The sequence below is a fragment of the Flavobacterium sp. ACN2 genome (assembly GCF_002303885.1).
In the GTDB taxonomy this organism is placed as follows: Bacteria; Bacteroidota; Bacteroidia; order Flavobacteriales; family Flavobacteriaceae; genus Flavobacterium.
The window spans coordinates 1-57671 of sequence record NZ_MRCM01000002.1 but is presented as its reverse complement, the minus strand read 5'-3'; the positions used below and the strand labels follow the sequence as shown (position 1 = coordinate 57671).

The 57671-nt window shown below is 33.2% G+C and carries 52 protein-coding genes and 2 tRNA genes (1 of these 54 running past the window's edge); 26 read left to right on the top strand and 28 right to left on the bottom strand.

Annotation, left to right across the window (positions count from 1 at the left end; translation table 11 throughout):
* Positions 1-59 carry the final stretch of a tRNA (adenosine(37)-N6)-threonylcarbamoyltransferase complex dimerization subunit type 1 TsaB gene (gene tsaB / locus BSF41_RS02220; RefSeq protein WP_095927897.1) on the top strand. Its footprint begins 613 nt before the window's first position, so only the last 59 of its 672 coding nucleotides appear in the window; its start codon lies off the left edge, out of view; it ends in the stop codon at positions 57-59.
* A 3-nt stretch (positions 60-62) separates the two neighbouring features.
* Here tsaB and BSF41_RS02215 read toward each other — a convergent pair whose 3' ends face one another.
* The 3 genes from BSF41_RS02215 to BSF41_RS02205 all read right to left on the bottom strand — a co-directional run bounded on the left by BSF41_RS02215 (position 63) and on the right by BSF41_RS02205 (position 2415).
* Positions 63-875: a mechanosensitive ion channel family protein gene (locus BSF41_RS02215; RefSeq protein WP_095927896.1), complete on the bottom strand. Its 813-nt coding sequence runs from the start codon at positions 873-875 to the stop codon at positions 63-65.
* 86 nt (positions 876-961) lie between these two features.
* Complete coding sequence (locus BSF41_RS02210) at positions 962-1372, bottom strand: hypothetical protein (protein WP_095927895.1); 411 nt, start codon at positions 1370-1372, stop codon at positions 962-964.
* 143 nt (positions 1373-1515) lie between these two features.
* Positions 1516-2415: a NifU family protein gene (locus BSF41_RS02205; RefSeq protein WP_095927894.1), complete on the bottom strand. Its 900-nt coding sequence runs from the start codon at positions 2413-2415 to the stop codon at positions 1516-1518.
* 143 nt (positions 2416-2558) lie between these two features.
* Between BSF41_RS02205 and BSF41_RS02200 the strand changes: the two genes are divergently transcribed.
* Both BSF41_RS02200 and BSF41_RS02195 read left to right on the top strand, forming a co-directional pair.
* Positions 2559-3548, top strand: coding sequence for a type IX secretion system membrane protein PorP/SprF (locus BSF41_RS02200; RefSeq protein ID WP_095927893.1), 990 nt, complete (start codon positions 2559-2561; stop codon positions 3546-3548).
* Positions 3549-3558: 10 nt separating this feature from the next.
* Entirely contained in the window at positions 3559-4077 is a 519-nt protein-coding gene (locus BSF41_RS02195; protein WP_095927892.1) for a gamma carbonic anhydrase family protein, read from the top strand.
* A 116-nt stretch (positions 4078-4193) separates the two neighbouring features.
* Here BSF41_RS02195 and BSF41_RS02190 read toward each other — a convergent pair whose 3' ends face one another.
* The 6 genes from BSF41_RS02190 to BSF41_RS02165 form a co-directional block, all read right to left on the bottom strand.
* On the bottom strand, positions 4194-4907 hold the full coding sequence (locus tag BSF41_RS02190) for a LytTR family DNA-binding domain-containing protein (RefSeq protein WP_095927891.1): 714 nt from the start codon (positions 4905-4907) through the stop codon (positions 4194-4196).
* A 108-nt stretch (positions 4908-5015) separates the two neighbouring features.
* The gene (locus BSF41_RS02185; RefSeq protein WP_095927890.1) at positions 5016-5726 is read right to left on the bottom strand and encodes an intradiol ring-cleavage dioxygenase; all 711 of its coding nucleotides are present in this window, start codon (positions 5724-5726) and stop codon (positions 5016-5018) included.
* A 12-nt stretch (positions 5727-5738) separates the two neighbouring features.
* The gene (locus BSF41_RS02180) at positions 5739-6854 is read right to left on the bottom strand and encodes a sensor histidine kinase (RefSeq protein ID WP_095927889.1); all 1116 of its coding nucleotides are present in this window, start codon (positions 6852-6854) and stop codon (positions 5739-5741) included.
* Complete coding sequence (locus BSF41_RS02175) at positions 6855-7181, bottom strand: DUF4907 domain-containing protein (protein WP_095927888.1); 327 nt, start codon at positions 7179-7181, stop codon at positions 6855-6857. It abuts the gene before it with no gap.
* On the bottom strand, positions 7171-8178 hold the full coding sequence (locus tag BSF41_RS02170) for a kelch repeat-containing protein (RefSeq protein ID WP_095927887.1): 1008 nt from the start codon (positions 8176-8178) through the stop codon (positions 7171-7173). The genes BSF41_RS02175 and BSF41_RS02170 overlap by 11 nt, the downstream gene beginning before the upstream one ends.
* Before the next feature lie 14 nt (positions 8179-8192).
* On the bottom strand, positions 8193-9032 hold the full coding sequence (locus BSF41_RS02165) for a DUF6268 family outer membrane beta-barrel protein (protein WP_095927886.1): 840 nt from the start codon (positions 9030-9032) through the stop codon (positions 8193-8195).
* 231 nt (positions 9033-9263) lie between these two features.
* On the opposite strand from BSF41_RS02165, the gene BSF41_RS02160 reads away from it, so the two are divergent.
* Positions 9264-10592 carry a DUF4270 family protein gene (locus BSF41_RS02160; protein WP_095927885.1) on the top strand — a complete coding sequence of 443 codons (1329 nt, stop codon included), beginning with the start codon at positions 9264-9266 and terminating at the stop codon, positions 10590-10592.
* Positions 10593-11828 (top strand): aromatic hydrocarbon degradation protein, encoded by a 1236-nt coding sequence (locus BSF41_RS02155; protein WP_095927884.1) that lies wholly within the window; start codon positions 10593-10595, stop codon positions 11826-11828.
* A gap of 4 nt (positions 11829-11832) precedes the next feature.
* Here BSF41_RS02155 and murI read toward each other — a convergent pair whose 3' ends face one another.
* The 8 genes from murI to BSF41_RS02115 all read right to left on the bottom strand — a co-directional run bounded on the left by murI (position 11833) and on the right by BSF41_RS02115 (position 20288).
* Positions 11833-12609 carry a glutamate racemase gene (murI, locus tag BSF41_RS02150; protein WP_095927883.1) on the bottom strand — a complete coding sequence of 259 codons (777 nt, stop codon included), beginning with the start codon at positions 12607-12609 and terminating at the stop codon, positions 11833-11835.
* Positions 12610-12755: 146 nt separating this feature from the next.
* The gene (locus BSF41_RS02145; protein WP_172426837.1) at positions 12756-13259 is read right to left on the bottom strand and encodes an OmpH family outer membrane protein; all 504 of its coding nucleotides are present in this window, start codon (positions 13257-13259) and stop codon (positions 12756-12758) included.
* A gap of 14 nt (positions 13260-13273) precedes the next feature.
* Entirely contained in the window at positions 13274-14308 is a 1035-nt protein-coding gene (locus tag BSF41_RS02140; RefSeq protein WP_095927882.1) for an OmpH family outer membrane protein, read from the bottom strand.
* A 42-nt stretch (positions 14309-14350) separates the two neighbouring features.
* Entirely contained in the window at positions 14351-17101 is a 2751-nt protein-coding gene (locus BSF41_RS02135; RefSeq protein WP_095927881.1) for an outer membrane protein assembly factor, read from the bottom strand.
* Positions 17034-17774: an isoprenyl transferase gene (locus BSF41_RS02130; RefSeq protein WP_095927880.1), complete on the bottom strand. Its 741-nt coding sequence runs from the start codon at positions 17772-17774 to the stop codon at positions 17034-17036. The genes BSF41_RS02135 and BSF41_RS02130 overlap by 68 nt, the downstream gene beginning before the upstream one ends.
* Before the next feature lie 3 nt (positions 17775-17777).
* Positions 17778-18470: a DUF6089 family protein gene (locus BSF41_RS02125; protein WP_095927879.1), complete on the bottom strand. Its 693-nt coding sequence runs from the start codon at positions 18468-18470 to the stop codon at positions 17778-17780.
* A 173-nt stretch (positions 18471-18643) separates the two neighbouring features.
* Positions 18644-19528 (bottom strand): NAD kinase, encoded by an 885-nt coding sequence (locus BSF41_RS02120; protein WP_095927878.1) that lies wholly within the window; start codon positions 19526-19528, stop codon positions 18644-18646.
* Between the two features lie 100 nt (positions 19529-19628).
* A complete protein-coding gene (locus BSF41_RS02115; protein WP_095927877.1) occupies positions 19629-20288 on the bottom strand; it encodes a CBS domain-containing protein in 660 nt (219 codons plus the stop codon).
* Positions 20289-20403: 115 nt separating this feature from the next.
* On the opposite strand from BSF41_RS02115, the gene BSF41_RS02110 reads away from it, so the two are divergent.
* The 3 genes from BSF41_RS02110 (at position 20404) to BSF41_RS02100 (ending at position 24344) form a co-directional block, all read left to right on the top strand.
* Positions 20404-21117, top strand: a complete 714-nt coding sequence (locus tag BSF41_RS02110; protein WP_095927876.1) for a pyridoxine 5'-phosphate synthase — start codon at positions 20404-20406, stop codon at positions 21115-21117.
* A gap of 82 nt (positions 21118-21199) precedes the next feature.
* Positions 21200-23473, top strand: coding sequence for a TonB-dependent receptor domain-containing protein (locus BSF41_RS02105; protein WP_371610789.1), 2274 nt, complete (start codon positions 21200-21202; stop codon positions 23471-23473).
* 4 nt (positions 23474-23477) lie between these two features.
* The gene (locus tag BSF41_RS02100; protein WP_095927874.1) at positions 23478-24344 is read left to right on the top strand and encodes a DUF4249 domain-containing protein; all 867 of its coding nucleotides are present in this window, start codon (positions 23478-23480) and stop codon (positions 24342-24344) included.
* Positions 24345-24381: 37 nt separating this feature from the next.
* Here the strand turns inward: BSF41_RS02100 and BSF41_RS02095 are convergent, their stop codons facing one another.
* On the bottom strand, positions 24382-25734 hold the full coding sequence (locus BSF41_RS02095) for a hypothetical protein (RefSeq protein ID WP_095927873.1): 1353 nt from the start codon (positions 25732-25734) through the stop codon (positions 24382-24384).
* A gap of 214 nt (positions 25735-25948) precedes the next feature.
* Here BSF41_RS02095 and BSF41_RS02090 point away from each other — a divergent pair, with 214 nt between their 5' ends.
* The 6 genes from BSF41_RS02090 to BSF41_RS02065 all read left to right on the top strand — a co-directional run bounded on the left by BSF41_RS02090 (position 25949) and on the right by BSF41_RS02065 (position 31689).
* The gene (locus BSF41_RS02090) at positions 25949-26713 is read left to right on the top strand and encodes an alpha/beta fold hydrolase (RefSeq protein WP_095927872.1); all 765 of its coding nucleotides are present in this window, start codon (positions 25949-25951) and stop codon (positions 26711-26713) included.
* 54 nt (positions 26714-26767) lie between these two features.
* Positions 26768-27112 carry a phage holin family protein gene (locus BSF41_RS02085; RefSeq protein ID WP_095927871.1) on the top strand — a complete coding sequence of 115 codons (345 nt, stop codon included), beginning with the start codon at positions 26768-26770 and terminating at the stop codon, positions 27110-27112.
* Positions 27113-27224: 112 nt separating this feature from the next.
* Positions 27225-28547: a trigger factor gene (locus BSF41_RS02080; protein WP_095927870.1), complete on the top strand. Its 1323-nt coding sequence runs from the start codon at positions 27225-27227 to the stop codon at positions 28545-28547.
* 283 nt (positions 28548-28830) lie between these two features.
* Entirely contained in the window at positions 28831-29505 is a 675-nt protein-coding gene (gene clpP, locus BSF41_RS02075) for an ATP-dependent Clp endopeptidase proteolytic subunit ClpP (RefSeq protein ID WP_095927869.1), read from the top strand.
* A 164-nt stretch (positions 29506-29669) separates the two neighbouring features.
* The gene (clpX, locus tag BSF41_RS02070; protein ID WP_095927868.1) at positions 29670-30902 is read left to right on the top strand and encodes an ATP-dependent Clp protease ATP-binding subunit ClpX; all 1233 of its coding nucleotides are present in this window, start codon (positions 29670-29672) and stop codon (positions 30900-30902) included.
* A 145-nt stretch (positions 30903-31047) separates the two neighbouring features.
* Positions 31048-31689, top strand: coding sequence for a murein L,D-transpeptidase catalytic domain-containing protein (locus tag BSF41_RS02065; RefSeq protein ID WP_253251747.1), 642 nt, complete (start codon positions 31048-31050; stop codon positions 31687-31689).
* Positions 31690-31826: 137 nt separating this feature from the next.
* On the opposite strand, the gene BSF41_RS02060 is transcribed toward BSF41_RS02065, so the two are convergent.
* Entirely contained in the window at positions 31827-32792 is a 966-nt protein-coding gene (locus BSF41_RS02060; protein ID WP_095927866.1) for a GlxA family transcriptional regulator, read from the bottom strand.
* 141 nt (positions 32793-32933) lie between these two features.
* Here BSF41_RS02060 and BSF41_RS02055 point away from each other — a divergent pair, with 141 nt between their 5' ends.
* The 6 genes from BSF41_RS02055 to serB all read left to right on the top strand — a co-directional run bounded on the left by BSF41_RS02055 (position 32934) and on the right by serB (position 36656).
* Positions 32934-33344 (top strand): VOC family protein, encoded by a 411-nt coding sequence (locus BSF41_RS02055; RefSeq protein WP_095927865.1) that lies wholly within the window; start codon positions 32934-32936, stop codon positions 33342-33344.
* A 32-nt stretch (positions 33345-33376) separates the two neighbouring features.
* Positions 33377-33781, top strand: a complete 405-nt coding sequence (locus BSF41_RS02050) for an SRPBCC family protein (protein ID WP_095927864.1) — start codon at positions 33377-33379, stop codon at positions 33779-33781.
* Between the two features lie 112 nt (positions 33782-33893).
* Positions 33894-34304: a VOC family protein gene (locus BSF41_RS02045; protein WP_095927863.1), complete on the top strand. Its 411-nt coding sequence runs from the start codon at positions 33894-33896 to the stop codon at positions 34302-34304.
* 1 nt (position 34305) lies between these two features.
* Positions 34306-34746, top strand: coding sequence for an ATPase (locus BSF41_RS02040; RefSeq protein ID WP_095928194.1), 441 nt, complete (start codon positions 34306-34308; stop codon positions 34744-34746).
* 86 nt (positions 34747-34832) lie between these two features.
* Entirely contained in the window at positions 34833-35270 is a 438-nt protein-coding gene (locus BSF41_RS02035; RefSeq protein ID WP_095927862.1) for a VOC family protein, read from the top strand.
* 156 nt (positions 35271-35426) lie between these two features.
* Entirely contained in the window at positions 35427-36656 is a 1230-nt protein-coding gene (gene serB, locus BSF41_RS02030; protein WP_095927861.1) for a phosphoserine phosphatase SerB, read from the top strand.
* A gap of 328 nt (positions 36657-36984) precedes the next feature.
* Here serB and BSF41_RS02025 read toward each other — a convergent pair whose 3' ends face one another.
* The 3 genes from BSF41_RS02025 to BSF41_RS02010 all read right to left on the bottom strand — a co-directional run bounded on the left by BSF41_RS02025 (position 36985) and on the right by BSF41_RS02010 (position 40439).
* On the bottom strand, positions 36985-37938 hold the full coding sequence (locus tag BSF41_RS02025; protein ID WP_095928193.1) for a ketopantoate reductase family protein: 954 nt from the start codon (positions 37936-37938) through the stop codon (positions 36985-36987).
* Positions 37939-38001: 63 nt separating this feature from the next.
* Positions 38002-38595, bottom strand: a complete 594-nt coding sequence (locus tag BSF41_RS02020; RefSeq protein ID WP_095927860.1) for a Crp/Fnr family transcriptional regulator — start codon at positions 38593-38595, stop codon at positions 38002-38004.
* A gap of 332 nt (positions 38596-38927) precedes the next feature.
* Positions 38928-40439 carry a GH3 auxin-responsive promoter family protein gene (locus BSF41_RS02010; RefSeq protein WP_095927859.1) on the bottom strand — a complete coding sequence of 504 codons (1512 nt, stop codon included), beginning with the start codon at positions 40437-40439 and terminating at the stop codon, positions 38928-38930.
* 241 nt (positions 40440-40680) lie between these two features.
* Here BSF41_RS02010 and BSF41_RS02005 point away from each other — a divergent pair, with 241 nt between their 5' ends.
* Together BSF41_RS02005 and BSF41_RS02000 are read left to right on the top strand one after the other, a co-directional pair.
* Complete coding sequence (locus BSF41_RS02005; RefSeq protein WP_095927858.1) at positions 40681-41475, top strand: DUF2797 domain-containing protein; 795 nt, start codon at positions 40681-40683, stop codon at positions 41473-41475.
* 249 nt (positions 41476-41724) lie between these two features.
* Positions 41725-42807: a glycosyltransferase family 9 protein gene (locus BSF41_RS02000; RefSeq protein ID WP_095927857.1), complete on the top strand. Its 1083-nt coding sequence runs from the start codon at positions 41725-41727 to the stop codon at positions 42805-42807.
* Positions 42808-42957: 150 nt separating this feature from the next.
* Here BSF41_RS02000 and BSF41_RS01995 read toward each other — a convergent pair whose 3' ends face one another.
* The 3 genes from BSF41_RS01995 to sppA all read right to left on the bottom strand — a co-directional run bounded on the left by BSF41_RS01995 (position 42958) and on the right by sppA (position 48449).
* A complete protein-coding gene (locus BSF41_RS01995) occupies positions 42958-45555 on the bottom strand; it encodes an AsmA-like C-terminal region-containing protein (RefSeq protein WP_095927856.1) in 2598 nt (865 codons plus the stop codon).
* A 176-nt stretch (positions 45556-45731) separates the two neighbouring features.
* Entirely contained in the window at positions 45732-46679 is a 948-nt protein-coding gene (locus BSF41_RS01990; RefSeq protein ID WP_095927855.1) for a S9 family peptidase, read from the bottom strand.
* A 12-nt stretch (positions 46680-46691) separates the two neighbouring features.
* Entirely contained in the window at positions 46692-48449 is a 1758-nt protein-coding gene (gene sppA, locus BSF41_RS01985; protein WP_095927854.1) for a signal peptide peptidase SppA, read from the bottom strand.
* A 138-nt stretch (positions 48450-48587) separates the two neighbouring features.
* Here sppA and folK point away from each other — a divergent pair, with 138 nt between their 5' ends.
* Positions 48588-49721 carry a 2-amino-4-hydroxy-6-hydroxymethyldihydropteridine diphosphokinase gene (folK, locus tag BSF41_RS01980; protein WP_095927853.1) on the top strand — a complete coding sequence of 378 codons (1134 nt, stop codon included), beginning with the start codon at positions 48588-48590 and terminating at the stop codon, positions 49719-49721.
* Positions 49722-49815: 94 nt separating this feature from the next.
* Here the strand turns inward: folK and BSF41_RS23905 are convergent, their stop codons facing one another.
* From BSF41_RS23905 to BSF41_RS01965, 3 genes are all read right to left on the bottom strand, one after another.
* On the bottom strand, positions 49816-53133 hold the full coding sequence (locus tag BSF41_RS23905) for a T9SS type B sorting domain-containing protein (RefSeq protein WP_253251746.1): 3318 nt from the start codon (positions 53131-53133) through the stop codon (positions 49816-49818).
* Positions 53134-53245: 112 nt separating this feature from the next.
* Complete coding sequence (locus tag BSF41_RS01970) at positions 53246-53782, bottom strand: RNA methyltransferase (RefSeq protein ID WP_095927852.1); 537 nt, start codon at positions 53780-53782, stop codon at positions 53246-53248.
* 75 nt (positions 53783-53857) lie between these two features.
* A complete protein-coding gene (locus BSF41_RS01965; RefSeq protein WP_095927851.1) occupies positions 53858-54289 on the bottom strand; it encodes a DUF1573 domain-containing protein in 432 nt (143 codons plus the stop codon).
* Positions 54290-54445: 156 nt separating this feature from the next.
* On the opposite strand from BSF41_RS01965, the gene mutS reads away from it, so the two are divergent.
* From mutS to BSF41_RS01950, 3 genes are all read left to right on the top strand, one after another.
* Positions 54446-57052, top strand: a complete 2607-nt coding sequence (mutS, locus tag BSF41_RS01960; RefSeq protein WP_172426836.1) for a DNA mismatch repair protein MutS — start codon at positions 54446-54448, stop codon at positions 57050-57052.
* 162 nt (positions 57053-57214) lie between these two features.
* Positions 57215-57287 (top strand) — tRNA-Gly (locus BSF41_RS01955).
* 16 nt (positions 57288-57303) lie between these two features.
* Positions 57304-57389: transfer RNA gene (locus tag BSF41_RS01950), tRNA-Leu, on the top strand.
* Positions 57390-57671: the final 282 nt, after the last annotated feature.

The window sequence follows — 57671 nt, the reverse complement described above, 5'->3', positions numbered from 1 at the left end:
CTTATTTTGAACCTTATTATTTAAAAGATTTTATGATTGCTCCTCCAAAGAAACAGTAATATTTATTTTTGTATAGTGTAGGGTTGAACCGATATTCCGGCTTCGTCTAATGCTATTTTACAGTTTTCTAAAGTTTCAGAAAAAACAGCTCCATAATTGGCATTTTTAGCCCAAGGGCGAACTGCAAAATCCACTGAACTTGCAGATAAATTTTTTACAAAAACCTCTGGAGCAGGATTTTTAAGAACCTTTGGGTTTTTAAGCAAGACATCTAAGAGAACTTCTTTTGCCTTTTTAATATCAGAGTCGTAGGAAACTGAAAATGTCAAGTCGGCTTTTCTTTCTCCCTTCATGGAATAATTAATAATATTTCCGTTAGACAAAGCACCATTGGGAACAAAAACAGTCTGATTGTTTCCAGTAATCATTTTTGTTACAAAAATTTGAATTTCTTCAACCGTAGCAACAATGCCTTGTGCTTCTATCGTATCTCCAACTTTAAATGGTTTAAAAACAATAATAAGCATTCCGCCAGCAAAATTAGAAAGTGATCCTTGTAATGATAAGCCAACCGCAAGTCCCATTGCTCCTAAGATGGCAACAAATGAAGAAGTTTCAATTCCTAATTTAGAAATAAAGGTTACAAATAATAAAATTCTTAAAGCCCATAATAAAATGTCAGCTAAGAATTTTGTTAAGGTTGGATCGAGATTTCGCTGAATCATTATTTTTCTAATAATTCGATTAATCAATCTGATGGCGTATAAACCAACAAATAAGATTAAAAATGCAGAAATCAGTTTTGGTGAATAATCGACTAAAATATCAATAAATCGAGCAACGTATTTACTGACTTGTTCTGGGCTAATGTTCATGATTTTGAAATAAAAAAACCTTCTCAAAAGAGAAGGTATATTAGTAGTGCAAATATAAAAATATTTACATTATCAGAAAAGTGTGTTTATGCCTTGTCGGCTGCTTCATCGGCGATTTCTTCTACTTCTGCAGCCGATTTTTCGCTTACATCAACAACGGTTTCAGAAATAGTTTCTGGCGTATCGCTAACAGCTGCAGAAGCTGTTTTTTCTTTAACAGAATCAACTACATCATTTACCACTTTAGCGGCTTTGTCGGCATATTCGCTTACAGTATCTTTTGCTTTTTCAGCATACTCTGCTGCGTTGTCAATAATAGGTTCCGAAACTTCTTTTACTTTTTCAATTGCTTCTTCTGCAAAAGCTTCCGCTTTTTCGATGTATGGCGCAGCAGCTTCTTTTGCTTGCTCAAAAGTACTTTCGGCATTATTTGCCAATTCAGTTACAGACTCTTTGGTTGAGCCAAATAGATTTTTAAAAAATGAAGATAATCCCATGGTTGTTAATTAATTGGTTAAGATTACAATATTAATTAATTTTATAGAATTACTCGTGTTTTTAATGGTAAATAATTGGTAACTAGTGGTTAATAATAAAAAAAGCGCCTCAATGAGACGCTTTGAATAATAATTTAGTCAAACTATGCATTTGATGCCTCTACTTTTATAGCGTCATCATTCAGCATGCTTTTCAGCATATTTTCGATACCGCTTTTTAAAGTAAATGTAGATGAAGGACAACCACTGCAAGCACCTTGCAATAATACTTTTACTGTCTTGTCTTCTTCATTATAAGATTCAAAAGCAATGTTTCCACCATCAGCAGCTACGGCTGGTTTTACATACTCTTCTAAGATATTGATGATTTGCTGTGAAGTAACATCCAATTTATCAAAAGCTTCATCTTTTGTTGCTTCATTTTTGACTTTAGTTTCGATTAAACTTTCGTCTAAAACCGTTCCTCCGTTTTCAATAAATTGTTTAATGAAAGTTCTTAATTCTAAAGTGATTTCATCCCAATTATTGATTTCATATTTGGTTACCGAAATATAATTTTCGTCAATAAAAATTTCTTTCACATAAGGAAATTTAAATAATTCCTGAGCTAATGGAGAAGAAGCAGTCTGGTCAATATTTTTATATTCTACAGCATTGCGAGTTAACATTCTGCTTACAACAAATTTTAATGCAGAAGGGTTTGGAGTTGTTTCTCCGTAAACTGTAATAGGCTGTTTTTTTGCTTTTGTTTCGTCAATTTTAATGATAACGCCACCTTTGTCCACAAAAGCACTGATTTGTTCTGCAACAGCATCTTTTACATCATCCCAATCAACAATGCTATATCTTTCAATAGCGATAAAATTTCCTGAGATATAAACTGTTTTAACAAACGGTAAATAGAATAATTGCTGTGCTAGAGGAGAAGCTTGCGCTTCATCAATATTTTTGAACTCAAAGTTTTGATTTTGAGTAATGAAATCATCAAATTCGAACTTTAAAATAGTTGGATTTTGGGTTTCTTTTATAGTGATTTTAGTCATGGTAATATATTTTTTGCAAATTTACTAAAGTTATTTTCTACTAATGGCTATATTTGATTTTTTAATGAAATAATTAAGACTCTTTTCAAATAAATCGTGTTAAATTGCAAGAGTGAAAATTATCCGAAAACAAAATTGTCTTTATGGAATTTAAAATCAAGGTTTTATTAATTTTTCTCATTACTACTTTTTATTCTTACTCTCAAGAGGGACTACCTGTTTATTCGGATTATTTGTCTGATAATTATTACTTAATTCATCCTTCTATGGCCGGCGCGGCTAACTGTGCCAAAATAAGATTAACGGCCAGAAAGCAATGGTTTGGAGAAGAAGATGCTCCATCTTTACAGACTTTAAGTTTTAACGGAAGAGTTGGAGAACGTTCTGGAGCTGGTATAATTCTTTTTAATGATAAAAACGGATATCATTCTCAAAAAGGTGTGAAATTGACTTACGCACACCATATTATGTTTTCAAGAGATGAATTAGATTTGAATCAGTTGTCTTTTGGAATTAGCGGAGGTTTAATACAAAGCCAATTGGACGAAACAAAATTTGGCGGAACTTTTGATCCAATTGTTTTTGGGTCAATTCAGAAAGATTCTTATTTCAATCTTGACGTTGGAGCGTCTTATAATTATTTAGATTTCTATGCACACGCAACAGTTCAAGGATTGTTAGAAACTAGAAGAGAATTATATACTGATTATGAATCGGATAATCTTAGAAAGTTTTTATTGAGCGCTGGTTATGTATTTGGAAAAAATAGCAGTTGGACTTGGGAGCCTTCTTTTCTTTTTCAGCTATTTGATCAGACAAAAGCAAAAACGCTTGATTTGAATATGAAAGCGTACAAAAACATGGATTTTGGAAGTCTATGGGCGGCTTTATCTTATAGAAGAGGTTTTGATGGCGCGCAATATATTTCGGGAACTGGAGTTTCGTCTCAAAAATTACAATACTTTACACCGATTGTTGGAGTTAATTTCAAGAACTTTATGTTTGCTTACACCTATACTCAGTTAATGGGAGATGTTAAGTTTGATACAGGCGGTTTTCATCAAATTACTTTAGGAGTTAATTTATTCTGCAGAAAAGCACGTTACGACTGTAATTGTCCTGCAGTTAACTAAAATTATTATTATGCTTATTAAATCTGTAAACGGAAAATCACCTCTTATTCCAGAGGATTGTTATGTTGCCGAAAACGCGACTATTGTAGGAGATGTTACTTTTGGAGAATCTTGCAGTGTTTGGTTTAATGCTGTTGTGAGGGGAGATGTTCATTTCATTAAAATCGGAAACAAGGTTAACATTCAGGATGGTGCCGTAATTCACTGTACGTATCAAAAACACCCAACAATTATAGGAAATAACGTTTCAATTGGGCATAATGCAATTGTGCATGGCTGTACTATTCATGATAATGTTTTAATCGGAATGGGAGCAATTGTAATGGATAACTGTGTGGTAGAAAGCAATGCTATTGTTGCTGCAGGTGCCGTTGTAACTCAAAATACGGTTGTAACTTCTGGAAGTATTTATGCTGGAGTTCCTGCCAAAAAAGTAAAAGACATCGATCAATCTGATTTTGCAGGCGAAATAGGGCGTATTTCAAACAATTATGTGATGTATTCTAGTTGGTTCAAAGAAGAAAAATAAAAATAACAAAATAACAAAATAGAAATTGCTTCGCCCGTTCGCTATCGCTCGGGTCCAAATTCCAAAAAGATCAGACTTTTGGAATTTGGAATTTTTATTATTGGAATTTCAGAAAATTATAGGTTGATTTTTTCGAAGAAACTATTTTTATAGCTTTCGCTAATTGGAATTCTTTTATCACTTATTAAAACCTTGTTTTTCTGAATCGATTTTACGTGTTTGATATTGATAATATACGATCTGTGAATTCTTGAAAAACCTTTGCTTGAAAGTAGATTCTCAAGTTTGATCAAACTAATTAATGTCAGTGTAAATTTATTATCTGTTGTATAAATTTTGACATAATCTTTTAGGCCTTCAATAAAAAGAATGTCAGCAAAATTCAATTTTACATTTTCATATTCGGCCCTAACAAACATAAAGTCCTGCTCAATTTCGGGTGCATTATTGTTTTCAGCAATTGCAGTATTGGTTACAGGTTGCAAGACTTGTTGTGCTCTTACGACTGCTTTCAAAAATCGATGAAATGGAATTGGCTTCACTAAATAATCAACAGCGCCAAGATTAAAACCTTCTACAGCATAATCAGAATAAGCAGTTGTAAAAATAACAAGAGGTTTTTTTTCAATTGTATTTAAAAAATCAATTCCAGAAAAATGAGGCATCTGAATGTCTAGGAAAACCAAATCAATATTATTCTGGTTGATAAATGAAACAGCATCAATAGCATTATTGAAAGTGCTTACCAGCTCTAGAGCATCTACTTTTTTGACAAAATCCTGCAATAAGTCTACAGCTAAAGGTTCGTCATCAATAATTACACATTTCATCTTTTTCGGGATTAATTTTTTAAAGTTTATTTCGCAGTCAAAAGTAGTTTGAAACCAGTAAATTAAGTTTTAAAATTTTCATAAAATACTGGTTTTTACAAATCAAAATTATGCGTTAACAGTTATAGTTTTAGTCAATGTGAAACCATCTGTCAAATTACCCGTTATAGTAGCTAACTCGTCGGATAAGCTATCAGCAAAAACATTGTCTTTTGTATTTGCAGTATCTGCTTGCCCGTGTGCGATATAATTGGTACTTGAATATACTTCACTTGAAATGGTTTCAGGAAAAGCAATTTGTGTTACCAATAAAGAAGTTCCTGTGCTTGATAGAACTTCTACATGCACATGTGGTGCTCTTCCTTGGTACCAACCAGGATAAATTGAAATAAAAGAAACTTCTCCGCTAGCATTAGAAGTTTGTCTACCTCTAAGGAAATGGACAGAAGTATAATCTGTCTGCTGCATTTGCGTGCCGCCGTATTCAGAATAATTTCCGTCTTTGTCGCAATGCCAAACATCTACTAAAGCTCCCGAAAGAGGTTCGCAATTGTTGCTTTTATTTTCGATTTTTAAATTAATCAATAGCGCAATTCCAACACGATCAGATTTGATGTTTTCTAAAACCAGCTGACTTGGCGTTTTGATAGGGAATGGACCTTTTGTTTCTGAAGGAGAAACGGCACAGCTTCCGTCTCCAGAATTGCTCGTGTCAGTTTCGTCATTGTCGCTTTTAGAACAAGACTCTAAAAATTTTGAAGCTGTTGCCAATGATGCAATGCCCAAAATACCATTTCGGATAAATTTCTTTCTGTCCATAATCAGTTTTGTTTAATGTATTGCGGTTTTAATTTCGTCCAACTTTAAATTCAAATGAACTCGGTAATATTCATTATCCTGAGTAATGGTTAGTTCGTGTGCGTTAGGATATAAAAGATCAAGACGGCTTTGAATATTTACCAATCCGATTCCTGAGTTTTCAGGATCTTTTACGTAATTCTCAATGGTGTTTTCAATCCAGAAATCCAGATTATGATCTGTAATTAGAATCTTAATTTTTACATGAGCTGCGCCTTTATAATCTGTTCCATACTTAAAGGCATTTTCAACAAAAGAAATCAGTAACAAAGGCTCAATAAATTTATTTTTAGTATCGCCATGTACGTTGATAACAATGTCTTCGATATTATTTAATCGTAGCTTTTGTAACTCTATGTAATTCTGGATATAATTGACTTCTTTTTCTAAAGCCACCGTTTTGTTATCTGTCTCATACAGCATGTAGCGCATCAGTTCAGACAAGGTCACGATGGCATCAGGGACCAAATCAGATTTTTTGTGTGCCAAAGAATAAATACTGTTTAAAGAATTGAATAAAAAATGCGGATTGGTTTGTTTGCGCAGATAAATCAATTCTGTATTTGTTCTATGTGTTTCGGCAATCAGTTTATTTTGCTGATTATTATAAAATTCAGTTAATGTTCTAATGATTGCTGAAATGGTAATGATCAGGATGTAGAAAAATGAAGGAGCAATCTTAAAAAAAAACGGCTGTCTCATTTCTACTCTGTGATGCATTCGACCGTCTCTCGGAAAAAAATGGGGGTCACGAATAACGGTCTTAGCATACATTGCATTTTCAGGTCTTAAATGTCTAAATTCAGGAACAAAATAATTAAATCTTATTACCATAAATAGTACAATCAGGCCAACAACAAATATACCATACAGCCAATATTTTTTTTGCAACAGATAATTGGGAACCAAATAAAAATAGTTCAGATAAAACAATAAAATTCCAGAAAGCCATTGGGCGTAAAAATCGCTGTCGAGTTTAAATGGACTTTCGTAAAATTGAATCAAAGAAGTTAAAATAAAGAAAATCCATATCATAGAATGGAACAATATTTTGTTATAGCCTGTATTTTTAATGGTATCGATCTGCATTTACAATTTTATTTTTAATAAAATTAATTCATTTTTGGTTACCGTTGGAGATAAGTTTTGTTTGAGTTTCTGCTTAACAAGATCTGCAACTTTTAGAGCATCTGTTTCTGTTTCAAAACTTTTAGTGTCGCTTATTACGGGAATAACAGACTGTTTAATTAAAACTTTTTCCTTGTAGGCAATGGTGTATCCCCAACCGGAGTTTGTTTTAAAAGAAGCCGTTGTTAAAGTTTCTTTTTTCGCACAAGCGATGAAAAATAGAATAGCAAAAACTACAAAACTCTTCTGGATGTTACTCCAGAAGAATTGTTTAATATTAATTATCATCGTCGCTTTGTTCGTCTAATGGGCTAAACTCCCATGCATCATCAAAATAAGTAGAGCCAACTCTTCCTAACATATAGAACCCACGGTTGTTGATGGCAAAACCAACAGCATCTGTTCTTGTAGCGCCTTCCATTGGAGTTCTTTCTGTCCATAAATCAGTTGACGGATTGTACTCCCAAACTGTTTTTATGTTTTCACCACCTATAATGTATCCTAATCCATTCATAGAAAAGCTTGAAGCATTAGAACGTACAATAGCATAATCATCATTGTAGCTGTAATCGTCATCTGTATCTTTGTCAACGTCTCTTTTTCTGGTCCAGACATCTGTCGCTGGATCAAATTCCCAGAAATCCTCCTGATAAACTCCATTATTTACACCAGTAACTAAATATGCTTTGTCTGCAATTGTAAAGACCGTTGCATTTCGTCTTTTGTTGCCGCTAAAACCATTTACCAGAGTCCACGTATTTGCCTGATCATCGTATTGATAGAAATCTTTCAAATAGTTTCCGTCGTAACCTGTTCCAAAATAGGCTTTACCGCCAACTTGAAAACCTACGGCGGCATAACGCGCTGTTCCTGCAAAATCTGTTTTTTGTGTCCAGCTATTTGCAGAAGGATCATATTGGTAAAAGTCTTTCAGTTTGTTCGTTCCATCATAACCAAGACCAACATAACCTTTCTCATTTAATGCAAAACTAGACGCAGAACTTCTTCCTACGCCTCCAAAATCTGCTTTTTGCTCCCAGTAATCTCCGTTTGAGTTATAAACCCATAAATCTTTTAAATAAACATCGCCAGTATAGCCACCAACTACATAAGCATAATCTCCGATAACGAAACTTGTTGCACTAGATCTTGCAGGACCGTCAAAAGCTGATTTTTTAATCCAGTTACCCATCAAATCATCATCATCATTATCATTGCTGCAGCTTATCAAAAAGAGGCTTGAAAAAAGCGCGGTGAATAAAATTCCTTTTTTTAGATTAATCATAGTGTATTTAATATTTATTGTTTGTATTTGATCCCTATTCCTAAAACATAACCATTTCCGCTATTATAGTCATATACTTTATGGTCACTGTTATCTAGTAAATTGTATTTTTTGTTGAAATCGTAACCGGCTTTAAAATTTAAAAACCAATTGCCGGTAACATTTCTTTCATATTCTAAAGCCGATGTCATTTGCGATAAAACTGCTTTTTTGGCATTGCTATCTGTGTTTGTTTCGTTCAAATGATAAAAATTTCCATTAAAACTATTCGTCAGACTGAATTGGTTTCGATCATTATTAGAATAAGAAATTCTCGAATCTGGGAATCCAATTTTAAAATCGGTTTGGTCATTCATTTTATAATCAAAAACCACAATCGGCGTTATTTTTGGCGCTCCAAAAATCGATGTTCTGCCAGCTCCGACAATTAAATTTATTTTTGAACTCAACTGTTGGTTTATTGTCAAACTTCCTAGAACTGTCAAGTCCGAAAAATCCAGTTTGCTCTGGAAATTTGCTGTCGGAATAATAGAAAACTGCCATTTAGTTTTTTCTGTTATTTCAGACGAATATTCGAATTTGTTTTGAACTTGATTGAATTTATCCTCATCCGCATAAAAATTATAGGGATTGAATTCGTAATTCACCTTCAAATTAGAATATTCTAACGTGTTCGCTATTTTGCTTTTTGTTCCTAGTTTCTTCTGATAAAAAACAGCAACATCTGTTTCGCTAAAATTTATCTTTTCTGTTGGCTCAGTTTTAAAATTTACCGTAGCGCTAAAGTTTTCCTGAGCTTTTAAACTTAAAAACGAAATCAAAAAAAGAGAACAAACTAAAAACCTTACTTTCATTATTTATTTTATTGGTTCAAAATTAGATGGATGGAGCCCTTAAAAAAAAGAAGATATATATATGACGTGTTTTGATAGACAAAATCGCTGTTTTTAAGGTCGAATTAGAATTTGAGAATAGAATTCAGATCATAGATCGTTTTGCGCAATTTGTAGCTTAAAAAAGCGCGATAGTATATGTTATAGTGTGTTGCCAAAGTGCACAATTTATATTTGCCCAAAAATTAAATTATGCACAAGTTTATATTGATACTGCTTTTTGTATTTACCCTATTTTCATGTGGTACAGATACAGATACTGGAGAATTTACTGTTGGTTCAGATTATCTAGCTTTAAGCAATAAAGTAATTATGATAGATACTGTGACAGTAGAAATGTCAACAATCAATTTTGACTCGCTGGTAACTTCGGCTAAAAACAGAATCTTGGTTGGAAATTATGATGATCCTATTTTTGGGAAAGTCAAATCAAACAGCTATTTTCAGGTTTCAAGCAATATTTATACCTTAAACAGTGCAGGCTCTGATACTGACGCTGTAAATTATGTTTTCGATTCTATTTCGATGATTCTTAAATATGACAAGTATTATTATGGAGATACTACAAAAGTTCAAACATTTGATATTCATCGTTTGCTTCAAAAAATTAAGGCCAATACTGGCGAGAGTGATTTATACAACAATTCGGCATTTAATTATAGTTCTGAAAGCTTGGGAAAGATATCCTTTGTGCCAAGACCAACACAAAAGGACTCTATAAATATTAAAATGAATGATGAGTTTGGAGAAGCTCTCTTTCAGAAAGTAAAAAAGAAAGAAGTTACAGATTTAGATAGTTTTACCGAATATTTAAAAGGACTTGTTTTGGTTCCAGACACATCCAATTCTTCTAGTGTAATCGGATTTAGTGGGGGAAACAGTAAAATTCGATTGTATTATTCAAAATATAAAGGAGATGCAGATCAAGCCTCTTATTATCTCGATTTTACAATTATTGACAATACAAAACAGTTCAATTCTATTTCTCTGGATAAAACGGGAACCATACTGCAAAATCTTCCCGTTTCTAGCAGTAATCTCTCCAGTAAGTTAACCAATAACCAAGGATTTATTCAGTCAGGAACAGGAGTTGCCTGCAGAGTTGAATTTCCGAATATTAAGCAGTTTAAAAATATCTCGACCAACGGAGCTATTGTAAATGCCGAATTGTTCGTTAAACCAATCAATAATTCTTATTCAGACAAATATCCGTTGGCAGATTCTTTGGCGGTTTATATTGGAGATAATCTGAATCGAATAAGCGGGACATTGGTAAATTCTGCTGGAACCACTGTCTATGGAATATTGAACAAAAAGAGTGACGAGTTTAATGAAAATTTAGGCTATACAATTCCGATTGGCGCTTTTCTTCAAAAAGAAATGCTTAAACAAGCCGATTCTAGATCATCGCTTATTCTGACATTACCTTCGATTTCTAAATCGGTTAATCGAATTGTTTTAGGAAATCAAAAACATGTCGACAACAAAATTCAGCTCAAAATTTATTACATCTCTTATTAAATGAAAAATAAAATTGTTTTATGGAGTTGCTTCCTTTTAATGTCGCTGACTTCGTTTTCTCAAAGTATCTCAAGTTCTCCATACTCACTTTATGGTGTTGGAAGCTTGTATGATTCAGATTTTGGTAATTTGCCTTCAATTGGTGGTTCTGGAATTGCTTTGCCTTCAGATACTTTTATCAATAATCTAAATCCAGCATCTTTAGGATTTATGTATCAGAATCACTTTCTTTTTGATATTGGAGGGAAAGCCATTGCGACAACCTATCAGAGCAGTACTCGTACAGAAAAGCGAAATAATTTTCAATTTTCTCATTTGGCTTTTGCTTTTCCAGTTACTAAAAATTCTGGTTTTAGTTTAGCACTTCGTCCGTATTCTAGTTCGGTGTTTAAGATTTCAAATTTAAAACTTCCAATTGCCGATAGCCAGGAATATTATTATGTGACGGCACAGGGATCTGGAGGTTTAAACAATTTGGATTTTTCATACGGATATAGATTTGGAAAAAAATTAACATTGGGGGCAACAGGAACGTTTCTTTTTGGAAACACAGTAGACGATCGTGCTTTTTTGATTTCGAATGCCATTACAACCATACATAAAAAAACAGATTATAATGGCGTACGCGCAACATTAGGAGGGCAATTCAAAATAGATTCCACTTTTACAATCGGGACAACAGTTAAAGTTCCTTCAAGAATAAAAGCTTCCAAAGTGCAGTCGGTAACAAGTATTGCAGATGAAGTGGAGACTGCTGTAGAAACCAATGTAGCTACAGATACAGACGATTATTATATGCCTTTAGAGCTAGGTTTTGGAGTCAGTAAACGATTTAAAAATAATTTGAATCTAACTTTAGATTATGAGAAGAGTTTCTGGGATAGCACAAAGCAATCTGAACTTTATGGAGAATTTGTAAATCAAGACCGTTTTGCACTAGGAATTTCCTATAATGCTAAAAAGAATATTAGGAAATATTGGGATAGAGTAGGGTATTCTGCAGGTGTAAATTTTGATAATGGCTATCTTGAAGTTGATAAACATCGTGTCAATAATGCATCTGTTTCTATTGGATTAAACTTGCCAATCGAAAATACATTTTCGTCACTTAACATTTCGTATTCTTATGGGCAGAAAGGCCGAATTGCAAATGATTTAATAAAAGAAAATTACCATAAAATATCAATCAATTTGTCGCTGGACGGAATTTGGTTCGTCAAGCGAAAGTTTGAATAATGATTTAAAAGTCTTTTTTGATTACGGGATATTTATATTCTAAAATTGACTCCAAAACTTTTGGGTTTGAGTTGACATAAAATATAGGATCATGATCTGCACTTTCAGAAAAACCAACTTTATCACGTAGCAGATTTTTAGTCTGACGCGCAACAGCTTCTCCTGAATCTATTATTTTAATATGATCTGGGAGAATTTTTTTTATCTGAGGAATTAGATAAGGGTAATGGCTGCATCCTAAAACCAAATAATCAATATTAGCTTCAATCATAGGTCGCAGATAAGATTCTAATAACTGAGTCATTTCTGGCGAATACAAATTGCCATCTTCAATAAGCTGTACCAGTCCGTGGCCAACTTGCTCAATGATTGTAGTGTTCTGAAACATCTCAGCAGTTTTATTAAACAATTCGCTGTTGAGAGTTCCCTTTGTAGCTAGAATTCCGATAACCTGTGTTTGAGAATTGTTTGCTGCAGGTTTAATAGCAGGCTCAATACCGACAAACGGAACATCATAATCTGCACGAAGTTCAAATATAGCATTTGTAGTTGCAGTGTTGCACGCTACAACAATTAGTTTACAATTATTCTCTAGTAGAAATTCTACGTTTTTTTTGCTCAATGCAACAATCTCTTCTTTGGTTCTTTGCCCGTAAGGAGCATTTTTATTGTCAGCCAAATAAATGGTTTTTTCGTTTGGAAGAAGATCATGAATGGCGCTCCAAATGGAAGTTCCGCCAATACCAGAATCAAAAACGCCTATAGGATTATTGTTTATCATAAAGCAAATTTAATATTTTTTACTATAATTCGTTATTCTAAGTTAAGTCAAATCTTGAAATAATTTGAAAGATTACTTTTAAATTTTCGCAAAAAAAAACTGCTCAATTTTGTAATTGAGCAGTTTAATTATAGAGATTTAATTTCTTAGAATCCTAAATCTTTTTTCACGTCAGCAGTGATGTTTGGACCATCAGCTAATAATAAAGTAGAACCGTCTAAAACATATTGGAAACCTTTAGCTTTTCCTACTTTTTGAATAGAAGTTCTAACTTTTTCCATTAATGGTTTTACGATGTCAGTTTCTTTTTGTTGTAATTCTTTTTGAGCATTGTCTCTGTAATCAACAATTCTCTTTTGCATATCTTGAACCTCTTTAGAACGCTCACCGTTTACAGCATCAGTTACAGTTGCAGCTTCAGCTTCGTACTTTTTGATTTTTACTTGATATTCGTCAACCATTTTTTTGTATTCAGCATCATATGTACCACTTAATTTTTGCAGTTGATTTTGAGCATCTAGCATAGCAGGCATTTTCGACATGATCTCGCTTACATCAACATGAGCTACCTTCGCTTGCGCGTTCATTGTGTTACTTGCTCCTAAAATAAGAATTGCAGCAATTAGTAAAGTTTTGATTTGTTTCATCATTTTTAAAATATTAATTAATTATTGGTCGTATTTGTTTTTTGCGATTCGGCTTCTTTTGCTTTTTTAGCCGCTTCTCTTTCTTCTAAAATTTTCTTTCTTCTTTCTTCCAATTCTTTTTTACGTTGTTCGTAAAGTAATTGTCTTTCTTCTGCTTTTGTCATTCCAGACTGTTCAGCTGAAGGTGTCTCTCCATTGGCATCAGGCGTTGCTGTTTTTGCAGTCGAGTTTGTATTAGCAGCACCACTCGTTGCAGCAGGAACGGCTGTTGTTGTAGCTGTTCCAGAAACCGTGCCATTTTTTTTCGCGTCTCTCTCTTCTTGCAGGGCTTTTCTTCTATCGTCGTATTCTTTTCTCTTAGCCTCTTGCTCTAGTTTTCTATCTTGAATAAGCTTTTCTCTAGCAGCTCTTTTCTCGTCAAGTGCTTTTTGGCGATCAGCCATTGCTGGATTTTCGTCAATTGCATTCTCAAGATTTTCTTTAACTTCTTGCTCTTTCAATTGTTTCTTTGTTAGCTGCTCACGTTTTTCAGTACGGTTTAAGATTCTTAAAACCTGATCGCTAATATCAAATCTTTTATTACTAAAAAGCATTGTAAGATCTGATGATTTGTCAAAAACAAAATCGTAATTTTTTGCTTCTGCGATATCTTGTACAGCAGTAAAAACCTGATCCTGTATAGGCTTTGCTAAAGCCGCTTTTTGTCTCATTAGATTTCCATCAGAACCAAATTGTTTCTGCTGATAATCCATCATTTCTTGTTCAAGAAACTTAATTTCGGTTTCTCTTTCTTCTATTAATTCTTTTGTAAGTAAAGCTTTTTCTGTCTTTAAGCTTTCTTTCAAATTATTTATATTTAATTTTTTGGCCTCTACCTCTTGTTTCCACTTTTGAGCTTTTTGCTCTAATTGTGATTTAGCTTCTTTATAATCGGAAACATTTTCTAAAATATATTCCATGTCGATGTAGCCAATTCGAGTAGTCTTACCTTGTGCCTGACTTGTATTTGCTACAATCAAGGCTAAAAATATAAATAAAAATTGTTTTCTCATAACATAACTTTATTTGATGATTTTTAACCAAACGTTATTTCTTTAAAATTGTTGTCCAATGATAAAGTGTGTTTCCCAACCATTAGCTTTTGTTTGTCCTGGAAGAGCGTCAAACCCGTAACCAAAGTCAATACCCAATAATCCAAATGCAGGCATGAATACACGTAAACCAGCACCAGCAGAACGATTTAAGTCGAATGGGTTATAATCTTTAAACGTTGGGTATGATGAACCTGCTTCTAAGAACGTTAATGCAAAAATAGAAGCCGATGCTTTTAATGTAATTGGGTAACGTAATTCCATAGAGAATTTGTTGTAAATCGTTGCTCCAATTGCATCACCATTTGCATTTACCGGAGTTAAAGAGTTATTTGGATAACCTCTCAACTGAATAGTCTCTCTACCATCCATTGAGTAGTTTGCCATACCGTCACCTCCTAAGTAAAAACGCTCAAACGGAATCACACCTCTTTCTTGGTTATAAGCCCCTAAGAAACCAAATTCAGTAAGTGTTCTTAATACTAATTTTCCATAGACTTTAGTATACCAGTCTCCTTTAAATTTAATTTTATAGTATTCTAACCAGTTGTATTTTTTCTGATCGACTTTTGCTACATCTGTATCAGCACTTGCAAAATCAGATCCAACACTTACATAACCAGATGTTCCATTTATAGTTTCTGTTTTAACATAGTCGCCAGTGTTAAGTGGTTTTCCGTCTATACCGCTTCCTGATGTTCCTGTATATTGTGTTTTGTATTCCTTTTCATTTTGTAAATTACCATAATCAACACCGTTAAATAATGAATATGGAGGCGTAACTTTAGCACTAATACTAAATTCAGAACCATAAGTAGGAAATATTGGGTTTACCCCTTTATTGCTTCTTGAAAGTCCAATTGTATAAGCTAAGTTTCTTGATGCACCATTACCAAAAGTAAACAAACCTGTATTATAATTATTCAAGTCATAGTGCTGATAACTTACAGATTGTGATAATACGAAGTAGTCATCTGGCACAGTTAACCTTTTTGCTAACCCAACTTGGATTGTAAAAATATTAAAACTTTTGCTTTTATCAACAGTTCTAGTGATGTAATTGTTAAGAAATTGCTTACTGTATGAAATAGATGAACTAAACTGTACTGGTTTCTTTCCTCCAAACCATGGCTCTGAGAAAGATAAACTATAGGTTTGGAAATAGGTACTTCCTTGTAAACGAAGCGCAACTTTTTGTCCGTCTCCCATTGGTAAAGGCTTATAAGCTTCTTTGTCAAAGATCTTTCGCGCCGAGAAGTTGTTAAACGAAAGCCCCAATGTACCAATGAAACCTCCACCGCCATAACCTCCTTGAAGTTCGACCTGGCTCGATCCTTTTTCTACTACATTGTACTCAATATCTACAGTTCCTGCTCCAGCATCTACGTTTTTAAACTTAGGGTCAATTGCCTCAGGATCAAAGAAACCTAATTGTCCAATCTCACGAATGGTTCTAACTAATTGTTCTTTACTATATTTTTCACCTGGTTTTGTTCTTAACTCACGGTAAATAACGTGGTCGTTTGTTTTGTCGTTTCCAACAACAGTAATTTTATTGAAATAAGCGATAGGACCTTCTGTAACTCTAATCTCAAAATCAATAGTGTCATTAACCGTTTTTACCTCTACAGCATTGATGTTAGAGAATAAATAACCATTGTTTTGGTATAGATTCGTAATGTCTTCTGCGTCTGGTTTAGTCTTATCTGCAATTCTTTTTTCTAATAAAACTCCGTTATAAGTTTCTCCTTTTTTGATTCCTAAATAACGGCTTAGGAGCTGATCTGAATAAACAGTATTTCCTAAGAATTTGATATTTCCGAAGTAATATTTGTTTCCTTCTTCTACATTAATCTTAATTGCAAGAGTATTTTTTTGCTTGCTGTATTGAACAGAATCGTAAATAATACGGGCGTCACGATATCCTTTTTCTTTGTAAGCAGCAATTACTTTTTCTAAGTCAGTTTTGTATTTCTCTGGAATAAATTTAGATGCTTTAAATACACGAATGAAATTTTTCTGTTTCGTGTCTTTCATTGCGGCGCGCAATTGATTGTCAGTAAGCTGTTTATTGCCTATGAAATCAATGCTGCTAATTTTAACTTTGTCTCCTTTATCTATTCTAACAAGCATATTAACTTGATGTCCATTAATAGTGTCAGGAGTGTTTGTTATAGTAACTTTCGTATTATAAAAACCTTCTTTTTTGTATTTGTTTTCGATGTAATTTTTGGTCGTAGTAATTAAGTTTTCGTTGACAATTTTATTCTTTGTCAGGTTATTATCTTTAATTAATCCTTCGATTTTGCTTTTCTTTACACCAACGATTTTAACTTCGTTTAATTTAGGAAGCTCAACAATATCTAGGTCTAAATAGATACTGTCGTTTTCTACTTTGTTAACATAGAAAGCGATTTCGTCAAAAAGTCCTAGTTTACCTAATTTTTTAATTGCGCTACTGATTTCTTCTCCAGGTACAGTAATTTCTTGACCTTTTTGAAGTCCTGAAAAGGTTACAACAGTTTGCTCATTGAAGCTTATTTTACCAACAACAGAGACTTTAGCTAGAATGTATTTTTTTCCTTGATCAAAAGGAACTCTTTCTTGTGCTTTAACTTGTGAAAAACTACCCAGTAATAAAAGGGCACAGATTATTTGTGGTATTCTTTTTTGTAACACTAAAAAATTATTTAATTTGTTCACTGGTTTTTCCAAATCTACGTTCTCTTTTTTGATAACTAATAATAGCCTCATATAAATCTTGGTCTTTAAAGTCTGGCCACAAGACATTAGTAAAATACAATTCTGCATAGGCAATCTGCCACAGTAAAAAATTACTTATTCTATGTTCTCCACTTGTTCGTATTAATAAATCTACGTCTGGTAAATTTTGCGTGTAAAGATGCTCATTTATAATTGAATCGTCAATAGTGTCTATTGAAATTATATTATTTTTAACTTTATCACTAATTGACTTTATGGCATTTACTAATTCTTCTCTAGAGCCGTAGCTTAAAGCAAGAGTAAGAGTTAAGCGAGTATTGTTTTTCGTTTTTTCCATAACATCCAAAAGTTCTTTTTGGGCTGTTTTGGGTAATTTGTCAAGATTTCCGATTGCGTTAAGGCGAATATTGTTTTCTTGAAGCGTAACAAGCTCTTTCTTTAATGAATTGATCAATATTTTCATCAATGCCTGAACTTCCAATTTAGGACGATTCCAATTTTCTGTAGAAAAAGCGTATAAGGTTAAATATTCAATACCAAGCTTAGCTGAAGTTTTGATTATTTCTTTTACAGATTTTGTGCCGTTTTCGTGGCCAAATGCGCGCAAAAAACCTTGTTGTTTTGCCCATCGTCCGTTACCGTCCATAATAATGGCCAGATGCTTAGGTAAGTTTGTGTGATCTATTGATTCTAGTAAATTCATTTTTTAGTATGCGCAATAGCATGGTTTCTTTCCAAAGGTATACGTTAATGTCATACCTGAAAAAATATACCAGTCATTATTATTTAAATTTCCAAATTTCATGATATTTGGACTGCTTGTATTAGGATTACTTCCGTCAAGATTATCTGTAAAGGTGTAGCGCGCACCAACTTCAGCGGCTAAAACAAAACGTGGTGATATATTTGATTTTATACCTAATATAATAGGTATAGCAACTGAGCTTTGATTTTTTAGCTCGTATACGGTGTTTGGACTTGAAGTATATCGGTATAAATTATTGTAGAAAAAGTAATTTAGACCAGTAAATACATAAGGTGTTATTTTTGTGTGATAATCGTGAAGATTAAAATCAAAAAAATTGAATTCTAAACCAGCAGAAAGCTCTTTTATATCATTGTCAAAACGATAGCCTCTCTGATTTCTTCCAGTTTCATCTGATTTATAATCATTTCCACTAATGTTTGATTGTGTATAAGAGAATCGCCAGGCATGTCTCGGACTTCTGTTCCATTTGTAAAGAACTCCAAAAGCTAGCTTTTCTGGGGCTATGTAAGTTGTTTTTCCAACATCACCTACAAAGTTGCTTCCGCCAAGAAAAACACCAAGCTCATTGATTTGAGCATTAAGTGTAATAAAGGGGAAAAAACATAACAATAAATTAAAAATTTTCTTCATTTAATTCAAAATTGCGTGCAAATATAATAATTATCAATACGAATCAAAGTTCCTTTGGTTAAATGTGCTTCTTTTTCAATTTACGTTATGATTTAGAGCCATTTAATGATGATTCACTACATGCAGAACGAGAAAATGTGGTATTATCGTATAGTGAAGAATCAGAAAAGAGTTTAATTTCTTTTATCTTCTCCCCAGAGCAGTTTGTTTCTTAAGGTCTTTAAGAAAGTCTCGCCTGGTATTTCAACCATTTTAATTTTGTAATCTGTTTTTTTAATCTTTAAAATAGACTCGTTTTTTACAGAAGAAATTCTCGAGTCTAAAGAAACCAAATATTGGTCTTCTCTTCCTGTTACTCGAAGTGTAATTTCGGTGTCGTCTGGAATAACAAGGGGTCTGGCAGTTAAATTGTGAGGGGCAATTGGTGTAATAACTAAACTTTTTACATCTGGGGTTAAAATGGGTCCGCCGCAGCTTAGAGAATATCCAGTAGAACCAGTTGGTGTAGAAATGATTAATCCGTCGGCCCAATAAGAGTTTAAATATTCGTTGTTCAAATAAGTCTCCACTGTAATCATCGAGGTTGTATCTTTTCTACTCACTGTAACTTCGTTCATAGCGAAATTAAGTTCTTTAAAGGCTTCATTAAAAGGTTCGCATGTAATTCCTAATAAAGTTCTTTCAGAAGTGGTGTAGTTTTGATCTATTACATATTGCAATAAACTCTCGATATTTTCTTTCTGAACTTTAGCAAGAAATCCTAAACGTCCAGCATTTATACCTAATAAAGGAACGCCAGAATTACGAACAAAAGCAGCGGCTCTTAAAATCGTTCCGTCACCTCCAATACTAATAAGCATTTCGAAACTATTGTCTAAAGCAGTACTTGGCGAAAAAGTTTTGTATTCTTTTTTTACAAGCTGTTTTTCATAAAGCATATTCAGGAAGTTTTCTTCAATTACCATTTCAACGCTATTGGTATTGAAAAATGAGAAAATGTCTTTTATGATAGGTTCAGTGCTATTCTGATAGTATTGTCCGTAAATGGCTATTTTCATTCTTTGTAAATTAGATAATTTGTCAATGTGTCAATTAGATAATTTGGAAAAATGCGAAAATCATCTAATTAACTAATTCTCCCATTGGCACATTCATAATTTATATGTTGAGATATTTGTCTAAATAATCTGATCGCTCTTTTAAGCTGTTGATATAGTTGTCTTCTTGATGTTCTGAAATAATTTCATATCCATATCTTCTATACGTCTGGATAATTTCATTGATTGCTCCTAAGCCTATTTTTACCGTAATCTGAACATTTTCGGTATCAGCTTCAGAAACAAAACAGCCTAAAATCTTACCATTATTGCTTTCTACAATTTGGGTTACTTCGCTCATAGAATAATCCAAAAGGCCTTTCTGAACAATAATAATTGCACCAGGCTCTTTTAAAAATGGAGTTTCCTGAAAAAATTTCATGATGTCTTCCATTTCATAGTAGCCTATGTAATTATTGTTTTCGTCAAGAATAGGGAGAATATTGGTGTGATTTTTTGCAAAAACTTCTAGAACATCTAACCAAATCATAGATTTTCGCGCAAAAAAACGTTCCAAAGTATATTTGTAATCAATTGCTTTTTTATCAATGTCAAATGTTTCAACATCGTCAGAAGAGATGCTTCCAATAAAAATACCATCTTCTAAAATCGGAAAATGAGAAAAATTTACATCGATAAAAAAGTCCTGAATCGAAGCAATCGTTTCCTGACTGTCAATCGCTCTGAAATCGTTTGTGATATAGTTTGTAATTTCTGTCATAAATCAATTGAGGATATTTGATGCAAAATAATCAAAAAATACCGAAAACCGCTCTGTTTTACTTTGTATTTTTGTCGTAACAAATATAAGATTACTAGAATTAATATCTATTTATATGACAAAATTAAGTGTAAATATCAATAAAATAGCAACGCTTCGAAATGCTCGAGGCGGAAATGTTCCCGATTTATTAAAAGTAGCTGTAGATATTCAGCGATTTGGAGGGCAAGGAATCACCATTCATCCGCGTCCAGATGAGCGTCATATTCGTTATCAGGATGCACGCGATTTAAAAGCAGTTGTTACTACAGAATATAATATTGAAGGAAATCCACAGCATAATTTTATTGATTTGGTTTTAGAATGCAAACCAGATCAGGTAACCTTAGTTCCAGATGCAATTGGAGCAATAACATCATCTGCAGGCTGGGATACCATCAAGAATCAAGAATATTTAACAGAGGTTATTGGCGAGTTTCAAAGAAACGGAATTAGAACTTCGATTTTTGTTGATCCAATTCTAGAAATGATTGAAGGCGCTAAAAAAACAGGAACAGATAGAATAGAATTATACACAGAATCTTTTGCACATCAATATAGCTTAGGAAACGAAAAAGGAATTGATCCTTACACAAAAGCGGCAGTATTGGCAAACGAATTAGGTTTAGGAATCAATGCTGGACATGATTTAAGTTTAGACAATATCAAATTTTTCAAAGAAAATATTCCAGGTTTATTAGAAGTTTCTATAGGACACGCTTTAATTTCAGAGGCACTTTATCTTGGATTGGATAATACGGTAAATATGTATCTGAATAAATTGAAATAAACTTTCTACTCAAAACAATTATAACCTGATACATTTGGGTTATAATTGTTTATTTTCGCACTTTTCTTATTAAAATTAAGTGTTGAAAATAATTGCCCTATTCTTCTGTTTTATCTCTTTTTCTGGTGTATTTGCACAATCAAAGGCAACTATTTCAGGTAATGTAAAATCTTCCGACAATGAAAATTTAGTTGGTGCAACTTTACTTTTTGCATCAAACGATTCTCAAGTTTTTTCCACATCCGATTCTTTTGGTAATTTTTCGGTGACAATTCCGTCAGGACAATTAAAAATTAAGATTGATCATTCAGGATATATTCCAGCAAATATTCAATTTGAAATAAAGAAAGATACCTTTTTTTCAATTGTTTTAGAAAAAGATATAGCGCATTTAAAAGAAGTCGTGATTTCTAACAATAAAAAAAATGCAATAACCAATCTCTCTAACGGAAAACTATCTTTTAATGTAAAAGAATTAGCCGCTGTTCCAAACATTTTGGGAACAACAGATATATTGAAAATTTTGCAGTTAACTCCAGGTGTTCAAAATTCAGGTGATGCAAATGGTTATTTTTATGTAAGGGGAGGAGATCCTGGGCATAATGCAATATTATACAATGGAACTCCGATTTATGGAATGTCTCATTTGTTAGGTATTTTTCCTTTTTATAATGCAGATCATATAAAAGATGTGGAGTTTGATAAATCAAGTTCGAATGCAAAATACGGCGGAAGATTAAGCTCGACAACGTTATTGAATTCAAATAAAAAACTGCCATCTGAAGTTGGTATTCAAGGAAACGTTGGAATTTTGGCTTCGCAATTAAGTATTACGGTTCCGCTTAGCAATAAAACAGGTTTTTATATTTCTGGAAGAAAAACTTATATCGATGAAATTGTGGGGCCGATTATGAAATCTGGTTCAAAAAACAATGATGTTAAGGATATGAAATATGGTTTTTCGGATGGGAATTTTACATTTTTGTCTCAAATTTCTAAGAACAATTTATTTGTTTTAGATGCTTTTGTCAGCGGAGATGAATTGAAAGTTAAAGATGAAAATCTTGCACTCCGGACTAGTTTGAAATGGAGTAATTTTACCATATCTCCATCACTTATCACGACAATTTCGCCTAAAATAAGTATGTCAAATGCAGTTTATTTTAGCCAATATTCTAATGATTTAAGTATGGAGCAGGCAACAATTCAGTTTAATGTCTCGTCTTATGTAAAAGACTTTGGATTTACGAATTCAGTTCGATATTCATTTAAAAATATTCCTTTTGAATCTGGATTTCAATATACTTATCATAATTTACAGCCACAAAAAGTAAATGTGGAAAACTTCACAACAATAAACAACAATTTCCAAGATATTATAAATACCAATGAAGCAGCAGTTTTTACTTCTATAAAGCCTAAAATAGCAGAGAACCTGACTGCAGATTTAGGAATTCGCATTAATTATTATGCATCAGGAGCAGATTCTTATTTGCATTTTCAGCCTCGTGCGATGTTGAATTATGTTCCAAATGAAAAATATTCGTTTTATGCATCTTATAATAAGCAATATCAATATTTAAGTTTAATTACCACATCGAGTGTTGGAATTCCTACCGATTTTTGGATTGCAAGTTCTGATGGGATTGAACCGCAATCTTCTTATGAATTTTCTATTGGTTCCAATCAAAATATAACAAGAAACTGGACTTCTTCTTTAGGAGGTTTTTATCGTTCGATGAAAAATTTATTAGAGTATCCTTATGGAATTACCCAGTTTAATGAAATCACAACATTCAAAAATGATTTGTATGTGGGTAAAGGAAAAGCGTACGGACTTGAAATGATGCTCAAAAAAAGCAATGGAAAGTTTAGCGGATGGCTGAGTTATACTTTAAGCTGGTCAGATAGAAATTTTGATGAACTTAATAATGGCAAACCGTATTTTGCTAAATATGACAGACGCCATAATCTTTCTCTTGTCGGAATGTACGATTTGAATTCGAAATGGAATTTTGGCATTACTCAGTTATTTAGCTCTGGAAATAGGTTTACAATGCCAACTTCATGGTATTTTATTAATAATAATCCGGTTAAAGAATATTCGGGGTATAATAATGCACAAATGCCAAATTATATCAGAACAGATATTGCGGCTAATTATTATTTTATAAAAACAGCAAAAAAAGAAAGTGCTTTGAATTTTTCAATTTATAACACTTTTAATATTTCCAATCCAATTTATGTTGTTTTAGATGTTGAAGTAAACGAAAACAAAGATAAAGTAGTAGTAACCCAGAAAGAAAAGGTGCTGTATCGAATACTGCCTTCTGTTAGCTGGAGATTTAAATTTTAAGCATATGAAAAAGTATTTATTCTTTCTTTTAGGTTTAATTTTATTAGGCTGTTCTAATGATGATTTTAAAACAGAAAAAAGCCTAGAATCTAAAATAGTGGTGGAAGGTTGGATGGAAGAAGGCGATTTTGCCAATGTGTTATTGTCAAGCAGTATTCCTGTTACAGATGTTATTGACTCAACAAATGTTTTAAATCATGTTATCAGATCTGCAAAAATTACTATTTCTGACGGTGTAACATCTGAAGTTTTGAGGGTTAAAAATGATAAAAATAGAGTGCCACCGTTTGTTTATTTCGGTTCAATATTAAAAGGAGAAGCGGGTAAAGAGTATTCGTTAAAAATTGAATATTTAAATCGTGTGATAAGTGCGGTAACAACTATACCTAAAAGCGTTGGTTTAAAGAGTGCAGAATATATAAAAAGAAATCCGTCTGATACCACGGGATATGTTTTTGTAAAATTTGAAGATCCTTCTGATCAGAAAAATTATTATCAGATTGCAACTAAAATAGAAGGGGAAGAGCCTATTTTTGTCCCTTCATTTTATGGAAACTTAGATGATAAAAATTTTGAAACTTCATCTGTTTCTTTACAGATAAATCGAGGTGTAATATTGTTTCCTAAAACTAAATTTACACCATATTTTGCCGATGGAGATCTGATTCATGTGAAATTAAGAACTCAGAGGAAAGAATCTCTAGATTTTTGGAATAGTTGGCAAAATGAAATTGTAAACAGTCAGAATCCAATTTATCCAGCCAATATAAGTTTAAAATCAAATGTTAAGGGAGGAATAGGAATTTGGTCAGGATACGGACAAAGTACTATAACTGTCAGGACTCCACCTAAAAAAGAAAAGCCGATTTGAGTGATCAAATCGGCTTTATAGTTGTATTTAAAGTTTATTATTGTTTGTTAAAAGCAGCAATAAAATCATCAAATTTAGTTTGTAATTTTTCAAATCCAGTAGAGAAGTAAGCACTCATTTCAACTTCAGTATTGTCATTGAATTTTAAATAATATGCTTCGTAAAGATATGGTCGTGTAAAAGACTCTCCAGTGCTATTCCAATTATCCCAATACTTAAACTCTGCATCCCAAATTGGCAAGTTAAAAGTGTATTCACCATCTTTCTCTGAATGTTGAACAATATCAGCAATTTTAGTTCCGTCTTTTTTAGAAACTAAAATCAGTTTCATGTTTTTGTTAGCATTCGCTGCATTTCCTTCAGAGATTTTTTTCTCATAAGCATTCAAAGCAGTATAATAAGCTTTGTAATCACTTTTAGGGTCATCATATTTTGGCTCTTTTGGACGTGCAATATTGTCTAAAGCAGCTTTATCAGCAGCTTCAGTAACTAAATCCATATCTGCAATAATTACAAAATTATCCATCAACGTAAATAAACCATTAGCTTTTCCTCTGTATTGAATTAACTCATCATTATCAATTAATTTGTCAATTTCAGCAGAGCTTCCAGTGCTAAATGAAATTAAATTTTTCCCATTGTAAGTAAGTGTAGCTTTTGAAGTATTAGCAGCAGCTTTTGTACCGCTCATTTCCCAAACATAACCATCGTTTAAGCTCATTTTGTATGAGAATTCAGTTGGCACTTCTTTTCCGTTAGCATATTTAGCTGTTTGAGTAAATACAGCAGCTTCTTTACTGTCGATCGTTAAAGTTGCATCCGAAGTATTAGGAAGGAAGAACCAATCGTTTACTTCTGCATATCCGTTTTCTGTCCAGCTATAAGTATCATTGTATTTTACTTTTATGTCAGAAGAAGTGCTTTTGGAAGAAAAAACGGCATTGTTTGTAGTTAGAGATTCTTTAGCAGGGAAAACAAATTTTAATTCTGTTGTTGAAGCAGTTTTAATCCATTTTTTTCCAGCATTATCCCAAGTGTAAACACCGTAAACACCTGATACATTTAAAATATCTTCAACTTCATTGTCATTTTTTCCGTTAAAAATATCAACAGTGCTAATATCTAGTAAACGGTTTAAGTTTTCTACTGCTTCAATAGCACTAGAGCTTTTTGATTTGTCTAATTGAACAAGCATTTCATTAGCTTCAACTTCTAATTTAGCTTTTTGCTCAGTTGGAGTAAGTTTTGAGTAAGGTTGTTTTACTAAATTAGCAATTTGCTCTTCTAGAGTTAGATCTTTAGTTGGATCGGTTGTTGGGCTGTCTTCACTAGAGCAAGAAACCATAAGTTGAGAAGCAACCAATGATAACAAAATGAATTTTTTAATCATGATTTGGTGTTTAAATTAGATTGTTAAATCAAGACTTTGATGCTTGATTTTGGTGCGAAAGTAGTGTTTTTAAAATGTATAACCTTACGGAAAACCGTAAATTTCAAAATTATTTTCATATTAAATATCTTACAATTGGTTGTAGCTGTGTTTTTGAATATTTTTTTGCTAATAACTTTTCTACCTTTGTAAAAAGATATTAATACTAATACAAATGTTATACTCAAAAATAGAAGGCGAAGGAAAACCATTTGTTATCATGCACGGATTTCTAGGAATGTCTGATAACTGGAAAACTCTTGCTGGACAATATGTAGAAGCTGGATTTCAGGTTCATATTTTAGATTTAAGAAACCACGGGCGCAGTTTTCATTCAAGCGAATGGAGTTACGAAGCAATGGTTCAAGATGTATACGAATACTGTCAGGCAAATAATCTAACACGAATTGATATTCTTGGACATTCTATGGGAGGAAAAGTGGCAATGCTTTTCGCAACAACACACCCAGAGATTGTAGATAAATTGATTGTGGCAGATATTGGCCCGAGGTTCTACAAACAGCACCATCAGGAGATTTTGGCAGGATTAAATGCAGTTGATTTTTCGGTAAAGCCAAGCCGAAATGATGTTGAGGAAATAGTGTCTCAATATGTTCCGGATTTTGGAACACGTCAGTTTTTGCTGAAAAATTTATATTGGAAGGAACCTGGGCAATTGGCATTTAGATTTAATCTTGAAGCGTTTAATAATAATCTGGATGCCATTGGAAAACCTTTGGCAGACGATTTAGTTTTTAATAACCCGACATTATTTATTCGTGGAGGAAACTCTGGATACATTCAAGATGAAGATTTGGACGGAATCCGTAAGCATTTTCCAAATTTAAAACTAGAAACCATCCCAAATGCTGGACATTGGCTTCATGCTGAAAATCCGAAAATGTTTTTTGAATTGACAACGGAGTTTTTGAAAGAGTAGTTATTTTTTGATGAAAAATTAGTACTTTTAAATAAATTTTAAACCTGAATAACTATGAAATTATTACTTAGACTTCTTGTTACAGCTGCCTTAGTTTTATTATTGTCTAACATTTTAACTGGAGTCCATGTTGCTAGTTTTGGTACGGCCGTAATTGTTGCAGTAGTTTTAGGATTGCTAAATATATTCATTAAACCAATTTTGGTATTGCTAACTCTGCCGGTAACGTTTGTTACACTTGGTTTATTTTTATTAGTTATAAATGCTTTGATTATTTTGCTTTGTACAAAAATTGTTGGCGGTTTTGTAGTCGATACATTCTGGACAGCATTAATATTCAGCATTATTTTGTCTATCCTTCAATCTCTTACTTATAAAATATTGGGAGACGATAAATAAAACAATTGAGCAGATTAAAACTGCTTCAAATACAATAGATTAAAAACTTGGTTGGGTTGCAAAAATTTTATAATTTTGCAACCCAATTTTATTATGTAAATTAAAGAAGAAGATGGATATTAAAAGAGTAGCAATAGACGCTGTAAACGAGACAATCGTTATGAACGTTGTTCATATGGATTATAAAGGTCAAGTAGCAAAAAGAATTAACGAAAAAATGCCTTTAGCACAAGTTAAAGGATTTAGAAAAGGGGCTGTACCTAAAGATCTTGTTGAAAAACAATACGGAAAAGCTATTAAGCAAGAAGAGATCAAAAAAGTAGTTGATTTGGCTTTAGAGCGTTATATTCAATCTGAAAGATTAAATCTTTTAGGAACTCCTCTTGCTAAAGTAGACGAAAACTTTAACTGGGATGCTGAAGAGTTAACTTTCGAATACGAAATTGGTTTAGTGCCAAACTTCGAAATTGATCTTGAAGCTAAAAATAATATCGTAAAATATATCGTTACTGCAGACGATAAATTAATCGACGGACAAGTGGAGCGTATCCAAAAACAATTTGGAAAAGCAGTTCCTCAAGAAGTTTCTGATGCTAAATCTGATTTAACTGGAACTTTCTCAAACGAAGCAAACGGAATCGATAATACGACTACAATTTCTGTTGATGCATTTAGCAAAAAAGCTCAAAAACAATTCACAGGTAAAAAAGTTGGAGATGTTGTTACAGTAAGTACAAAAGGTTTATTTGAAGATGATCACCAATTAATGGATTACTTAAAAGTAGGTCACGAAGGTGTTCACGGTTTAGATGTTGAAGTAAACTTTACTATTGAGGCAATCAACGGTTCTGAGCCAGCTGAATTAAACCAAGAATTATTTGATAAACTTTTTGGTGAAGGAAATGTGGCTTCTTTAGAAGATTTAAAAGCTAAAATTAAAGAAGATGCTGAAGCGCAATTCGCTCAACAAGCTGACCAAAAATTATTATTAGACGTTCAGGATTTCTTGATCGAAAATACAAAATTTGATTTACCAGCTGAATTCCTTAAAAAATGGTTGCAAACTGTAGGAGAGAAAAATCTTTCTGCAGAAGAAGCTGAAGTTGAATACGCAAGATCTGAAAAAGGTTTACGTTTCCAATTAATCGAAGGAAAAGCATTAGCTCAAAGCAATATCCAAATTACATTTGATGACTTGAAAGAGTTTACATCAGGCGCAATCAGACAGCAAATGGCTCAATTTGGTCAAACAAACCCAACTGAAGAAGAAGTTCAAGGAATCGTGGCTAGAGTTTTATCTAACCAAGACGAAGTAAAAAGACTTTCTGAGCAAGTTGTAGCAGCTAAAATGTTAGATATTTTCAAAGAAAAAGCTAACCCAACTACTAAAGAGGTTACTTACGAAGAATTTATTGCTGCTTCTTACGGAGAATAAATTTAAGTCTGAAAGTCAAAAGTTGTAAAGTCAAATTTTAAGATTTTATTACAGAAACTGAAAGATAAAAAAAGTTATATTTGAGCGTCAAAAGATATTTTTGACGCTCTTTTTTTGTTTTAAAAAGATCGTTGTTTTGAAATAATTATTTCTTAAATTTCAATAACGAAACTTCTATTATAAAAAGAAGACAAATTGGCATCTCTTATAAAAAGGTATGAACTTTGTTTAATTCGTTTAAGTCACATGCTGATTTTAGACTTTTCAACTTTAAACTAAAAATATGAACTACGGTAAAGAATTCAAAAAATTTGCTACAAAGCACCAAGGAGTAAACGCAATGTATTACGATAAAATCGTAGCAGCGATGACACCAACAAACATGACTCCATATATTATCGAAGAGCGTCAGCTGAATATTTCTCAATTAGACGTTTTCTCAAGATTAATGATGGACAGAATTATCTTTTTAGGAACTGGTATTGACGATCAGATTGCTAATATTGTTCAGGCTCAGTTGTTATTTTTAGAAAGTGCTGATGCTTCAAAAGATATTCAAATTTATTTAAACTCGCCAGGAGGAAGTGTTTATGCAGGTTTAGGAATTTACGATACTATGCAGTACATCAAACCAGATGTAGCAACAATCTGTACAGGAATGGCAGCTTCTATGGGAGCAGTTTTATTATGTGCAGGAGCTGCAGGAAAACGTTCTGCATTACCTCACTCAAGAGTAATGATTCACCAACCATCTGGAGGAGCGCAAGGTGTTGCAACAGATATGGAAATCAACTTACGTGAGATGTTGAAATTAAAAGATGAACTATACAACATCATCTCTCAACATTCAGGACAAACTTTTGATAAAGTGCATAAAGACAGTGAGCGTGATTACTGGATGAAAGCAGATGAAGCAAAAGAGTACGGAATGATTGACGAAGTATTAAGAAGAAGCTAAGAATTAGTTTCAGGTCTCATGTTTCAAGTTGCTTCGGCAAATCTGAAACCTGAAACTTTAAACTTTAAACAAAAATATTAAGCTGTAAAGAGCTAAGTTTTTAAGTTTTAGGTCAAAAAGCTTAGAAACTTAGTATCTTTGCAGCTTAGTAACTTAAATATAGAATGGCAAAAGTAGTATTAGAATGTTCGTTTTGTGGAAGAAAGAAGCCAGAAACTAATTTATTAATTGCAGGTATCAATGCACATATTTGTGATAAGTGTATTGAACAGGCTCACGGAATTGTTTTAGAAGAATTAAAATCTAGCGGAAGCGCGAAACTAGTTGGGGACTTAATTTTAAAGAAACCAAAAGAAATTAGAGCTTTTCTAGATCAATATGTTATTGGTCAAGACCAGACGAAAAAAGTGATGTCAGTTGCGGTTTACAATCACTACAAACGTTTAATGCAACAGCAATTAGACGATGAAGTAGAGATCGAAAAAAGTAACATCATCATGGTCGGTCAGACAGGAACTGGAAAAACATTAGTAGCAAAAACTATTGCTAAAATGTTAGATGTTCCGTTAGCAATTGTTGATGCAACTGTATTGACAGAAGCGGGTTATGTTGGAGAAGACGTTGAAAGTATTTTGACACGTTTACTTCAAGCTGCAGATTATGATGTGGCTAAAGCAGAAAGAGGAATCGTATTTATTGATGAGATTGATAAAATTGCTCGTAAGAGCGATAATCCATCAATTACTCGTGATGTTTCTGGAGAAGGTGTTCAGCAGGCTTTATTGAAATTATTAGAAGGAACAGTTGTAAACGTACCACCAAAAGGAGGACGTAAACATCCAGACCAGAAATTTGTTGAGGTAAATACTCAAAACATCTTATTTATTGCTGGTGGTGCTTTTGATGGGGTAGAACGTATTATTTCAAAACGTTTAAACCGTCAGGCAGTTGGGTACTCAACTTCTAAAAATGCTGACAATATAGATAAAGACAATTTGTTGCAATACATTATCCCAAAAGACATTAAAGACTTTGGTTTGATTCCTGAGATTATTGGACGTTTACCAGTTTTAACGCACATGGATCCTTTGGATAAAGCAACGCTTCGTGCAATTTTGACACAGCCTAAAAATGCGTTGATCAAACAATATCAGAAGTTATTCTTAATGGATGATGTTGAGTTTACAATTACCGATGAAGCTTTAGATTTTATTGTAGATAAAGCTTTAGAGTATAAACTAGGTGCGCGTGGATTACGTTCTTTATGTGAAGCTATCTTGACAGATGCCATGTACGAACTGCCAACTTCTGATGATATTAGTCTGACAATCGACAAAGAATATGCAGAACATACGTTAAGTAAAAACTTATTGAAACGTATGGAGATTGCTTCGTAAACTTTAAAAATAACTTTTTCAAAGATTTAAACTTTGAAAAAGTTCATCTTATAGAACCTGCTCATTTATTTGAGCAGGTTTTTTTATATACTTTTTTAATTCTATTTTCGTTTGTGCTTTTGTGTAAATATTTGATATGAAAAGAATGCCTTTTATAATTTGTCTGGTATTTGTTTTTTCTTGTAATAAAGAAAGCAAAAGAATAACTGTTTCTGAAAATAAGCATAAAAGTGAAGCGGTTTCATTAGAAAATTCTCATATTGTAGTTAATTACAATAATTATTATAAAGAAGCAGCGTACTATTGTAAAGTCAATAATTTAAATCAGGATAAATTTATTTTGATAGACCTCGGATTGCATTCTGGTTATAAAAGATTTTTTGTTTACGATTTTAAAAAGAAGGAAGTCTCAAAATCGTATATGGTAAGTCATGGTTGTGGAGATAATCGATGGGGAGGAACTTCCTCTAAAAATAACGCAAGTATGAGTAACGAATTTGATTCGCATTGTTCTTCGGTTGGAAAATATGTTGTTTTAGATCGTGGTGTAAGTCAGTGGGGAATAAAAGTAAATTATGTTTTGCAAGGAAAAGAAAAAAGCAATTTTAATGCACGAAAACGTGCTATTGTTTTGCATTCTTGGGAAGCGGTGTCAGATGATGAAGTTTATCCAAAAGGAACACCAGAAGGCTGGGGCTGTCCTGCAGTTTCAAACGAAAGCATGAGAGAGATCGATGAACTTTTGAAAGCCAATAAAAAAGTACTCCTTTGGGTTGTTAAGTCTTAAAGCAATTCTGAAAAACAAAAGTTCTATTTTAGCCCTGATCGAAACGGCATCCTTTTGTTGTGGGGTTCACAACAAAAGATACAGTGTAGAGCAGGACGAAACGTTCTTATGAAAAAGAATTGATCTGCTCCTTAAAATTATTGCACTCTAAATTTTTCTCGATATTCAATAGGTTTCATACCGACCATTTTATAAAATACTTTTCTAAAAGCTTTTGGATCATTATATCCAGTTTTCTCGATGATTTCCGAAATTGAAAGCTGAGTTTGTTCTAAGTATTTCTTTGAGCTTTCGACCCTGATATTCTGTAAATATTCAATCGGAGGAATTCCTGTTACTTGTTTGAAACGTCGAGTCATGTTTCGGGCACTGGTCGGGATATCTTTTGTGATTTCTTCCAGTTTTTCGATAGAATGATACTGATTTTCAATTTTTTGTTGCAATAGTGCAACTAAGGAATCATTGTGCAAATGATTGGGTCTAAAGGTGCTGAAATAACTTTGTTTGTATCGATTCAAATCAATTGAAAATATTTTAGCGATTTTAACTGCCATTTCGTTACCGCAGAATTTCTGAACCAAAAGAATCAATAAATGAAAGGTTGAGGTAGATCCGCCGCTGGTGTATAAACTTCCGTCTGCAGTCAAAGTTTCCTCAGGTTTTAATTTTACCATCGGAAAAGCTTTAGTAAAGGCACTGCAAGCGTCAACATGTGTTGTGGCTAATTTTTCGTTCAATAAACCAGAAGCAGCAAATAAAAAAGCTCCAGTGCAAAAACTGGCTAATTCGGCTCCGGCTTTATGCTGTTTTTGTAACCACGGAATAAAGCTTTTATTCTTTTTAATCATCTCGCTCATATTGTCGGTAGTAAAAGCGGGAATTAAAATTAAGTCTAAAATACTTTCTGAAGTTTCAATAGCATTGCTTTTATATCCAAATAAATTTCCCTGATCGGTTTGCTCTTGCGACTGAAAAATCATAATTTCAAATGGTTTTTCGGTTCCAGGAGTAAGTTTATTGGCAGTTTCAAATACTTCCAAAATCGCTGCAATGCTCAGTAATTTATAATCGTGAGGTATGATTAAACCTAGTTTCGTGCTCATTATATTTTGGTTTTTTGGAATTTCAGTATCATACAAAAATAAGCAAATTGTCTCAAATGCCCCTAAAAATGACTTTTATTGGCATTTTTAAGTAATCTTAAAAAATTAAATTTGTTTTAATTAATTCGTAATTTTATAAAGATGAAAACAAAAATCTTCTTAAATCTTGCTGTAAAAGATTTAAATCGCGCAATATCTTTTTTTAACGAACTTGGCTTTTCGACCAATCCGAAATTTACTAATGATAAGGGAGCTTGCATCGTTATAAGCGAAAGCATTTTTGTAATGCTTTTGGTAAAAGAGTTTTATCAAACCTTTACAAAGAAACAAATTTGTGATTCTACAACAACCAGCGAAGCTCTTATGGCGCTTTCTGTAGAAACACGAGAACAGGTAGATGAAATGATGGAAAAGGCCATTAAGGCCGGAGGAACAGATTACCAGCAATCTCAAGATTATGGCTGGATGTACCAAAGAACTTTTCTAGATGTAGACGGACATCACTGGGAAGTTTTCTTTATGGATGAAAGTCAGATTCCAGCTAACATGTAATAATCAATTAATAAATCACAAAAACGATAAAAATGATAACAATAAAAAACACTGTCAACGCATCTCTTGATAAAGTTTGGAATTTTTGGAATACTCCAGAACATATTACAAAATGGAGCTTTGCTTCTCCTGACTGGCACACACCTTATGCTGAAGCTGATTTGAGAGAAGGTGGGAAATTCAAATCGACTATGGCGGCAAAAGACGGAAGCATGAGTTTTGACTTTGAGGGCGAATTTACTTTAGTAAAACCAAACGAAGCATTATCTTATGTTATGGGAGACGGAAGAAAAGTTGAAATCACTTTTACAGAAACGGCAGATGGTGTTGAGATAATTGAAAGTTTTGACCCAGAAACACAAAATCCAGAAGAAATGCAACGCGCTGGATGGCAGGCCATTTTGGATAATTTTAAAAGTTACGTTGAGGCTAATTAAGGTGCAAAGAAGCAGAGTGACAAAGGTTTAAAGGTTAAAAATAGAATGCTAAATAATACTAATATGGTTTAAAAAAGAAATAAATATCTAACCCAACAAAAAAAAACAAAAAATGACAAAACAAATATGGTTGAATCTTCCTGTAAAGGATGTGGCAAAAGCGAAAGATTTTTTTTGGAAAATAGGTTTTTCGTTTAATGAACAGCATGACACGCCAAGTTCGACGTGCATGATTGTAGGTGAAGGACATTTTGTAGTAATGCTTTTTGAAGAAATGCTTTTTTCAAGCTTTTCGCAAAATAGTGTTACAGATACGAAATTAAGCTCAGAAGTGTTGATTTCGATTGATGCAGAAAGCAGGGAAGAAGTCGATGAACTAGCAGAGAAAGTCAAAGAAGCCGGCGGAAACGTTTTTGCTCCTCCTGCCGAAAGTCAGGGCTGGATGTATGGCTGTGGTTTTGCCGATTTGGATGGTCATCGTTGGAATGTTTTATTTATGGATTTTAGTAAATTACCAGGTTAAGATGGAAAAATTAGTATTTAATATCGAAATAAAGGCTTCAAAAGAAAAGATTTGGAAAGTCTTATGGGATGACGAAACATACAGAAAGTGGACGAGTGTTTTTGCCGAAGGAAGTTATGCTGAATCGACTTGGAATGAAGGGGACAAAATTTATTTTTTAGGTCCTGGAGGAGCAGATGGAATGAATAGTCTGATTGAGACCAAAATTCCGAATGAATATATGGCTTTTAAGCATCTTGGCGAAATCAAGGATCATAAAGAAGTGCCACCAAATGCGGAAACAGAAAAATGGAGCGGTGCAATGGAAACCTATCGTTTGGATCAAAAGGGCGATGTGGTTAATCTTCATGTTGAGGTTGATGTAATTGAAAAACATATTGATTACTTCAAAGATGCGTTTCCAAAAGCGGTGGAATTAATTAAAGAATTGTCTGAGAAGTAAAAGTTAGAAGAAAGAGAATAGAATAAAGAATAAAGAGGAGAGAGGGAAGGTAGATAATTAACAATTTACAATTAAAAAGAAATATCATGGCAACAGCAGTCAACCCCTATTTAATGTTTAACGGAACATGTGAAGAAGCATTTCTGTTTTATAAATCAGTTTTTGGTGGAGATTTTCCATATATCGGAAAATTTAAAGATGCTCCCGCAGAAGAAGGCGAAGTGCTTTCTGAAGAAGCTTTGAATAGAATTATGCACGTATCTCTTCCAATTGGAAGTAGTATTTTAATGGGAAGCGACACACATCCAAGATACGGAGATGTCGGTTTCGGCGATAACTTTTCTGTTTCTATTAATGCAGAAAGCAGAGAAGATGCCGATAAAATCTTTAACGGACTTTCGGCTGGAGGAAAAGTAGAAATGCCGATGAACGACACTTTTTGGGGATCTTATTTCGGAATGTTTAAAGATAAATTCGGCATCAACTGGATGGTGAGTTTTGATAAAAATGAAGGAATGAAATAATATAAAAGTTACGTTATTTTAATAATAAAAGATAATTGTTAAATTACTCGAAAAAGCACATTTATATGTGCTTTTTCTTTTCAAAAAAACAAGGATTATTCTTTTTTATCAACGAGAGATTGCCGATTTTTGTCGCTTCATAATCAAGAAAGAAAAATGGCAGCAGAAGATAAAGAAATAATTTTATTAAAAGTTTCAGGACACGATAAAATTGGAGTTACAGCAGGTTTAACGGCTGTTTTGGCAGCATACGATGCTAATATATTAGATATTGGCCAGGCCGATATTCATGATACGCTTTCTTTAGGAATTTTGTTCGAAATTGCTGCAGGTTCTTCTTCAGCTCCCGTTTTAAAAGATCTTTTGTTTAAAGCATACGAATTGGAAATTAAAGTAAAATTTATTCCAATTTCTATCGAAGATTACGAAACGTGGGTAAAATCACAATCAAAACAACGTTATATCATCAATATTTTGGGAGAGAAACTGGCGGCTTCACAATTGTCTGCAGTAACTCAAATATTGTCAGATCAAAATTTAAATATCGATTCTATTATCCGATTAACTGGAAGAACTTCAATTGTAGAAAAAGAAGAATATCCGCGTTCTTGTATTCAATTGTCTGTAACGGGCGAAATTGTAAATAAGATCATCATGACGGCGAGTTTTATGGAGATCTCTAGAACGTTGAATGTTGATATTTCTTTCCAAGAAGATAACATTTATAGAAGAAACCGTCGTTTGGTTTGCTTCGATATGGATTCGACTTTAATTCAAACCGAAGTAATCGATGAGCTTGCAGAATTGAATGGCGTTGGAGATCAAGTTCGAGCGATTACAGAATCGGCTATGAATGGCGAAATTGATTTCAACGAAAGTTTCAAAAAACGTATGGCTCTTCTTGAGGGTTTAAGCGAAGAAGTTCTACAAAATGTTGCTGTTAATTTGCCAATTACACAAGGGGCTCATCGTTTAATGAAAGCCTTAAAATACTACGGCTACAAAACTGCAATTCTATCTGGAGGATTTACTTATTTTGGAGAATACCTTCAAAAAGAACTAGGAATAGATTACGTTCATGCCAATCAATTAGAAATAAAAGACGGTAAACTGACCGGTAAATATATAGGCGATATCGTAGACGGCCAGAAAAAAGCAGAATATCTAAAAGCAATTGCTGAGAAAGAAGGAATCCACATCAACCAAACCATCGCAGTTGGAGACGGAGCAAATGATTTGCCAATGCTAAACTTAGCAGGTCTAGGAATCGCTTTCCATGCCAAACCAAAAGTAAAAGAAAGCGCTTCAACCTCAATCTCAAGTTTAGGTCTTGATGGTGTTTTATATCTTTTAGGATATCACGATAGATATATTGATATGATGTAATTTACAATCTGTCACCCTGAGCGAAGTCGAAGGGCTTTCATGTAGAAAAGGGCTTAGACTTCGCTCAGCCTGACAAATTAGCTCATTTTTTGTCATCCCGAAGGAACGAGGGATCTCCACAAGTAGCTCGACAATCAAAATAAAAAACAAACCTCAGTCTCTTCAAATAAAAGACTGAGGTTTTTTATATGGGCATGTTTCGCCGCGGCGAATCGGGGGCTATCCGTTGCAATCTTTTATGCCGAACCCCGGCATAAAAGGATTTCCACTTCTATCCCTCATTCGGGGTTTAGTGGAATTATCGGTTTTAACTCACGAAATTATCTACCTAGAAAGAGTTTAACTTTATTTTTTCTTTTAGTTCATTGTAAATTTTTTCCGTGTATGGAGTTTTAATATTTAATTCGATTCCATAATTAATTATTGGGCTAGCAAATAATTCTAACTCATTATTTGCTTTATTTGAATTGATATCAAGCTGTAATGAAGTTGGTGTTTTCGGCGGAAAAGTTGCAGCTTTTTCAAAAGTCTTCTCTAAGATTTTCGTATGTAGTTTAATACCTTTTTTATCGGCTATTAATTTAATTTCTTTCATGATTTCTTCAGCTTCACTTCTTTGTAAAGGAACTGCACAGACATCTCCTATTGACGAATTGTGTTTAGAAGTTACTAAGCCAAAACTGGCAATAAAAACAAACTTCGTCCAGATTTCAGTAAAAGAATTGTCCTTCAATTCGAAATCGATTCTGCTTTCAGACAATAAATCCGCTATCCAGTCAATGTTTTTATTAAAATTTTCAGGATCACGTCCAATGAATATCTTTCCTGGTTTTCCTTTATGTTCAACAATTCCCTTTTCTTTTATATGTGAAGCAACATAAATGCAGCTTGGTAAAATCGTGTTTTTAGGAATTAATTTTCTTATTCTTTCATAAATGTCAGCGCCATTCATCATAGGCAATATAATAGTTTTCGGGCTTATAATTTGAATTATCTGCTTACAGATATTTTCAAGGTCATATTCCTTTGTGCAAACTAATATTAAATCGGGAGAAGATATTTCTTTTATATTATCACAAATAAATTCAGGTTTTGTAACCGAATTAGGGTGTTCATCAGAAAGTAAAATTAATCCATTATTTTTAACGGTATCAAACGTTTGTTCTCTGGCAACAAATGTAATTTGATGCTGTTTTTTACTTTCATTCGTTTGATTTATTTTAAAACCAAAATAGCCTCCAACTCCTCCAAGTCCTACTACAACAATATGTTTTCTTTCCATTTTTTTATTTTTTACAAATATCATTTCTTCTCCATTTAATAATACTTGTCAAATGATAAGAATTTAAAGATGGGATGTGTCTCTTCTAATACGGCTTAATGAAGTATCAGTAATTCCTAAATACGAAGCTATAATTTTAAGCGGGACATGCTTAAATATATCGGGTCTTTGCTTTAAAAGTTTTAAATATCTAGTTTCGGCTTTTTGACTTATCATTTCGATAAGTCTATCGTTAAGATTGTGATAATTAATTACAAACAATAGTCGGCTAAATTCTCTAAATTGAGAAATAGAATGAAAATTGTCTTGAACAGTTTCTAAATCCGTTTCCCAAAAAATACAATCTGTAATGGTTTGAAATGTTTCTTTGGTTGGTTCTTTTTTAAAAAAAGAAAGAAAATCGTTTACAAAGCAAGGTGCTGTGAAGATATTTGTAATGATTTCATCATTATCTTCATTTAAAATAAAAGACGCCATGTAGCCTTTTTCTAAGAAATAAGTTTTGGTGCTTACAGTTTCTTTGTCCAGAAGAATTGAGTTTTTTTCTAATTTAAAAGGAGTAAAATTTTTAGTAATTCTTTCTACTGTTTCTTTTTCTATTGGAAACAGAGAATGGAAAAAGTTATTTAAAACTAATTTATTTTCTTGATGAGTCATTGTTTAATTTCTTTTGGATTTTTAAGGTGCAATTAAGGTTTGCAAAATTTCATCCAAAACTTTTTGAATTTACTTTCTCGATTCCAACTCTCGTTTAATCTCTTTTAAATTCTTAATATTCAAAAAAAGAATAGGCAACAAAGCAATCGGAATAATATTCATGGCGCTAAAACCTTTCATAAAAACAATGAATATATTAAGAACGAATAGCATAAAAAGCACAACACAGAATATAGTATTCACAGTTTTTAATGTCTTCTGATTTTTAATCAGCTCTTCAGTAGTCATATCGCTGAATTTTGTATCCTTCATTTTATAGTAAATAAGTTGTTTTAACACATTTCTTTTAACTGCTCCAAATAATCTCTCTGATTCGATAATCTCGGAATCTTATGTTGGCCGCCCAATTTATCTCTTTCTTTCAGCCAATCATAAAATAGATTTTCACGAGCCACATTAATCACCAAAGGATTAAGAGTCATATTGTTGTAACGTTTTGCTTCGTAATCTGAGTTTAAAGTCTGCAACGTTTCGTCTAAAACTTTTTGGAAAAGACTAACATCAGCAGGATGTTTCTTAAATTCAATCATCCATTCGTGAGCGCCTTTTTCTTTATCTTGCATAAAAATAGGAGCTACTGTATAATCGATCACTTCAGTTTGGGTTACCTGACAAGCTTTTGCAATAGCCTGATCAGTATTTTCTACCATTAATTCTTCACCAAAAACATTAATATGATGTTTGGTTCTTCCCGTAACTCTAATTCTGTACGGATTTAAAGAAGTAAAACGAACTGTATCTCCAATCAAATAACGCCATAAACCAGAATTGGTAGTAATAACAATGGCGTAATTTTTATTCAATTCTACATCGGCCAGACGAACTACTTTTTGGTTTGGAGTTCCAAAAGTATCCATCGGAATAAATTCGTAGAAAATTCCATAATCCAACATCAATAATAAATCGCTTGAGTTATTTAAATCTTGAATAGCAAAGAACCCTTCAGAAGCGTTGTAGATTTCATAATATTTAAAATCTTTACTTGGTAAAATTTTCTTGTATTGTTCTTTGTACGGAGAAAAACTTACTCCGCCATGAAAATAGACTTCAAGATTCGGCCAAATTTCCAATAAACTCTGTTTGCCAGTATTTTCTAAAACTTTATTCATTAAAACCAGCATCCAAGAAGGAACTCCAGCAAAACTGGTTACGTTTTCATTTTTAGTTTCGTTGATAATTGCAGCCATTTTAGTTTCCCATTCGCTCATTAACGAAGTTTTACTGCTAGGCGTACTGCTAAATTCAGCCCAAATAGGCATGTTTTCAATCAAAATTGCCGATAAATCGCCAAAGAAAGTATTGTTGTTTTCATAAATCTGAGAACTTCCTCCCAAACGAAGGCTTTTACCCAAAAACAATTCAGAATCTTCATTATTATTCAAATAAAGACACAAAAGGTCTTTACTTCCTTTATAATGGCAATCTTCCAAAGCTTCGTTACTTACTGGAATAAATTTACTTTTTGCATTTGTAGTTCCGCTAGATTTGGCAAACCATTTAATTGGCGTTTCCCAAAACACATTTTGCTCGCCTAAACGCGTACGTTCGATTAGCGGTTGTAATTCTTCATAAGTTGCAATTGGAACTCTTTCTGAAAAGGTTTGATAAGAGTTAATACTCGAGAAATCATATTGTTTTCCAATAACCGTATTTTCAGATGCCGTCAATAAGTTGTGCAATAATTCTTCCTGAACTTCATTTGGGTATTTTAAAAAAAGCTCTATTTGATGAATCCTTTGTTTAAGAACCCAAGATGCAAACGAATTGATAATAGATAAAGGCATGAATCTGTTTTTTAGTTAGCTAATTTTAGGTTTTAAATCTTACAATCTATATAAAACAAAAAACTTAAAATTTGAATATCGATAGACAAATAGTAACTTTGTCTTCATATCAAAAATAATATTTTTTTGTAATAAACAATTCGATTTAAGGTAAAGATTCTACCTAATAAGTCGAATTTTAACACAAAAATTTTAAATCTTTTGATAAATCTAAATCAGCAATTATAAATAAAAAATACGGATGCAATATCAAGGCGTACTCACAAAAATGCAAACCGAACTTGGAAGTCCAATTCAATATTATTTGGTTTTCGAAGATAGTTTCTTAAATGTTAATCAATTATTAGATAAAGAAATTGAAATCAATTTTGTGGGCTGTCAATGTTTAAATTGCGGTAAAAAGAAAAAAATATACCGACAAGGTTTCTGTTACGAGTGTTTTTATTCAAGTCCTGCAGTAGGAGATTGGATTATGAGACCAGAATTGAGTACAGCGCACTTAGGAATTGCAGATAGAGATTTAGAATATGAATCAAAAGCGCAATTGCAGCCACACGTGGTGTATTTGGCTTCGGCTTGTGAAATAAAAGTTGGAGTGACTCGCAAATCGCAAGTCCCAACTCGTTGGATCGATCAAGGTGCTTCTCAAGCGATTGCCATTGTTGAGGTTCCAAATCGATATTTGGCAGGAATAACAGAGGTAGCATTAAAAGACCATTATACAGACAAAACCAATTGGAGAAAAATGTTGCAAAACGCTGTTGAAAGTTTTGATTTAATCGCAGAGAAAGCAAAAATTGAAAGCTTAATTCCAACAGAAGTTAGAGATTATTTTTATGCTGAAAAAAATGATGTTTACGAACTTCAGTATCCCGTTTTGAGTTATCCGGCTAAAGTGAACAGTTTAAATCTTGATAAAACACCTTCTTTTAGCGGAAAATTAACGGGTATTAAAGGTCAATATTTACTATTTGAGGACGGTACCGTTTTTAATATTCGCGGTTCGGAAGGGTATGTGGTTTCAATAAATGTCTAGGTTTTCTAAGGAGTTGTCGATGTTTATTGCGTAATCGTCTATTAATTTGTTAATTCTGTGATAATTTATTGTAATTTTAGCTCAATTCCAAAACACAAAAAAGTGTAAATGATGATACATTTGGTTACAATTTTGTAACAAATGCTTATTGGAAGAATTTATTTTTAGATAATAAAAGAAGGTAGATTTGAGACTGCCACTATTTCTAAAATTTAATTAAGATTTTATAATTAATAAATTATTCCATAAATGAGTGTTTTAAGCAAAATAAACGTACACAGACGTAGCATAATGCGGAATCTGACTAAGAATGTTGGAAAGACAAATATGCAGGACGATTTTATTTTGGTCGATAAGAGCGAGATCAAAAAAGTTCTGATCTGTAGACCAAATGGAAGATTAGGAAACCTTTTGTTAATTACGCCACTTGTTCAGGAAGTGTCTGAAATGTTTCCAAATTGTAAAATTGATTTATTTGTAAAAGGAACTTTGGCTCCAATTATTTTTGAAAAATACGATACTGTTGACAAAATAATTCATCTGCCTAAAAAACCATTTAAAAGTTTGCTGGCCTATTCAAAAGTCTGGATTTCATTAAAGAGGACACCATATGACTTAGCGATTAACGTAGATCAAAACTCTTCTTCTGGACGATTAGCAGTTCAATTTTCAAATGCTAAATACAAGTTTTTTGGAGACTCGAATGAGGAAGAAACAGAACATAAAAGTGATTTTGAACATATTGCAAAATACCCTGTTTATAATTTCCGCAATTATCTTTCAAAACTGAGACTACCAACAAATAGCAATAAAATAATTGCTCCTTTAGAACTTAAATTATCAGCTTCTGAAATTGCAGAAGGAAGAAAGATATTAAGCGAACTAACGAATAACGATAAAAAGACGATTTGTATTTTTACCTATGCAACAGGAACAAAATGTCTGTCGGAGGAATGGTGGGAAAAATTTTATTCTCAACTTACTTCAGAGTATAAAGATTATAACATTATTGAGATTTTACCTGTAGAAAATGTGTCGCAAATTGGATTTAAGGCACCCACATTTTACAGTAAAGATATTCGAGAAATAGGATCTGTTATTGCAAATGCAGATTTGTTTATTGGTGCCGACAGCGGAATTATGCATTTATCAAGCTCGGTACATACCCCAACTATTGGATTGTTTTCTGTATCTAATTTGAAAAAATATGAACCGTATGACAATTGTAGTATCGGAATAGATGTTAATCTCTACACCAAAAAACAATACATAAAAACAATAAATTCAATTTTGAATAACGGTAGATTAAATTTTTATTCAAGAGCAATATAATAACAAAAAAATCCTGTTCATTCGAACAGGATTTTTTTTTAAAAGATGCTAAGTTTCTAAGATACTGAGGTTCTAAGTTTTTTAAGCTTTAGAGAAACTTAGTGTCTTAGTATCTTAGTATCTTAGTATCTTAGAACCTTAGCAACTTTTTTATGGATTCTTCTTCTTAAACAATCCATTCAATAAATCACTCGCTTTTTTAGTTACTTCCTGAGTTTTTTGCTCTTTTTCAGTTTTAGCTGCTTGAGTTGTATCTTTCGCTTTAGTATTTTTATTGATTAAATCTGTAAGCGCTGAAGTTCCTTTTTGAGTCAGTTTTTCTTTTTGCTGATTAACCAATTGTGTAGTCAAATTGCTTACAGCAGCTTTCATATCTGTACTAATTTTTGGATTTGAAAAGTTACCTGTCAAAGCCGCATTAATTGGAATGTTTTCCAATTTTGCAGCATCAGCAGGAGATAATTTTGCGATTAGATTATTCGCTTCAGTTCCTAAATATTTAGCAGGAACATCAAATTTAATCGTGTAATTCATGGTTTGGTCAAAACCGTGAGTTCCGCCAACTGTAGCTTTAATATCTTGATATTTAATATCGAATGGTTTTACGTTTACCTTTCCGTTATCAAACGTTAATGCCATTTTCAAATCATTTAGATTTAATTTGTTCAAATCTAAAAACTTAACATTTGAAGTAAGGGAATTTAAAACAGTTGAATTTTGGGCATTTACCGTAGTTGATAATAATTGGCCTAATAAATCTCCTGAAATTGATTTAAGATCTGGAGTCAATTCTTTTGCATCCAAATTACCATTCAATTTGATAGTCGAATTTAATTTTCCGTTGATGATTCCCGCAATTGGAGCGATTTTTTTCATCATGTCCAACTGTGTAAAAGTCTGTGCAATATCAACTTGATTGAATCCTAAGTTCATATCAAACGTAGGTACTTTTTCTTTTGTAGAAACGGCTCCGTTAAGACCAATTGATCCGCCGAAGATATTTGTTTTAAAGTTTTGAAGAGTTGCTTTCTCGTCTTTAATAATTAATGTTCCAGCAACATCCTGAAGTTTTAAATTATCGTATAAAACGGTTGTCGCTTTAGCATTTAAAGTACAGTTTAAGAAAGCCGGAATCTTCATCGCTTCAGCTGGTTTCGCTTCTGTTTTTGCAGTTGCAGGTTCGCCAGAAGTCATAAAATCATCAACAGCCAATTGTTTTGAGCTCATGTTGAAATTTCCTCTTAGTTCTTGTTTTTTAAACATAAAACCATAGAAATTTTCTAAAACCCCGTTAATGCTAATATCACTTTTTCCAGTTGTAGCATCAAATTGTTTTAAGTTGATTTTACTCGGATTAAATTCGACCAATGCTGTACTGATGTTCATTGCTTTATTGTTTTCATCAGTATATTTAAATCCTGACAAACTCATTGTACCCGCATTTTTTATGTTTTGATATTGACTTTTTTCTACAGAAGCCATATCAAAATTTGTTGTAACGTCAGCTTTTAAAATACCTGCCAAAGGCTTATCCATTTTAATTGGGTAGGCTTTCGAAAGATTAGCTAGGTTGATTGTTCCTTTTAAAGCTGCATCTACAATTGGATTTACCGTTATGTTTTTGATATTCGCTTTAGCGCTAAAAACATCCTGGTCAATTCTGAAAGATAACTTATCTAAATTAACGTAAGTATCATTTAAGATTCCAGTTTCGTTAATGATTTTCGTATCAATTACAATATTCTGAACCGATTTTGGAAGGTTTGGATATTGAAAAGAAGAGTTGTTTGATGCAATTTTGATATTAAATTTAGGAACTGTTGTATCTGTCAATTCACCTTTTGCAAAACCATTTACAGTAAAATCTCCAGTCGTTTTTACACCTTCTAAACTAGAGGCGTACGCCGAAGGAATTAAACCTAAGAAGTTTGTAAACGATGAAGTAGGCGTTTTGAATTTCAAATCGTAAATCTGAGCTTTTTCAGTCATTTGGATAAATCCGTCAAACTCTAAAGGCAATTGATTGATTAAAGCTTTATTTTCTTTGAAAGTATATTTGCTCTTCTCTAAATCAATTCCAAGAACGGCATCTAAAGTCAGTTTCACATTTTTCATGTAATTCATTTTATCCATGTCCAATGAAACTTTTGCAGTAGATTTTGTTGTCAAATCTAATTTTGAATTGGTAAAATCTCCAGTTCCTTCGTGGTTTAAACTGTCAATTACCATTTTAATTTTAGAACCTTGATCGATGTATCTAAAAGTAAAATTCTCAATCTTATAGTTTTGAATTTTAAGCGCAAGTGGTTTGCTTGCTTCATCTTTTTTATCTTCTTTTTTGTCTTTTAAGGCAATATCGAAGTTTCCGACACCATCTTTATTGAAAATAATTTTTATTAATCCGTTTGTAGAACTGATTCCCTGAATGCTTAAAGGTTCATCTTTTCCTTTGAAAAGTTCTTTAACGCTCATTTTTAAATTTAATTCTCCTAAAGAAACCAATGTGTCTCCTTCAAAAGGAGCTTTGTTGATGATAACTAATTTCTCGATTCCAACCGTTGCATTTGGAAAATTTTTAAATAAACTTAAATCGGCATCTGTAAAACTTACTTTGGCGTCAACACTTTCGTTAATTGCTTCGACGATTTTAGATTTGATTTGGTCTTTAAACAAAAACGGAATGGCAAATAAGGCAGCAACAAATACCACAATAACTATGGCACTTATTTTTAAAACTTTTTTTAGCATATATTAATAGATTTGAGGGTTAACATTTTAAAATCGACTCCTGCAAAAATAGTTTTTTTTACTACAGTTTGCAGATAAAGTTTTCTTAAAAAAGTAAGAATTTTATTAAAATTGTTAAATAAAAAAAATCCGTTAAGAACTATTTTCAAAACGGATTTTTAAGTGAATTTATTTTATTATTTCTGAATAAATGAAACTATCTTTTCGACCAAGACTTCCGAAATAGGAAGTGTTTCATTGTTGTAGGTAGCCAAATTAGCTTCCTGATTGCCATCAACAATTTTCATGATATGATTCATTTTATCAATAATCTGCAAATCTGCATTTTTGTTGGCTTGTTTTAAATTCTCTGCATCTTTTACTGCAATTTGAATATCATTATTTCCTTGTACTAGTAAAACAGGAATAGTCAGTTTTTGTATTTCGGTCTGCGGATTGTATTTAAACCACGAAATCAAATAGGGTTGAATGCTTGGTCTGAAAAGAGAATTCAACATTGGATCAATTTTTTTAACCTGAAATCCGTTTTTTAAACTATCGATAATCGGAAAAGTCATATCGTTTAACTGTTTCATTGATTTGGCACCAATCTGTGTTTTCAGAATTTGATCTGCCGGTTCGCCCGCGCCCGCAATAGATACAAATTTGTCTGCTTTTGCACTGGCAACCATGCCAATTAAAGAGCCTTCACTATGACCAATTATGATTATTTTAGAAAAACGCTTGTCTTGTTTCAGGTAATTAATCCAGCTTTTGGCATCTTGAATATAATTTTCTAAAACCAGACTGCCTTCAGATCCGCCTGCGGCTTTACTTTCTCCTATAGCTCTTTTGTCATATCGTAAAGATGCAATTCCGTTTTTAGCCAAAGCTTCTGCCAGCATTTTCAACGAATTGTTTTTCATCATCGGATTATTCCCGTTTCTGTCTGTTGGGCCAGAGCCAGCAATGATTAAAGCAACCGGAAATTTTTTAGTCAAATCTGGAGTTGTCAGCGTACCGAAAATCTGGTCGTTGTTAATTTTTAATATAGCCGGAGTTTCCTTAAACGTGATTTCTTTTTTGTCTTGAGCATTTATGAAACTCCAAAACAAAACCGTTAAAAAAAGAATTACTTTATTCATCTTTTAATTCAATTAATAAATATTGATTCCGTAGGGCAATATCGCTTGCACTCCTTTTTGTTTTTGAAATTTCTTAACCTGTTCGATAAGAAGATAGTTTTCTTCGCCGATTTCTTCTTTTATGAAAGCTTCTTTCGATCTTGCAAAAGGAAGATTTGCTAACAAATCGTTTAACGTTTTTTCGTATTCAGGATAATTCTGAGTACTGTATTTTTTTACTTTAGCAATTTTAGCTGCTTCAGCAATCGCATCATTCAATCCGCCAATTTTATCCACTAAACCAATTTTTAAAGCTTCAGTTCCTGACCAAACGCGACCTTGCGCAATAGAATCCACTTGTGCAAAAGTCATTTTTCGGCCTTCGGCAACATGAGTTACAAAAGTGTTATATACTTTTTCGACTCCTTCTAACGTGAAAGCTTTGAATTTTTCATCTACAGGAACAAACGGACTGTAGTTTGCTGAGTTTTCATGCGTTTTAACTTGTTCAGAATTGATTCCTAATTTGTTTGCCAATGGACTAAAGTTTGGCAGCATTCCGAAAACTCCAATAGATCCTGTAATGGTATTGTTTTCAGCAAAAATTGTATTGGCGTTGCAGGCAATATAATAACCGCCAGAAGCCGCATAATTACCCATAGAAACCACAACAGGTTTAACTTTTTTAGTAATTTCAATTTCCCTCCAGATTAAATCAGAAGTTAGCGCACTTCCTCCTGGACTGTCAATTCTAAGGACGATTGCTTTAACATCATCATTTTTTCTAGCTTCTTGCAAAGAGCGGCGCATAGAACCTTCGCCAATTGTGTTTACATCGCCTTCACCGCTTCCTATTTCGCCTTGAGCATAAATAATAGCAATCTGATCGCTTGAAGTATCGGCCAAAGCAGTTGTTACATGATTTTGAGTGTAATCTGAGATTGAAATTTTGTTGTAATCTTCATCTTTATCTACTTTTAGAACTTTTCTAATGGCATCGTGATAAACATCTTCGTAAGCAATAATATCTACTAAATGATGCTGTTTTGCCATTTCTGGAGTTCTAGCCAAAAGACCATTTGCAATTTCGTTTAATTTTGGTAACGGAATATTTCTGCTTTTTGAAATATCCGCCGAAACGATACCCCAAATGGAGTTTAAAAGTGCAGTAATCTGCTCTCTGTTGGCATCGCTCATTTTATTGTCTAAGAAAGGTTCAACGGCACTTTTGTATTTTCCGTGACGAATTACCTCCATATGAATTCCAGATTTATCTTGAAAATCCTTAAAAAACATAACTTCAGAAGAAAGTCCTTTAAAATCTAAATCTCCAGCTGGATTTAGATAAATGGTATTGGCAACAGAGTTTAAGTAATATTCTTTTTGAGAATACGTATTGGCATAAGCCCAGACAAATTTTCCAGATTTTTTGAAGCTTTCTAAAGCATTTCTTAAATCTTTATATTGTGCAAGGCCAAGAGACGATTCATCATTTAAGATCGAAATTCCTTTGATATTATCGTCTTTTTTTGCCGCTTCAATAGCGTTAATTACATCGGTTAAACCAATGCCTTTTTGTTCAGAAAAACGAGTTACCCATGGATCTTTATATTTTCCTGCGTAATCATTTTTAATTTCTTTTAAATTTAATTCAATAACCGAATTAGATTTAACAGAGACACTGTCGTCACCGCCAAAAACAACTCCGATAAAGATTACTCCAAAAAAGAAGAGCATAATAAAAACAAAAATACCAATAACTGTGGCAATTACATTTCCTAAAAACTTCATATGTATATTTTTTTAATAAGTAGCAAAAAAGGGCAAAATGTTACAAACTAGACATCTAAATTTAGGATTGTATTTGAGACGTCGTTTCACAAATATATTGGTTAATTCTAAAATAGTTTTAGTTAATTTGCATTAATTATGAAATTACAGCATCAAGTCGTTTTATCGATAGGCAGCAACCAAGGCAGCAGACTAGAAAACATTCAAAATTGTATTGATTTAATACATCAAAATGTGGGGACTGTTATCGAGGTTTCAAAACTTTACGAAACTCCTGCGTGGGGGTTTGAAAGTGATGCTTTTTATAATTGCGCACTTCTTTTGCACACCAATTCCTCTGCGCAAAAAGTATTAAATCAAATTTTAAAAGTCGAAAAAGAACTAGGGAGAATCCGTTTGAATCAAGAAGGGTATCAGTCTAGAATTATTGATGTTGATTTGATTGCTTTTGATAACGAAATAATCGATACCGAAAAACTTCAAGTCCCGCATCCGCTAATGCAGAACAGGAATTTTGTTTTACTTCCGATGCAGGATTTAAGGTTAAGTTGGAAACATCCGATTTTGCAAAAAACAATTCCCGAATTGATTGCCGTAACTCCAGATGATAGTGTTTGTACAGTTGTACAGAATCTGGAAAGTCCGATTGCACAAATTCCCCTAAATCAATTTAATTATGTTGCTTTTGAAGGGAATATTGGGGCAGGAAAAACTACTTTGGTGCATAAAATAGCCGAAGATTTTAACGGAAAAACTGTTTTAGAACGATTTGCAGATAATCCGTTTTTGCCCAAATTTTATAAAGATCAAAATAGATATGCGTTTCCTTTAGAAATGTCTTTTTTAGCAGATCGTTATCAGCAATTGGCCGATGATTTGGCGCAATTTGATTTGTTTAAAGATTTTATAGTTGCCGATTATCATATTTTTAAATCTTTGATTTTTGCGAAAATAACGCTTGCCGAAGATGAATATCGTTTGTATAGAAATCTGTTTGATATCATTTATAAAGAAATGCCAAAACCAGATTTGTATGTTTATCTATATCAGAATACAGAGCGACTTCTTCAAAACATAAAAAAACGCGGACGTATTTATGAGCAGAATATTGAAGCTACATATTTAGACAGAATCAATAATGGGTATTTGGAGTACATAAAATCTCAAACCGATTTGAATGTTTTAATCATTGATGTTTCAGACCGGGATTTTGTAAAAAAACACGAAGATTATCTTTATATATTGAATGAAATTAAGAAGAAGCTTAATTAATTGAGATAATGAGATAATGTGTCAATTGGATAATTTTGTAGAGATGTTTTTTTAATTATCTAATTATCAAATTGACATATTCTCTCATTAAAAACTATCTCTTCAAAGTAAAATGTCCTCTTAAAATCGGCATTGAATCATCTACTTTTAAAGCGTACCAATAATCTGAAGCAGGAAGCGGAACTTGATTTAAAGTACCGTCCCAAGTCATTTTGAAGCGACTTAATTGTGCTATTAATTTTCCGTAGCGGTCAAAAATCGTAACGACTGCCTGAGGATAATTTTCCATTCCCGTTACTTCCCAAACATCGTTGTAAGTATCGTTGTTTGGTGTAAAAAATGGAGGAAAAACAAGTACTACAAATTGTTTGGTATTTTGCCCGCAGCCACTTTTTTCTCGTGCATATGCAGTTTGTAATCCGCCAGGAACATCGTAGAAAATAGTAGAATCTTGAAAATTGACACCATCTACAGAATATTCATAATAATCTTCTGATTTTACAGGATAGATTATAGCTCTAGTTCCTTCAACGTCAACTCGCGCAATTTGCGGAATTTTATGCTCTTCGACTATAATTGTTTTTGTGCTCGTGCAATTTTCAGGAGACGGACTTGTAACGGCTACCGTGTATGTTCCGCCAGCACTAACAGTAGTAGTTTGAGTTGTAGCTCCATTTGACCATAAATAACCCATTCCAGAAATTCCCGTATCTAATGTTATGGTTTTAAATTCGCACAATGGCAAAGTCTCATCAGTAACAGCTGGAGGTGTGTAAATCTCTATATTTATAGGAGTTCTAGTTGGGTTTATGCATCCACTATTTGATGCTTCGGCATAATAAGTGGTATTGGATGAAATTGTTGGAGTGGTAAAACTTGTTCCCACATAAAGACTTGTTCCTCCAGTTGCTGAAGTATACCAATTTATAGAACCAATATTTGAAGTTGCTTTAATAGTTAAAACCCCTGGGCCACAATTGGTATAGGTGTCTTGTTCTGCAATAGGAGTTGCGGGAGTTGTATTTACAGTTGCAGTTATCGATTTTCGGTTTAATTCGCAGCCTGCATCAACATAATAAGTGGTAGTTGTATGTATTGGTGGAGTAGTGTAGGTAGATCCAGTTCCTAATAAATTTCCTCCTGTAGCGGCATCGTACCAGTTAATCGTACCGGCATTTGCTGTTGCAGTTAAAGTAAAGCTTCCTGAGTCGCAAACTGGACTCAGATTACTGGCTGGTGTTGCCACAGGAATAGTGATTTTGGTACTGGTTGCAATCTGCAAAGGAGTTTCGCCAGGCATTCCGCCATATTCTACTACATATCCTTTTGGCTGATAATCTCCAGAGGTATCTCCTGCATTTGATAAGTCGTTCCAAGAGCCTCGTATTCCTATACCGGGCTGTGTAATGTGTGCATAATCTTCATCGCCTTGTTGGTTGGGTTCATTCGTGTTCCAAAAAGCATAATTTGGCGTTGAACCATTTGCGTTTCCATTCCAAAAAATAGTTCCTGCTTCAGGACCAGTAACCCATTTCCAGACCCCTTCTGTTTCAGCATCGCTTCCTCCAATCCATCCGGTTCCAGAAGCTTGTTCGCCAATTAGTTTTGCTTCATCAGCAGATAATATGGTTGCTAAATAACCTTGAAGACCGTAATAAGTACGAGCTGCCGCTGCCTCTTTCGCAGCTGTCCAAGTTATCCCGATGCTTGGAACATATTCATAATAATGTTGTGTAGAGGGTAAATAATTTGCTTTACCCATTGTAATAGAAAATGTCTTGATTCCGGAAGCTGTTGCAGAAGAATTTGTAAAGGCAACATCTTTAATAGCAGCAACAAAATCGGAATATAAAACATCCGTTCCGGCAGTAGTACTTGATAATGTTAGTTTTCCTGCCACAGCATCCCAACTTGTGGTAATGTTAGAATGCGCTGTAGGATTTAAAAGTACAAGTTTATCAAAACCGCTAGAATATCCAGAAGAAATTTGAATGTAAATGGCTTCGGTTCCAGTTTCAGAAGGATCGTTTGTTATGGTTACGTCTGCTACAATTTTTATAGTTTCTTGAGGACAATATAATTGATCGCCAGTAGCTTTAATTACTGGCGGAGCCACAGCCGAAAATTTACTGCAATCGTTAGAATAAATAGCCGAATTGTCTTTGTAAGCAGCCCAATTGGCATTAGAATAATTTGCGTTGTCTACTTGAATGCAGTTAAGGTTTGGGTTGGAGACAAAACTTAAGTTATTAAGGAGAGTATTGTTCCCGTTTTTTAAATTTAAAGAAGTTAATGAATTACTATTGCAGACTAAGCTGGTTAACTCAGGATTTTTAGAAACATCTAAAGAAGTTAATAATGTGTTAGAACAATATAACTGTGTTAGTTTGGGGTTTTTAGAAGTATCAATATTGGGAATCTTTGTCGAACTAAAAGATAATGTTGCTAAATCGCTATTATTTGCAACATCTAGATTGGATATTGGATTACTACCAATGTATAAATGGATTAATCTTAAATGCTTTGTTACATCGATGCTAGTTAGTTGATTATTGCCAGCATCTATAATATATAATTGAAGATTTTTAGAAATGTCCAACGCACTTATTTTATTGCTATTTAAAGTTAAAGTTTTTAAAATCGGATTATTATTGACATCTAAACTTGTTAGCTGATTGCCATCGCAGGATATGCCTTGAATAATAGTATTTTGACTAACATCTAGAGTGGTTAATTTATTGAAACTGCAATTTAAATTATCAAGATTTATGTTTTTACTGATATTAAGATTTGTTAATTCGTTGTAATTGCAGGATAAACCGATTAATGCTGTATTGTTTGATAAATCTATATCTGTTAATTTGTTTCTGTCGAAAGATAAATGTTTTAATGCTGTATTTTGGGTTACATCTAGATCTGTAAGATTGTTGCCACCACAATTCAAAATTGCTAAAAGGTTATTGTTAGATATGTTTATACTACTTAATTTGTTTCCATTTAAATGTAGTTCAGTTAGATTGGTGTTTTTTGATAAATCAAGACTGGTTAGATTGTTGAAATTGCAGCTTAGAAGCTTTAGCTTTGTGTTTTTGGTGATATTTAAATAGCTGATTTTGTTATTCCTATCAGGATCATTATTAATTGCACCTAAGTCTAAATATTCCAGATTTGTGAAGTTTTCTATTCCGGTTAAATCTGAAATGTTTTTTCCTTGTAGGACTAATGTCTTTAGATTAATAATATTTGCAGTCAGAACTTGACCATCAATAGTGCCACTATCAATATTTAAATCGATTAAAGCTTGTTCGAAGTTAGAATCGGGAATTGAAGTATATTGTTGTGCAGATCCAATAAAACTGGACAGCAGTAAGATGAATAAAAAAGATGCTTTTAAGAAATAATTATTTTTCATTTTATAAAAGTATCAATTTTATAATAATAAAAAAATATATTTACATTTCTAACATTTTAATGCTTAAAAATATCATAAAATCACATTTTTTTTAGTAAAAACCGGATTGATTTTATTCTGGCCAGTTCATTTTTTGAAATAAATCCCAAACCACAATTCCGGCACTTACAGAAATATTAAGAGAGTGTTTGGTTCCAAGTTGAGGAATTTCAATACATCCGTCGCAGATTGCTACGGCTTCTTGCGAAACGCCATAAACTTCATTTCCAAAAACTAAAGCATATTTCTGGTCTTTTTCGATTTTAAAATCTTGAAGAAAAACAGAACTTTCAACCTGCTCAATTGCCATTGTAAGAACATTTTCTTTCTTTAAGTTTTCGATAACTTCCAAAACATTTTCATGATGTTCCCAAGCAACAGTTTCGGTTGCGCCAAGGGCAGTTTTATGGATTTCCTTATTTGGAGGAGTTGCAGTGATTCCGCATAAGATTATTTTTTCAATCAAAAACGCATCAGCAGTTCTAAAAACAGAGCCAATATTGTGTAGACTTCTAATATCGTCTAAAACTAATATTAAAGGTGTTTTCTCCGATTTTTTAAAATCTTCAATAGATTTACGGTCTAGTTCGCTGTTTTCGAGTTTTCTCATTGTTTTTGAATTGTAGTCATAAAAAAAGCTTCCAAAGATAAGGAAGCTTTTTGATTATTTTAAATGTTTTTCAGATTAGCTTTTTACTGGATCTGGTAAAACAGTACCTTTAATAGTAAGGATTTTTGTAGGTTGTCCTTCTGCGTTAGAAGTTACAGTTACAGTTTTTGTAAAAGCACCAACTCTATCAGTAGCATATTTTACACCAATAACACCTTTAGCTCCTGGAGCGATTGGTTCTTTTGGAGTAGTTGGAACAGTACATCCGCAAGATCCTGTAGTGTTAGTAATGATTAATGGCTTAGTTCCGTTGTTAACAAAAACGAATTCACGTTTTCCATCAGCATTGTGAGCGATAGTTCCGTAATCGATAGTTTCAGTTTCGAAAGCCATTCCAGCTCCTTCAACTTTAGCAACTTTAGCCGCTTTAGCTTTTTTAGTTGTTTGTGCATTAGTAGCTGTAATACCAGCAACAGCTAACATTGCGAATAAGATTATTTTTTTCATCTTTAAGGGTCTTTTTTAATGATAAACAAAGCTATATAAAATTCTTGTACTACGACCTAAAAAAATCTTAAAATATTTTAATTTTTGAAGCTTTTCATATGCGGCTAAAAAAGCATAAATTCGCTGTCTTAATTTTTCATTTAAAAACATTACAATTTGGCAGCTAAAGAGAAAGTGGTGAAGGAAACACCTTTAATGAAACAGTACAACGAAATCAAGGCTAAATATCCTGATGCATGTCTGCTTTTCAGAGTAGGAGATTTTTATGAAACCTTTGGAGAAGACGCCATTAGAGCTTCTAAGATTTTAGGAATAACATTAACAAAAAGAGGTGCGGGATCTGATACAGAAACGGCGCTTGCTGGTTTTCCGCATCATTCTGTTAATACTTATTTGCCAAAATTGGTTAAAGCTGGACTTCGTGTTGCGATCTGCGATCAGCTTGAAGACCCAAAAATGACCAAAACAATTGTAAAAAGAGGGGTAACAGAATTGGTAACTCCTGGGGTTTCTTTGAATGATGAGGTTTTGCAGTCGAAATCTAACAACTTTTTAGCATCTGTTTATTTTGCTAATAAAAATATCGGAATTTCATTTTTAGATGTTTCCACAGGAGAGTTTTTAACGGCTCAAGGAAATGCAGAATATATTGATAAATTGTTGCAGAACTTTAATCCAAGCGAGGTTTTGGTTCCAAAGAATAATAAGAATGATTTCAAAACGGCTTTTGGAGAAGATTTTCATAGTTTCTACCTAGAAGATTGGATTTATAAAGAAGATTATGCTTTAGAAACATTAACAAAGCATTTTCAGACGAATTCGTTAAAAGGATTTGGGGTTGAAGAATTAAAAGAAGGAATTATTGCGTCTGGAGCAATTTTATATTATTTGTCAGAGACCCAGCATAATCGTGTGCAGCATATTACGGCAATTCAGCGTATTGCAGAAGATGCTTACGTGTGGATGGATCGTTTTACGATTCGAAACTTAGAATTGTATCATAGCTATAATCCAAATGCAGTTACGCTTTTGGATGTTATCGATAAAACGCTTTCTCCAATGGGAGGACGTTTGCTGAAACGTTGGTTGGCATTGCCTTTAAAAGATGCTAATAAGGTAAAAGGCCGTCATGAAGTGGTAGCGTATTTAAAATCAAATCCAGAAATTCTGCATAATATCCAATATCAGATTAAACAGATTTCAGATTTAGAGCGTTTGATTTCAAAAATTGCTGCAGGAAAAGTTTCGCCAAGAGAAATTGTGTATTTAAAGGAATCTTTAGATGCCATTATTCCGATTAAAACGCTTGCACTGGAAAGTCCACAGGAAGCGGTGAAGGTTATCGGAGATAGTTTACATGCTTGTGATTTGCTTCGCGAAAAAATTAAAACGACCTTAAATCAAGATGCGCCAGTCGCAATCTCAAAAGGAAATGCGATCGCAGCAGGAATAAATGAAGAATTGGATGAACTGCGTGCGATTTCGACTTCAGGAAAAGAATTTTTAGAAGGAATTGAAAAAAGAGAATCGGAAAGAACCGGAATTTCTTCATTGAAAATTTCTTTTAACAATGTTTTCGGATACTACATTGAAGTTAGAAATACGCATAAAGATAAAGTTCCAGAAAAATGGATTCGTAAACAGACTTTGGTTAATGCAGAGCGTTATATTACGGAAGAATTAAAAGAATACGAAACCAAAATTTTAGGAGCAGAAGAAAAGATCTATAAAATAGAAAGTGAGCTTTTTGAGCAATTAGTAGCTTGGATTTCGACTTACATCAAACCAGTTCAAATGAACGCGTATTTGGTTGCGCAGCTGGATTGTTTATGTTCGTTTACGCAAATGGCTGTCGAAAATCAATACGTGCAGCCTGAAATCGATGATACATTCGAATTGGATATCAAAAACGGAAGACATCCCGTAATTGAAAAGCAATTGCCAGTTGGAACGCCATATATTGCCAATGATGTTTTCTTGGATAGGGAGACACAACAGATTATTATGATTACCGGGCCAAACATGTCTGGTAAGTCGGCGATTTTAAGACAAACGGCTCTAATTGTGCTTTTGGCTCAAATGGGAAGTTTTGTTCCTGCTGATAGTGTTAGAATGGGAATTGTCGATAAGATCTTTACCAGAGTTGGAGCTTCTGATAATATTTCTATGGGAGAATCTACTTTTATGGTCGAAATGAACGAAACGGCTTCGATCTTGAATAACTTATCAGATAGAAGTTTGGTATTGCTAGACGAGATTGGAAGAGGAACTAGTACTTATGACGGAATCTCGATTGCATGGGCAATTGCTGAATTCTTGCACGAGCATCCAGGAAGAGCAAAAACGCTTTTTGCAACGCATTATCATGAGTTGAATGAAATGACAGAATCGATGTCGAGAATCCAGAATTTTAATGTGGCGGTGAAAGAATTAAAAGATACCGTTCTTTTTGTTAGAAAACTGGTGAAAGGAGGAAGCGCACATAGTTTCGGAATTCATGTTGCTAAAATGGCTGGAATGCCTCAGCTGGTTATTTCGAAAGCACAAAAGCTTTTAAAGAAATTAGAAAAGAACCATTCAAGTGATGCTTTAAACGGAATAAAATCTGCTAATGATGAAATGCAGATGAGTTTCTTTAATCTAGATGATCCTTTGTTGGAAGAGATAAAAGAAGAAATTTTGAGTCTCGACATTAATGCCATTACACCAGTAGAAGCATTGATGAAGCTGAATGAGATTAAAAGAATGCTGGTTAAAAAATAAAATCTAAAAATTTTCAATTTTAAAGTTTAGGTTATCAGAATGTTATAAAATAAGTGGATTTTTTTTTGAAAAAACGCTTGTGTAATTGAATAAATGTCCTAAATTTGCACTCGCAATACGAAACAAATCAAGTGTTGCAGTTCTTAAATAGAATTTGAAAATGCGAAAATAGCTCAGTTGGTAGAGCGCGACCTTGCCAAGGTCGAGGTCGCGGGTTCGAGCCCCGTTTTTCGCTCAAAAAACCATACAATGCTCGGATGGTGAAATTGGTAGACACGCTGGACTTAAAATCCAGTGAACAGCAATGTTCGTGCGGGTTCAAGTCCCGCTCTGAGTACTAAAGCCTCTTCTTTTGAAGAGGCTTTTTTTATTTGCAGACTTGCAGGTAATAAATTTACGCAGTAAATTTATTAGAATCTCAGAATCTCAGAATCTCAGAATCTCAGAATCTCAGAATCTCAGAATCTCAGAATCTCAGAATCTCAGAATCTCAGAATCTCAGAATCTCAGAATCTCAGAATCTCAGAATCTCAGAATCTCAGAATCTCAGAATCTCAGAATCTCAGAATCTCAGAATCTCAGAATCTCAGAATCTCAGCATCTCAGAATCTCAGAATCT

Bases quoted from the DNA above. Each gene is read 5' to 3' on its own strand.
- BSF41_RS02215 (WP_095927896.1), bottom strand. From the start codon at position 875: ATGAACATTAGCCCAGAACAAGTCAGTAAATACGTTGCTCGATTTATT.
- BSF41_RS02210 (WP_095927895.1), bottom strand. From the start codon at position 1,372: ATGGGATTATCTTCATTTTTTAAAAATCTATTTGGCTCAACCAAAGAG.
- BSF41_RS02205 (WP_095927894.1), bottom strand. From the start codon at position 2,415: ATGACTAAAATCACTATAAAAGAAACCCAAAATCCAACTATTTTAAAG.
- BSF41_RS02200 (WP_095927893.1), top strand. From the start codon at position 2,559: ATGGAATTTAAAATCAAGGTTTTATTAATTTTTCTCATTACTACTTTT.
- BSF41_RS02195 (WP_095927892.1), top strand. From the start codon at position 3,559: ATGCTTATTAAATCTGTAAACGGAAAATCACCTCTTATTCCAGAGGAT.
- BSF41_RS02190 (WP_095927891.1), bottom strand. From the start codon at position 4,907: ATGAAATGTGTAATTATTGATGACGAACCTTTAGCTGTAGACTTATTG.
- BSF41_RS02185 (WP_095927890.1), bottom strand. From the start codon at position 5,726: ATGGACAGAAAGAAATTTATCCGAAATGGTATTTTGGGCATTGCATCA.
- BSF41_RS02180 (WP_095927889.1), bottom strand. From the start codon at position 6,854: ATGCAGATCGATACCATTAAAAATACAGGCTATAACAAAATATTGTTC.
- BSF41_RS02175 (WP_095927888.1), bottom strand. From the start codon at position 7,181: ATGATAATTAATATTAAACAATTCTTCTGGAGTAACATCCAGAAGAGT.
- BSF41_RS02170 (WP_095927887.1), bottom strand. From the start codon at position 8,178: ATGATTAATCTAAAAAAAGGAATTTTATTCACCGCGCTTTTTTCAAGC.
- BSF41_RS02165 (WP_095927886.1), bottom strand. From the start codon at position 9,032: ATGAAAGTAAGGTTTTTAGTTTGTTCTCTTTTTTTGATTTCGTTTTTA.
- BSF41_RS02160 (WP_095927885.1), top strand. From the start codon at position 9,264: ATGCACAAGTTTATATTGATACTGCTTTTTGTATTTACCCTATTTTCA.
- BSF41_RS02155 (WP_095927884.1), top strand. From the start codon at position 10,593: ATGAAAAATAAAATTGTTTTATGGAGTTGCTTCCTTTTAATGTCGCTG.
- murI (WP_095927883.1), bottom strand. From the start codon at position 12,609: ATGATAAACAATAATCCTATAGGCGTTTTTGATTCTGGTATTGGCGGA.
- BSF41_RS02145 (WP_172426837.1), bottom strand. From the start codon at position 13,259: ATGATGAAACAAATCAAAACTTTACTAATTGCTGCAATTCTTATTTTA.
- BSF41_RS02140 (WP_095927882.1), bottom strand. From the start codon at position 14,308: ATGAGAAAACAATTTTTATTTATATTTTTAGCCTTGATTGTAGCAAAT.
- BSF41_RS02135 (WP_095927881.1), bottom strand. From the start codon at position 17,101: ATGAGGCTATTATTAGTTATCAAAAAAGAGAACGTAGATTTGGAAAAA.
- BSF41_RS02130 (WP_095927880.1), bottom strand. From the start codon at position 17,774: ATGAATTTACTAGAATCAATAGATCACACAAACTTACCTAAGCATCTG.
- BSF41_RS02125 (WP_095927879.1), bottom strand. From the start codon at position 18,470: ATGAAGAAAATTTTTAATTTATTGTTATGTTTTTTCCCCTTTATTACA.
- BSF41_RS02120 (WP_095927878.1), bottom strand. From the start codon at position 19,528: ATGAAAATAGCCATTTACGGACAATACTATCAGAATAGCACTGAACCT.
- BSF41_RS02115 (WP_095927877.1), bottom strand. From the start codon at position 20,288: ATGACAGAAATTACAAACTATATCACAAACGATTTCAGAGCGATTGAC.
- BSF41_RS02110 (WP_095927876.1), top strand. From the start codon at position 20,404: ATGACAAAATTAAGTGTAAATATCAATAAAATAGCAACGCTTCGAAAT.
- BSF41_RS02100 (WP_095927874.1), top strand. From the start codon at position 23,478: ATGAAAAAGTATTTATTCTTTCTTTTAGGTTTAATTTTATTAGGCTGT.
- BSF41_RS02095 (WP_095927873.1), bottom strand. From the start codon at position 25,734: ATGATTAAAAAATTCATTTTGTTATCATTGGTTGCTTCTCAACTTATG.
- BSF41_RS02090 (WP_095927872.1), top strand. From the start codon at position 25,949: ATGTTATACTCAAAAATAGAAGGCGAAGGAAAACCATTTGTTATCATG.
- BSF41_RS02085 (WP_095927871.1), top strand. From the start codon at position 26,768: ATGAAATTATTACTTAGACTTCTTGTTACAGCTGCCTTAGTTTTATTA.
- BSF41_RS02080 (WP_095927870.1), top strand. From the start codon at position 27,225: ATGGATATTAAAAGAGTAGCAATAGACGCTGTAAACGAGACAATCGTT.
- clpP (WP_095927869.1), top strand. From the start codon at position 28,831: ATGAACTACGGTAAAGAATTCAAAAAATTTGCTACAAAGCACCAAGGA.
- clpX (WP_095927868.1), top strand. From the start codon at position 29,670: ATGGCAAAAGTAGTATTAGAATGTTCGTTTTGTGGAAGAAAGAAGCCA.
- BSF41_RS02065 (WP_253251747.1), top strand. From the start codon at position 31,048: ATGCCTTTTATAATTTGTCTGGTATTTGTTTTTTCTTGTAATAAAGAA.
- BSF41_RS02060 (WP_095927866.1), bottom strand. From the start codon at position 32,792: ATGAGCACGAAACTAGGTTTAATCATACCTCACGATTATAAATTACTG.
- BSF41_RS02055 (WP_095927865.1), top strand. From the start codon at position 32,934: ATGAAAACAAAAATCTTCTTAAATCTTGCTGTAAAAGATTTAAATCGC.
- BSF41_RS02050 (WP_095927864.1), top strand. From the start codon at position 33,377: ATGATAACAATAAAAAACACTGTCAACGCATCTCTTGATAAAGTTTGG.
- BSF41_RS02045 (WP_095927863.1), top strand. From the start codon at position 33,894: ATGACAAAACAAATATGGTTGAATCTTCCTGTAAAGGATGTGGCAAAA.
- BSF41_RS02040 (WP_095928194.1), top strand. From the start codon at position 34,306: ATGGAAAAATTAGTATTTAATATCGAAATAAAGGCTTCAAAAGAAAAG.
- BSF41_RS02035 (WP_095927862.1), top strand. From the start codon at position 34,833: ATGGCAACAGCAGTCAACCCCTATTTAATGTTTAACGGAACATGTGAA.
- serB (WP_095927861.1), top strand. From the start codon at position 35,427: ATGGCAGCAGAAGATAAAGAAATAATTTTATTAAAAGTTTCAGGACAC.
- BSF41_RS02025 (WP_095928193.1), bottom strand. From the start codon at position 37,938: ATGGAAAGAAAACATATTGTTGTAGTAGGACTTGGAGGAGTTGGAGGC.
- BSF41_RS02020 (WP_095927860.1), bottom strand. From the start codon at position 38,595: ATGACTCATCAAGAAAATAAATTAGTTTTAAATAACTTTTTCCATTCT.
- BSF41_RS02010 (WP_095927859.1), bottom strand. From the start codon at position 40,439: ATGCCTTTATCTATTATCAATTCGTTTGCATCTTGGGTTCTTAAACAA.
- BSF41_RS02005 (WP_095927858.1), top strand. From the start codon at position 40,681: ATGCAATATCAAGGCGTACTCACAAAAATGCAAACCGAACTTGGAAGT.
- BSF41_RS02000 (WP_095927857.1), top strand. From the start codon at position 41,725: ATGAGTGTTTTAAGCAAAATAAACGTACACAGACGTAGCATAATGCGG.
- BSF41_RS01995 (WP_095927856.1), bottom strand. From the start codon at position 45,555: ATGCTAAAAAAAGTTTTAAAAATAAGTGCCATAGTTATTGTGGTATTT.
- BSF41_RS01990 (WP_095927855.1), bottom strand. From the start codon at position 46,679: ATGAATAAAGTAATTCTTTTTTTAACGGTTTTGTTTTGGAGTTTCATA.
- sppA (WP_095927854.1), bottom strand. From the start codon at position 48,449: ATGAAGTTTTTAGGAAATGTAATTGCCACAGTTATTGGTATTTTTGTT.
- folK (WP_095927853.1), top strand. From the start codon at position 48,588: ATGAAATTACAGCATCAAGTCGTTTTATCGATAGGCAGCAACCAAGGC.
- BSF41_RS23905 (WP_253251746.1), bottom strand. From the start codon at position 53,133: ATGAAAAATAATTATTTCTTAAAAGCATCTTTTTTATTCATCTTACTG.
- BSF41_RS01970 (WP_095927852.1), bottom strand. From the start codon at position 53,782: ATGAGAAAACTCGAAAACAGCGAACTAGACCGTAAATCTATTGAAGAT.
- BSF41_RS01965 (WP_095927851.1), bottom strand. From the start codon at position 54,289: ATGAAAAAAATAATCTTATTCGCAATGTTAGCTGTTGCTGGTATTACA.